The organism is Sphingobacterium sp. UBA1498, assembly GCF_002325125.1.
In the GTDB taxonomy this organism is placed as follows: Bacteria; Bacteroidota; Bacteroidia; order Sphingobacteriales; family Sphingobacteriaceae; genus Sphingobacterium.
Genome location: NZ_DCRG01000025.1, coordinates 1 through 57671 on the forward strand (window position 1 = coordinate 1; position 57671 = coordinate 57671).

Annotated in this window: 49 protein-coding genes and 1 tRNA gene (1 of these 50 running past the window's edge); 21 read left to right on the forward strand and 29 right to left on the reverse strand. The window is 39.4% G+C overall.

Going from position 1 to position 57671, the window contains the following annotated elements:
* The first annotated feature begins 59 nt into the window (after positions 1–59).
* Positions 60–965 (forward strand): CorA family divalent cation transporter, encoded by a 906-nt coding sequence (locus tag B3139_RS14635; protein ID WP_293884315.1) that lies wholly within the window; start codon positions 60–62, stop codon positions 963–965.
* On the opposite strand, the gene tsaB is transcribed toward B3139_RS14635, so the two are convergent.
* The 5 genes from tsaB to mscL all read right to left on the reverse strand — a co-directional run bounded on the left by tsaB (position 960) and on the right by mscL (position 3173).
* Positions 960–1667 (reverse strand): tRNA (adenosine(37)-N6)-threonylcarbamoyltransferase complex dimerization subunit type 1 TsaB, encoded by a 708-nt coding sequence (gene tsaB, locus B3139_RS14640; protein ID WP_209576633.1) that lies wholly within the window; start codon positions 1665–1667, stop codon positions 960–962. The genes B3139_RS14635 and tsaB overlap by 6 nt on opposite strands.
* A gap of 14 nt (positions 1668–1681) precedes the next feature.
* A complete protein-coding gene (gene yidD / locus B3139_RS14645; RefSeq protein WP_209576635.1) occupies positions 1682–1936 on the reverse strand; it encodes a membrane protein insertion efficiency factor YidD in 255 nt (84 codons plus the stop codon).
* A complete protein-coding gene (locus B3139_RS14650) occupies positions 1899–2315 on the reverse strand; it encodes a ribonuclease P protein component (protein WP_209576637.1) in 417 nt (138 codons plus the stop codon). The genes yidD and B3139_RS14650 overlap by 38 nt, the downstream gene beginning before the upstream one ends.
* 61 nt (positions 2316–2376) lie before the next feature.
* On the reverse strand, positions 2377–2535 hold the full coding sequence (rpmH, locus tag B3139_RS14655; RefSeq protein WP_075991291.1) for a 50S ribosomal protein L34: 159 nt from the start codon (positions 2533–2535) through the stop codon (positions 2377–2379).
* Between the two features lie 230 nt (positions 2536–2765).
* Complete coding sequence (gene mscL / locus B3139_RS14660; protein WP_209576639.1) at positions 2766–3173, reverse strand: large-conductance mechanosensitive channel protein MscL; 408 nt, start codon at positions 3171–3173, stop codon at positions 2766–2768.
* Between the two features lie 279 nt (positions 3174–3452).
* On the opposite strand from mscL, the gene B3139_RS14665 reads away from it, so the two are divergent.
* Positions 3453–4094, forward strand: coding sequence for a response regulator transcription factor (locus B3139_RS14665; protein WP_209576641.1), 642 nt, complete (start codon positions 3453–3455; stop codon positions 4092–4094).
* Positions 4095–4123: 29 nt separating this feature from the next.
* On the opposite strand, the gene B3139_RS14670 is transcribed toward B3139_RS14665, so the two are convergent.
* The 14 genes from B3139_RS14670 to mraZ form a co-directional block, all read right to left on the reverse strand.
* Positions 4124–5266 carry a sugar phosphate isomerase/epimerase family protein gene (locus tag B3139_RS14670; protein ID WP_209576642.1) on the reverse strand — a complete coding sequence of 381 codons (1143 nt, stop codon included), beginning with the start codon at positions 5264–5266 and terminating at the stop codon, positions 4124–4126.
* Positions 5267–5351: 85 nt separating this feature from the next.
* Positions 5352–7052 (reverse strand): cell division protein FtsZ, encoded by a 1701-nt coding sequence (gene ftsZ / locus B3139_RS14675; RefSeq protein WP_209576644.1) that lies wholly within the window; start codon positions 7050–7052, stop codon positions 5352–5354.
* Positions 7053–7192: 140 nt separating this feature from the next.
* On the reverse strand, positions 7193–8569 hold the full coding sequence (gene ftsA, locus B3139_RS14680; RefSeq protein ID WP_209576646.1) for a cell division protein FtsA: 1377 nt from the start codon (positions 8567–8569) through the stop codon (positions 7193–7195).
* A 25-nt stretch (positions 8570–8594) separates the two neighbouring features.
* Complete coding sequence (locus B3139_RS14685) at positions 8595–9431, reverse strand: cell division protein FtsQ/DivIB (RefSeq protein ID WP_209576648.1); 837 nt, start codon at positions 9429–9431, stop codon at positions 8595–8597.
* Positions 9424–10779, reverse strand: a complete 1356-nt coding sequence (murC, locus tag B3139_RS14690; RefSeq protein ID WP_209576650.1) for a UDP-N-acetylmuramate--L-alanine ligase — start codon at positions 10777–10779, stop codon at positions 9424–9426. Before murC ends, B3139_RS14685 begins: the two co-directional genes overlap by 8 nt.
* Before the next feature lie 9 nt (positions 10780–10788).
* The gene (murG, locus tag B3139_RS14695) at positions 10789–11892 is read right to left on the reverse strand and encodes an undecaprenyldiphospho-muramoylpentapeptide beta-N-acetylglucosaminyltransferase (RefSeq protein ID WP_209576653.1); all 1104 of its coding nucleotides are present in this window, start codon (positions 11890–11892) and stop codon (positions 10789–10791) included.
* Between the two features lie 10 nt (positions 11893–11902).
* Positions 11903–13105: an FtsW/RodA/SpoVE family cell cycle protein gene (locus B3139_RS14700; protein WP_209576655.1), complete on the reverse strand. Its 1203-nt coding sequence runs from the start codon at positions 13103–13105 to the stop codon at positions 11903–11905.
* 30 nt (positions 13106–13135) lie between these two features.
* Complete coding sequence (gene murD, locus B3139_RS14705) at positions 13136–14509, reverse strand: UDP-N-acetylmuramoyl-L-alanine--D-glutamate ligase (RefSeq protein ID WP_209576832.1); 1374 nt, start codon at positions 14507–14509, stop codon at positions 13136–13138.
* A 2-nt stretch (positions 14510–14511) separates the two neighbouring features.
* Entirely contained in the window at positions 14512–15756 is a 1245-nt protein-coding gene (gene mraY / locus B3139_RS14710) for a phospho-N-acetylmuramoyl-pentapeptide-transferase (protein ID WP_209576658.1), read from the reverse strand.
* Between the two features lie 4 nt (positions 15757–15760).
* Entirely contained in the window at positions 15761–17221 is a 1461-nt protein-coding gene (locus B3139_RS14715) for a UDP-N-acetylmuramoyl-L-alanyl-D-glutamate--2,6-diaminopimelate ligase (RefSeq protein WP_293884338.1), read from the reverse strand.
* On the reverse strand, positions 17221–19338 hold the full coding sequence (locus tag B3139_RS14720; protein WP_293884340.1) for a penicillin-binding protein: 2118 nt from the start codon (positions 19336–19338) through the stop codon (positions 17221–17223). The genes B3139_RS14715 and B3139_RS14720 overlap by 1 nt, the downstream gene beginning before the upstream one ends.
* Before the next feature lie 8 nt (positions 19339–19346).
* Positions 19347–19760 carry an FtsL-like putative cell division protein gene (locus B3139_RS14725; protein WP_209576664.1) on the reverse strand — a complete coding sequence of 138 codons (414 nt, stop codon included), beginning with the start codon at positions 19758–19760 and terminating at the stop codon, positions 19347–19349.
* A gap of 15 nt (positions 19761–19775) precedes the next feature.
* Positions 19776–20690, reverse strand: coding sequence for a 16S rRNA (cytosine(1402)-N(4))-methyltransferase RsmH (gene rsmH / locus B3139_RS14730; protein WP_209576666.1), 915 nt, complete (start codon positions 20688–20690; stop codon positions 19776–19778).
* A gap of 4 nt (positions 20691–20694) precedes the next feature.
* The gene (gene mraZ, locus B3139_RS14735) at positions 20695–21156 is read right to left on the reverse strand and encodes a division/cell wall cluster transcriptional repressor MraZ (RefSeq protein WP_293884346.1); all 462 of its coding nucleotides are present in this window, start codon (positions 21154–21156) and stop codon (positions 20695–20697) included.
* 434 nt (positions 21157–21590) lie between these two features.
* On the opposite strand from mraZ, the gene aspS reads away from it, so the two are divergent.
* Together aspS and B3139_RS14745 are read left to right on the forward strand one after the other, a co-directional pair.
* Positions 21591–23342 (forward strand): aspartate--tRNA ligase, encoded by a 1752-nt coding sequence (gene aspS / locus B3139_RS14740; RefSeq protein ID WP_293884348.1) that lies wholly within the window; start codon positions 21591–21593, stop codon positions 23340–23342.
* A gap of 96 nt (positions 23343–23438) precedes the next feature.
* Positions 23439–24827 (forward strand): LutB/LldF family L-lactate oxidation iron-sulfur protein, encoded by a 1389-nt coding sequence (locus B3139_RS14745; protein WP_293884350.1) that lies wholly within the window; start codon positions 23439–23441, stop codon positions 24825–24827.
* 82 nt (positions 24828–24909) lie between these two features.
* On the opposite strand, the gene B3139_RS14750 is transcribed toward B3139_RS14745, so the two are convergent.
* A complete protein-coding gene (locus B3139_RS14750; protein ID WP_293884352.1) occupies positions 24910–25416 on the reverse strand; it encodes a hypothetical protein in 507 nt (168 codons plus the stop codon).
* A 128-nt stretch (positions 25417–25544) separates the two neighbouring features.
* Entirely contained in the window at positions 25545–26453 is a 909-nt protein-coding gene (locus B3139_RS14755) for an energy transducer TonB (protein WP_293884354.1), read from the reverse strand.
* 72 nt (positions 26454–26525) lie between these two features.
* On the opposite strand from B3139_RS14755, the gene B3139_RS14760 reads away from it, so the two are divergent.
* A complete protein-coding gene (locus tag B3139_RS14760; RefSeq protein ID WP_293884356.1) occupies positions 26526–27347 on the forward strand; it encodes a hypothetical protein in 822 nt (273 codons plus the stop codon).
* A gap of 68 nt (positions 27348–27415) precedes the next feature.
* Here B3139_RS14760 and tsaD read toward each other — a convergent pair whose 3' ends face one another.
* Entirely contained in the window at positions 27416–28417 is a 1002-nt protein-coding gene (tsaD, locus tag B3139_RS14765; RefSeq protein WP_293884358.1) for a tRNA (adenosine(37)-N6)-threonylcarbamoyltransferase complex transferase subunit TsaD, read from the reverse strand.
* Between the two features lie 52 nt (positions 28418–28469).
* Here tsaD and B3139_RS14770 point away from each other — a divergent pair, with 52 nt between their 5' ends.
* Positions 28470–32849: a translocation/assembly module TamB domain-containing protein gene (locus B3139_RS14770; protein WP_293884360.1), complete on the forward strand. Its 4380-nt coding sequence runs from the start codon at positions 28470–28472 to the stop codon at positions 32847–32849.
* A gap of 27 nt (positions 32850–32876) precedes the next feature.
* Here the strand turns inward: B3139_RS14770 and B3139_RS14775 are convergent, their stop codons facing one another.
* The 3 genes from B3139_RS14775 to B3139_RS14785 all read right to left on the reverse strand — a co-directional run bounded on the left by B3139_RS14775 (position 32877) and on the right by B3139_RS14785 (position 34680).
* Positions 32877–33029, reverse strand: coding sequence for a hypothetical protein (locus B3139_RS14775; protein WP_293884362.1), 153 nt, complete (start codon positions 33027–33029; stop codon positions 32877–32879).
* 175 nt (positions 33030–33204) lie between these two features.
* Positions 33205–34530, reverse strand: coding sequence for a trigger factor (locus tag B3139_RS14780; protein ID WP_209576687.1), 1326 nt, complete (start codon positions 34528–34530; stop codon positions 33205–33207).
* Positions 34531–34598: 68 nt separating this feature from the next.
* A tRNA-Leu gene (locus B3139_RS14785) sits at positions 34599–34680 on the reverse strand.
* A gap of 149 nt (positions 34681–34829) precedes the next feature.
* Between B3139_RS14785 and B3139_RS14790 the strand changes: the two genes are divergently transcribed.
* The 5 genes from B3139_RS14790 to B3139_RS14810 all read left to right on the forward strand — a co-directional run bounded on the left by B3139_RS14790 (position 34830) and on the right by B3139_RS14810 (position 39958).
* A complete protein-coding gene (locus B3139_RS14790; protein WP_293884366.1) occupies positions 34830–35441 on the forward strand; it encodes a hypothetical protein in 612 nt (203 codons plus the stop codon).
* The gene (locus B3139_RS14795; protein WP_293884368.1) at positions 35438–35740 is read left to right on the forward strand and encodes a winged helix-turn-helix domain-containing protein; all 303 of its coding nucleotides are present in this window, start codon (positions 35438–35440) and stop codon (positions 35738–35740) included. Before B3139_RS14790 ends, B3139_RS14795 begins: the two co-directional genes overlap by 4 nt.
* Positions 35741–35791: 51 nt before the next feature.
* Positions 35792–36283, forward strand: coding sequence for a hypothetical protein (locus tag B3139_RS14800; protein WP_293884370.1), 492 nt, complete (start codon positions 35792–35794; stop codon positions 36281–36283).
* Between the two features lie 4 nt (positions 36284–36287).
* Positions 36288–37754, forward strand: coding sequence for a cell envelope integrity protein CreD (creD, locus tag B3139_RS14805; RefSeq protein WP_293884372.1), 1467 nt, complete (start codon positions 36288–36290; stop codon positions 37752–37754).
* A 161-nt stretch (positions 37755–37915) separates the two neighbouring features.
* Complete coding sequence (locus B3139_RS14810) at positions 37916–39958, forward strand: S9 family peptidase (protein ID WP_293884374.1); 2043 nt, start codon at positions 37916–37918, stop codon at positions 39956–39958.
* Positions 39959–40384: 426 nt separating this feature from the next.
* On the opposite strand, the gene B3139_RS14815 is transcribed toward B3139_RS14810, so the two are convergent.
* Complete coding sequence (locus B3139_RS14815) at positions 40385–41332, reverse strand: MlaD family protein (RefSeq protein ID WP_209576696.1); 948 nt, start codon at positions 41330–41332, stop codon at positions 40385–40387.
* A 61-nt stretch (positions 41333–41393) separates the two neighbouring features.
* Complete coding sequence (locus B3139_RS14820; protein ID WP_293884378.1) at positions 41394–42194, reverse strand: N-acetylmuramoyl-L-alanine amidase family protein; 801 nt, start codon at positions 42192–42194, stop codon at positions 41394–41396.
* A gap of 156 nt (positions 42195–42350) precedes the next feature.
* Between B3139_RS14820 and B3139_RS14825 the strand changes: the two genes are divergently transcribed.
* From B3139_RS14825 to B3139_RS14835, 3 genes are all read left to right on the forward strand, one after another.
* Entirely contained in the window at positions 42351–45026 is a 2676-nt protein-coding gene (locus B3139_RS14825; RefSeq protein ID WP_293884380.1) for a putative LPS assembly protein LptD, read from the forward strand.
* Positions 45027–45359: 333 nt separating this feature from the next.
* Positions 45360–46619: a competence/damage-inducible protein A gene (locus tag B3139_RS14830; RefSeq protein ID WP_293884382.1), complete on the forward strand. Its 1260-nt coding sequence runs from the start codon at positions 45360–45362 to the stop codon at positions 46617–46619.
* A gap of 112 nt (positions 46620–46731) precedes the next feature.
* Positions 46732–48081: a dihydrolipoamide acetyltransferase family protein gene (locus B3139_RS14835; RefSeq protein ID WP_293884384.1), complete on the forward strand. Its 1350-nt coding sequence runs from the start codon at positions 46732–46734 to the stop codon at positions 48079–48081.
* Positions 48082–48157: 76 nt separating this feature from the next.
* Here B3139_RS14835 and B3139_RS14840 read toward each other — a convergent pair whose 3' ends face one another.
* A complete protein-coding gene (locus B3139_RS14840; protein ID WP_209576702.1) occupies positions 48158–49534 on the reverse strand; it encodes an MATE family efflux transporter in 1377 nt (458 codons plus the stop codon).
* Positions 49535–49774: 240 nt separating this feature from the next.
* Between B3139_RS14840 and B3139_RS14845 the strand changes: the two genes are divergently transcribed.
* From B3139_RS14845 to B3139_RS14875, 7 genes are all read left to right on the forward strand, one after another.
* The gene (locus B3139_RS14845; protein ID WP_209576704.1) at positions 49775–50296 is read left to right on the forward strand and encodes a Sec-independent protein translocase subunit TatA/TatB; all 522 of its coding nucleotides are present in this window, start codon (positions 49775–49777) and stop codon (positions 50294–50296) included.
* 85 nt (positions 50297–50381) lie between these two features.
* Positions 50382–52619, forward strand: coding sequence for a Tex family protein (locus B3139_RS14850; protein ID WP_293884390.1), 2238 nt, complete (start codon positions 50382–50384; stop codon positions 52617–52619).
* Positions 52620–52794: 175 nt separating this feature from the next.
* Positions 52795–53508 carry a hypothetical protein gene (locus tag B3139_RS14855; protein WP_293884391.1) on the forward strand — a complete coding sequence of 238 codons (714 nt, stop codon included), beginning with the start codon at positions 52795–52797 and terminating at the stop codon, positions 53506–53508.
* A 5-nt stretch (positions 53509–53513) separates the two neighbouring features.
* Positions 53514–53789: a hypothetical protein gene (locus B3139_RS14860; protein ID WP_209576710.1), complete on the forward strand. Its 276-nt coding sequence runs from the start codon at positions 53514–53516 to the stop codon at positions 53787–53789.
* Between the two features lie 534 nt (positions 53790–54323).
* Positions 54324–54668, forward strand: coding sequence for a PadR family transcriptional regulator (locus tag B3139_RS14865; RefSeq protein WP_293884392.1), 345 nt, complete (start codon positions 54324–54326; stop codon positions 54666–54668).
* Between the two features lie 49 nt (positions 54669–54717).
* Entirely contained in the window at positions 54718–55275 is a 558-nt protein-coding gene (locus tag B3139_RS14870) for a hypothetical protein (protein WP_293884393.1), read from the forward strand.
* The gene (locus tag B3139_RS14875) at positions 55272–56591 is read left to right on the forward strand and encodes a serine hydrolase domain-containing protein (RefSeq protein WP_209576716.1); all 1320 of its coding nucleotides are present in this window, start codon (positions 55272–55274) and stop codon (positions 56589–56591) included. The genes B3139_RS14870 and B3139_RS14875 overlap by 4 nt, the downstream gene beginning before the upstream one ends.
* A gap of 761 nt (positions 56592–57352) precedes the next feature.
* Here the strand turns inward: B3139_RS14875 and B3139_RS14880 are convergent.
* A protein-coding gene (locus tag B3139_RS14880) for a zinc-ribbon domain-containing protein (RefSeq protein ID WP_293884394.1) crosses the window boundary here: on the reverse strand, positions 57353–57671 show its 3' portion. The gene runs 293 nt beyond the window's last position; only the last 319 of its 612 coding nucleotides appear in the window; its start codon lies beyond the right edge, outside the window — the gene reads right to left on this strand; it ends in the stop codon at positions 57353–57355.

Consider the following 57671-nt stretch of genomic DNA (forward strand, 5'->3'; position numbering starts at 1 on the left):
TTTGAGACAGCTTCTTTTTTTATTTTCTTTCTTATCTTGTCTTTCATAAAATTAGATGTATGATCAGAACGATTGTTGAAAAAGAAATCGCAAACTACGAATGGATAGATATAGCTGAGCCAACGTCAGAAGACTTCACTTTTATTAAACAGCGTTTTAATTTAAATGAAGCTTCGATTAAGGACTCCAAAGAACCAGAACATCTGCCTAAAATTGAAGAATTTGAGAATTATACCTTTGTGATCCTCCGCGTCATGTCAGACAATTTCAAAGAGAATTCAGACAGTATCGGAGAAATCACCGACCGCCTCACCATCTTCTACGGAAGTGATTTTGTCGTTACTGTACACAAACGTCGCATCGAATTTCTAGAAAAGCTCAAGAATATTGAATTCACATCCATCAAAACAAAAAACAGCCGTAAACTGGCTGTATTTATCACGACTGCGGCTGTATTTACCTTTAGCCAAACCCTGGAGCAACTTTCAACACGCATCGATGCATACGAAGAATTGATATTCCTGAAACGTATGAGACAACAGCCAGTACTGAAAAATCTTTATTTTATCAAAAGACAGATTGATGTCGCACGTAAAGTGATCTTTCTCTACAAAGAGGTTGTTGAGCATTTTCATTCATCTTCAAAAAAGGATGTATACACACGGGATCTTAAAGATCTACAGATTCGAACAGCGACATTATATGAAAACTTATCCGAAAATGTAGCTCAGCTACTGAATGTATACTTCAATATCTCGTCCAATCACACCAATGAAATCATGCGCATCCTCACAATTTTCTCGGTATTTTTTATGCCCATTACTTTTGTTGCAGGAATTTATGGCATGAATTTCAAGAATATGCCCGAACTCGAATGGTACTATGGATATCCGGTCGCCATAGCGATCATGATCGCCATATCCCTTGCGATTTATCTCTGGTTCAAAAGAAAAGGTTGGTTATGATAAGCCAACCTTTTTCTTTGCAGTAGTCACTACAAAATCTTTAAGATAGAATGGCTCAAAATAAGCAACATCCTCAAATAGCTTTCGTTCAAATTTTTCAAATGCCAATGGTGATAAAAAAGCCGCAGAATCTTTGAAACCACTCAAGATATTGACTCGCTCCGTTGAACTGAACAAAGTTTCGAATTTATCAGCTCCCGAACCAAACAATTGGACACGATCGTAGTCTAACAACAATCCATTGAAATATTCTATATCTATAATCTCCGCTGAGGTTGCCCTTACCAAGGCAGCATCGTGATTGTAAACAGCTGTATAGACTTCCATACGGCGTGCATCGAGCATCGGAAGATAGGCCTCACCTACTGTAACACCAAATTGACTTTTATACCCGAGAAATAAAGCCTCCAATGTATTAATAGCAATTAACGGAATATCTAAGGCATAGCAGAGCCCCTTGGCGGTAGACACTCCTATACGCAGTCCAGTATAAGAACCCGGTCCCATACTCACCGCCACCGCGCTCAAATCCTGCATCTTTCGACCTGTTTGTTTGAGAATTTCCTCGATCAAAATAGTTAGTTTGGCTGCGTGTGCATTTGGTTCATCGAGATTGATAACGTGTAATGTTTGACCGTTTTCACTCAGGGCAACCGAACATACAGTGGTTGATGTATCTATCTGTAAAATTAAATTATTCATCGTCTTTATAGAAATCAAGGTACAGGATCATGCCCGTGACCACCCCAGGGGTTGCAACGTGCTATTCGTTTCAAAGCCATCCAACCACCTTTAAAAGGACCGTATTTTATAATAGCTTCCTTACCGTACTGAGAACAGGTAGGCGTATATCGACAACTGGCGCCTAAAAATGGCGAAATAAAAACTTGGTAGAAACGAATAATAATTAAGAAAATAAAACTAAACAGAGGGCTAATCCCCTTTTTCCAAATAAGCTTCAGCACATTCATCCTGCAATTTTTTCAGCATTTTATTCATTGCGACACGAAACACATCATATGCTAAGATCTGCTTGCCCACATATTGAATAGCTAAATACAAAGTTACATTATGTTTCAACAAAAATGGAATCAAATCATTCGATTTTTGCAAACGGTAACTTTCACGCATCATCCGCTTAATTGAATTGCGGTCAACTGCTCTTTTAAACCTACGTTTGGATACAGAAATTATAGACTGACAAGAAGGGGCATGGTCAGCTATATTGTTTTTATCAAAAATAAAAACAACTCTAAAGGGATACAAAACAAAAGAAGAACCGCTTTTAAAAAGCGTATCAATACGCCTTTTCGCACATAACCGTTCTTCTTTTGTAAATGTATTTTTCATACGATGACTTAATCTTATTTAGAAAAAGCTCTTATAAGTAGCCACCGATCTTGGTCAAAGATTAACCTTTGTGACGGTATTCGTCAGACACTGTAAGACGTTTTCTACCTTTGGCTCTACGTGAAGCTAATACTCTTCTACCGTTTGCAGAGCTCATACGCTCTCTAAAACCGTGTTTGTTTCTTCTTTTTCTTTGCGATGGCTGAAATGTTCTTTTCATGACGCTATTATGCTAATTTGTTCTTACTTCAATTAATACAAAACTCCCCAAGAGGAATGCAAAAGTAAAGTTTATTTTAGACAAAAACAAACAATATTCAGAACATTTAAAGTTAATATGCAGTAAGCAGGCTAATCTATTCAGCTACAGCTAAAAAAAACAACTTTCAATGTTTCACAAAATAAAAAAACACCACGGTCCGAATGCGCTGCTTTTTAGAATACCTGACACTATTTATTTTTTAGAATATCTCTGATCTCTGTCAGCAGTGTTTCTTCCTTAGTTGGCGCCGCTGGTGCCGCAGGCTTTGCTTCTTCCTTACGTTTTAACGAATTTAAAGCCTTAATAACACAAAAAATACAGAATGCTACAATTAAAAATTGAATAACTACGTTGATAAAATTTCCGTAATTAATAGATACCTCTGCTTGTTTTGTAGCCTCATCAGCGGCCTTCAAAATCAATTTTTTAGATGAAAAATCAACACCACCTGTTAAATACCCTATCGGTGGCATGATGATATCGTCGACCAATGAGGTAACGATCTTACCAAAAGCTCCACCTATAATAACACCGACAGCCAAATCGACTACACTGCCGCGCATTGCAAACTCTTTAAACTCTTTTAGAAATCCCATATTTAAATTTTTTAGTGTATAAATATTAACAAAGCTAGTAATTGCCACATAAATCTAATTAAAATATGCTAATTTTTTATCGTTAAACTAATATGACCCGTATTAATTGGAGTTTAATATCCATTTTTCATAAAAATGCGCTCAACTTGCAGCTACCTAATTTTTATTAACTTAATTTCTTATATTTGCACGTTAACTAGTAAAATATCAAGATATATTGTATATTGTTAGTACTTTATTTCATACGGTAATTAAAGCCCAGCATCAGATAGCAAATCTATGAAAAAGATTCTTATAGCAGACGACCACGGCATTGTACGGTTAGGAGCCTCCGTTATTATTAAAGAAACTCTTCAGAAAGCAGAAATATTCCAAGCCGAAACCTTTGACGAGGTTCTCGACAAGATAAAGGTAGAAGATTTCGACCTACTATTGCTGGATATTAATATGCCTGGAGGAAATAATATACGCGTTGTTGAGGAAATCCTTCAAATTCGTCCAAGCATCAAGATTTTAATTTTTTCGTCTTATGACGAATCGCTATATGCCTTACGCTATATCGAAGCTGGGGCAGTAGGCTATCTCAATAAAACAACAGCAATGGCTGAACTTTCTAATGCTATTTTGGCTATTCAGGATAGAGGAAAGTATATGTCGAGCAACGTACAGGATTTATATATTCAGAAACTGACACAAAGTAAATCTGAACTGACGAAATTAAACCCTTTGGCACGTTTGTCAAATAGAGAAGTAGATGTCGCTAAGCAATTGATCAAAGGGCTTGGTATCATTGAAGTATCTGGTTTATTGGAGTTAAGTCCATCAACCGTAAGCACTTATAAAAGCAGAATATTCGAAAAACTCAATGTCTCCAATATCCCAGAATTGATCGAACTTTTTAGAATACACTCCAACAATTAGTGATGTTGTTGGAGTGCTTTTTTAGTATATTAGCTCAATTTGCCCATCGTAACAACCGGAATATCTTTTACATTCAAATCTTTTAAAGGCTCACATTTCTTATAAGAATACCCCACTTCTGCTTCTAAATCCCACAACATCGGTGCTAAGAAATTGAGGCAGGTAGTGAATCCTTGAACCGTAGCTGAGAAATCACCCGTATCTTTCGAATTCTTAGCTTCATTTTCTATCTCAAACGGACCACTGAAACCACGTTCTTGCAATAGGTCGACAAATCCTCGCCAATCCATACTGTCAGAACCGCCAAAGCCAGGTAACATCGCTTCGTAGTGATGTCTATCCCAGTCATGCCCTGGAATACTTACATTGGCTTTTTTAGCCAATTCCATATCGACATGTTGCATTGGATACATACCGCCCCAATCAATACGTGCGGCTGTCTGTAAATTACGTGTGGTCTTCACATGGATACGCTGCAGACGCCCAATATCCGTATTACGGATTACCTCAATTGGATTTGTATTTTGCCAGACATCATGTGAAGGATCATAGATCTCGCCATGAGCCTTACTTGGTATCATCGCATACATTAATTTTCGTGCGGCCAACACAGCTGGCAGATTATTGTAGGTTGAGCTATAACGTGACGATCGCCATCCCTCCATGGGGCAATTCTCGTAAAGAATGGTTACGCCTAAACTCTCTGCATAGTCAACAATGGGAGCAAATACACGCTTGTATTCTTCAAGATTCTTTTGAAATCCATCAATTTGATTACCCAATTCATGATTGTAGCCCACAAATGTTCCCACTTTGATATTATTTTCGTCGCCGCCAAGCAGATGGGCAATACGAATTAATTTTAATAAATGATTTTGATTTTTCACCCGCTGCTCAGGATCCCCACCAATCATATTTTCAAAAGCACCAAGCGAAAGCTTTAAGTCAGCTTGATTGAACAGATCAATAACTTCCCTCGCTTTTGCGGGAGTAAAATCGTCATAATCCAAGTGGGTCGCTGTATGGTCTTCACGGGTACCATCTTTTCTAAAGACACAAAGGTCTATACCACCGGCTCCAATTCTCTTGGTTGTCTGAATCAACTCCGGTAAGGATAATTTATCAAATGCAGAACTCATCACCCATACAGGGTTATTTAATTTTGTCGTCATAGCTTATATAGTTGTCTTTCGATATTTAAAGATACTAAAAAAGCCGTCTTTGTGGACGGCTTTCTATTATTTAATAGCGAATCAATTAATCTACATTATCATGCAGAAAAGAATTATTCGGTCGAATTTCAGTATTTCCATCTTCAAAAGAAAGTGTGAAACGAGACACCTGAGACTGTGAAGAATGTGGTGTGTCCTCCAGTGACATTTGCTTTCTTTTATAAGCCGGCTCATTTTCTAACTCATGAAGACCGTTAGAAGATTTTAGCTTCATACTTAACTCCTTTAAACGTAGAATTCGTTCTTTAGTGCGCACCAATTGATCTTCAAATGAAACCTGCTCTTCTTCAACCTGAGGAACTTCAACCTGTTCATTTGTCGTACTTGATGAAAATGTCGGCTTCTCCTCATACGCTGACGCTGAAGGGGTAGTATAGGAATCAAAAACTGTTGGCATCTGGAATTGAAAAACAGATGGTGAAGTTTTCAATTGAAAATCCGTATCTCCAAATGATGTCTCTTCTTCATAATCATTATCAAATCCTAAGTCATGACGTATAACCTGTGGTTCTTCAACAGCAACATGCTGTTGTTGTGCGGCATTTCTTGGCGAAGTAAACAAGTCGGATTGCAAATTATTCGGAGTTGTAGTACTTGAAGAAGGCGCCGATGTATCCACACGTTGAACTGGAGTTACAAAGCTATTCGTAGCTGGAACTTCTCTAGGCGCTACCTGAGAAACAGGCTTGATAAAAGAATTTGAAGGCTCAGATGTTAAAGGCAGAGAAACTTTTGTATTTTCACGTTCTTTATCACGTTCCTCTGATGTCTGAAAACCTGTTGCAATAATTGTTACTGACAACTCATCCTCAAAATTTTCATCAATACAGTTACCCCAGATCAAATCAGCTGACAAGCCAGCTTTTTCCTGAATATAATCCGTAATGATTGCAACCTCATCCATCGTTACCTCTTTGGTCCCAGAAGTAATATTCAACAAAATATAGCGAGCTCCCTCAATTTCATTATCTTTCAATAGCGGTGACGCCAAAGCACCCTCAACGGCGCGCAATGCACGGTCTTCACCTTCAGCAACAGCATTTCCCATGATGGCAACGCCACTATCATTCATTACTGTGCGTACATCTTTAAAATCCACGTTTACATAACCAGGGATTGTGATAATTTCGGCTATACCTTTTGCAGCTGTTGTTAAGATATCATCGGCTTTCGCGAAAGCCGCAGTCATTGTTAAATTACCAAAAATTTCGCGAAGGCGATCATTCGAGATGACAAGATAAGAATCGACATACTTACGTAACTCAGACAACCCTTCTTCAGCTTGTGAACGACGACGTTTACCTTCAAAAGTAAATGGCGTAGTGACGATAGCAACAGTTAAAATACCCAACTCTTTAGCTGCTTTGGCCAACACAGGACTAGCACCTGTACCGGTACCACCACCCATACCAGCTGTAATAAATAGCATCTTTGTATTGGTGCCAAGCATACGCTTGATATCCTCAATACTTTCGATCGCCGAATTTTCTCCGACATCAGGATCTGCCCCAGCTCCCATACCTTCGGTTAGACTTATCCCCAATTGAACTTTATTTGGAATCGGGCTCAATTCTAATGCTTGTGCATCAGTATTACACACGATAAAATCCACACCACTAATTCCTTGTTTATACATGTGGTTTACGGCATTGCCGCCACCGCCACCAACCCCAATAACCTTGATTATTGAAGATTGTTCTTTTAACATTTCAAACTGTATTGACATAACTTATCCCTATTTAACTTACAATGAAGATGATATCAAAATGAACCAAACCCACTATATGTAATGTAATAATAATATAATTTCAACAAAAGTTTTCCACATCTGTTAAATTGTGGAAAACTTCGCCTATTGTGGAAAACTTACTTTTTGTCTAAAAAAGTTGCATCATCGATTTCGTTACCATCTTTGATAAAACGTTTAAACCATGATAGCAATCCTTGCTCTTTTTGTTGTTGTTCTGAAACCTCTTTTGTCGTCATAGTAGCTGTCTGCACTTTTTTCGATGGGGCGTGCATTTCTCTACGGCTGTCTTCTTCATCCTCATGGGATTGGATTCCTTTAATTAACAAACCGATACTTGTCGCATATAGCGGGCTTTTCAATTCTTCAAATAGCGGTTTCGGTAAAACCTCATTCTTAGAAAGATATTCATTCGGAAATCCGATACGACAATCTATTCCGGTAATATATTCAACAAGTTGTACTAAATGCTTTAATTGAGCACCACCACCGGTGATAACAATACCACCAATCAGTTTATTCTCGTATCCGGAAGATTTGATTTCATAGTATACATGTTCAATAATTTCCTCCATTCTAGCCTGAATAATATAAGCCAAATTTTTAACCGAAATCTCTTTGGGTTCACGGCCTTTTAATCCTGGCACACAGATCACTTCGTTTTCTTTGTTTTCATCAGCCAAAGCCGATCCGAAACGAGTTTTCAATAATTCAGCCTGCGAGCGCAAAACAGAACATCCCTGACGAATATCTTCCGTCACAATATTACCGCCTAAAGGAATTACAGCAGTATGACGAATAATCCCCTCATGGAAGATGGCAACATCTGTGGTTCCACCACCGATATCTACTAATACAACACCAGCATTTTTTTCGTCTTCATCCAATACAGCTTCAGAAGACGCTAGAGGCTCGAGAATCAATTCTGCAACTTCCAGATTGGAATTATCAATACATTTTTTGATGTTTTTAATATCAGTTACCCGACCCGATATAATATGGAAATTCGCTTCAATACGACGACCAGCCATGCCAATTGGTTCGCGAATACCGGGTTCGTTATCTACCGTAAACTCTTGAGGTAGAACATGTATAATTTCTTCTCCTGGAGGCAGTACCAGTTTATACATATCCGAAATCAATCGTTCAATATCGCGTCGAACGATTTCATCATCACCATCAGTTTTGGTAAATATTCCACGGTGTTGAATACTTTTGATGTGTTGGCCAGCAATTCCCACATTCACTACTTTAATATCCACATTAGACTGTGCTTCGGCTATCTCGACAGCCTCTAAAATACTTCCCACAGTTTTCTGGATATTAGCCACCACTCCACGGCTTACACCAGCAGAATCAGCTTTCCCCACACCTAATAATTCAATTTTGTTTCCTGAGCTACGTCTCCCAACCGTAACACAAATTTTGGTAGTACCAATATCGAGTCCCACGATAATTGGGTTTTCTCTTTCAATTTCTGCTGCCTTTGAGTTCATAATTTCCTGTATTGTTGCTGTATTACTATAATGTATTATTTGCTATTTTTTTTGTTTGATCATCCGAAAAACTCCAGTTCCCACGCTTTTCACAGATAATCTGACCGCTATATTTTACGTTGACAACACCATAAGCGTTTATACCCACCTTTGGCATGATCTGCGTATAAAAGGTCTTTAATAATTCAAATTTTTGTGCTAAAGAATCTGCCGATCCAACAATCAACTGTTGCGTCCCTATGCGTGGTACAAGTTCAATATCCTTATCTCCATTAACATATATCTGCACCACTTGATTAGTCCATAACTCATCGTTTTTTATAAATTCAACAACCTTCACCAAATCCTTAACCAATGGGGTTGAGATGGTATCAAGTGCTTCATTATATCCTTCAGCGATGTTGCCGGTAGCAACCATAATGTGTGGGATATATTTCAACGTTGTCGGTATCTTTAAACCATTAGGATCGACATAAAACTCTTTTCCATTTTTATTGATAACCCGCATCACAGCCTCGCGCTGACTAATATTAATTCTAATCGTACCATCCATATCAGCATGTATACTGGCATTGGAAACATAAGGTAGTTTACGCAAGGTTTTTTCAACCTTCTGAAAAGGGATTCCATTTACTTTCTTTCCAACAAAACTACCGTAGTTCTGTTCGATCAATTTGGAGATATCTGCCTGATCTATAAACGCCTCGGTTCCTTCAATAACAATTTTTATATCTTTGCAAAGCTGTTGTTCATCACGTTTACCCACAATATTCATAATCACGACGACGACTATTACACCGATAAAAAAAAGCGTAAAGTACAGTACACGATTCCATTGTATGTCACGTAATCTTTTAAGCATGCTCCAAAATTGTCTGTAACGGTTTAACCAATTTGTCAATATCACCCGCCCCCACTGTAACAATCAGCTCTGGCTTTTCATTGCGTGCAAATTCCAAGACCTCTTCGGGAGTCACAATGCGCTTTTCCTCAGCCGTAATTTTATCCAATAACCAACTGGAGTTTATGCCTTCAATTGGAAGCTCCCGAGCTGGATAGATTTCCATTAACAACAGATTGTCTGCCATGGATAACACCTCTGCAAAACCGTCGACAAAATCGCGCGTACGCGTAAATAAGTGCGGCTGAAAGACAACAGTTAACGTTTGAGTCGGATACAATTTTCGCATCGAAGTCAAAAATGCACGCAGTTCTTCTGGATGATGTGCATAGTCATCAATATACACAGCTCCAGGTCGACGAACAATATATTCAAACCTTCTTTTCACGCCTTTAAATGTCGTCAATGCTTTCTTAATAGCGCCGTCTGCAATCCCAAGTAAACGTGCTACTGCAATCGCAGCTACTGCATTTTCAACATTGTGGATACCAGGGATACCCAGATGAATATCATCTATCCGTCCATTGGTATCTTGGTAGTCAAAAAAGAACTCTCCATCGCGTACATGCACATTGGAAGCATATGCATCAGCGACTTCATGGCCTGAATAACTGATTTGCCCCGCAAACTCGAGGCCTTTTTTTATAATACGTGTTCCCCCTTCAACGACTTTATTCAAGAACAATTGAAACGATTCAAGCAAATGACTCCGATCGCCATAAATGTCCAAATGATCAGCATCAGAAGAAGTTACGATTGCGATATTGGGGTGAAGTGTCAAAAATGAACGATCAAATTCATCAGCCTCAACCACAACTGTATTGTTATCACCGTAAAGCACATTGGTACCATAGTTAGAACTGATCCCACCTAAAAATGCAGAACAATCGTAACCCGAATCCTTCAATACGTGTGCCACCATTGTAGAGGTAGTCGTCTTACCATGTGTACCGGCGACGGCTACCGTAAATCGACTTTCGCTGATGATCCCCAGCACCTGAGACCGCTTATAAAGAATGTGTCCCTGCGATTCCATAAAAGCCTTGATCTTCGAATCTTTCGGAATTGCCGGTGTAAAAATGACCAATGTCTCTGTTTTAGGAGCATGAAAAATAGTATCAATCGTATCGACATCATCTTGATATGATATCGCAATACCTTCATTGACCAATGTTTTAGTCAATTCGGTTTCTGTTCGATCATAGCCATTCACCTCACAGCCCAAATGCTTGAAATAGCGCGCAAGACCACTCATCCCTATCCCACCTATTCCAATCAAGTATACTTGTTTTATTGCATCTAGATTCATACGCTTCCTCTATATTTTATTAATCAATTTATACACCTCCTCGGCAATCTGTACATCAGCATTCAACTTACCGAGTTTTTTAATATTTTCACTTAATCGCGCAACACGATCGGCTTCATTTAATAAATCTAAAGCAGCGGGTATCAAATCCTTTTTTGCCTCACTGTCCTTAACCAAAAGTGCTGCTTCTTTATTGACCAATGCCATCGCATTCTTAGTCTGATGATCTTCAGCGACATTGGGAGACGGCACAAGAATAACAGGTTTTCCGACCACACAAAGTTCCGAGATAGTTCCTGCACCGGCCCGACTAATAATTAAATCAGCCGCAGCATAAGCATAATCCATGCGCTGGAGAAAAGCCATCATCCTAACATTTTCTGGAAGTCCCCCTGCAAGCTCCTCCATTAACTTTTCTACGTAAAAACTACCACATTGCCAGATCAGCTGAACTTCTTGTTTCTTTAACTCACTGAGATAGGCCAGCACACTTTCGTTTAATGTTTTAGCGCCCAGACTACCTCCGAGTACCAAAACTGTTTTCTTGTGCGGATCCAACTCAAAGAAGGCCAATGCCTCCTCCCTTTTACCCGCTATCGCAATAGACTCGCGTCTTATCGGATTTCCCGTGATCAATACTTTGTCAGCAGGAAAAAACTGCTCCATCCCTTCATAAGCGACACAGATCTTTGCGGCTTTTGCTCCAACTTTTTTATTGGTCACCCCTGCATAGGAATTTTGTTCCTGCACAACTGTTGGTATACCCAATTTATTAGCCATCATTAACAATGGACCCGAAGCAAAACCTCCTACGCCCACAGCTACATCAGGTCTAAATTCTTTAATTACACTTTTCGCCTTATTCAAACTTTTCATCAGCTTAAACGGCAAAAAAATATTCTTCCACAGTTGCTTTCTATTGATCCCTTGGATATCAAGTCCAACAATACGATATCCAGCAGCTGGTACTTTATCCATTTCCATCCGGCCATTAGCACCCACAAATAATATTTCATTTGAAGGATCCATTGCCTTCAAAGCATTTGCAATCGAAATCGCCGGAAAAATATGTCCGCCGGTCCCCCCTCCACTAATAATTACGCGAATCGCCATGCTCAATTTATTATAATGCTGGAATAGATCCTACCACCACCTTTTTGGGCTTAGGTCTTTCATCCAATTGTTCTTTACCTTTTAACTCTTCAATATTTCTACTCACGCTGAGAATGATTCCCAGCGCCACACTCGTAAATAAAATAGATGTTCCTCCCATACTAACCAATGGAAGCGGAACTCCTGTAACCGGACCTAAACCTACAGCAACAGCCATATTCGCTAAAGCTTGGATAGTCAAACTAAATCCTAAACCAGCAGCTAGAAAGGTACCAAACGCCTTAGGACTCATCGTTACAATACGGATACATCGATACATAAATGCCAAATACAGAAATAGCAAGATTACTCCTCCTACAGTCCCATACTCCTCAATGATGATCGCATAAATAAAATCGGAATAAGGATGTGGCAACACGTTGCGCTGTACACTATTTCCCGGCCCTTTTCCAAAAAGCCCCCCTGTTGCTATCGCAATTTTTGCATTGTTTGCCTGATAGTTTTTATCATCCTGGAAGGATACCGTTTTATCAACCTTCTCGGTATGGAAAAATGACTTTACCCGGCTGATATACGTCGCCCTTCGGGGACCAAAGAAGATCACCATCATTAAAAGCACTCCCCCACCACAACACACAATGGCGATTTGCTTAAAACTAATCCGACCGATCAAGAGCAATAAAACACTCACGCCAAACAGCATCAATGCGGTGGATAAATTAGCCAAAGCGATCAGAATAAAAACGCCACATACAGATCCCATAATGGGTAAGAATGATTTTTTTACATCTTTGATCTCTTCCTGTTTCCGCGATAACATCCTTGCCAAAAAGACGATGAGTGACAGCTTCGCCAAATCTGAAGTTTGAAAGGTTAAACCTATACCCGGAATGGTCAACCAACGACTGGCCTCATTAACTTTACTACCAAATAAGAGCGTAAACAACAATAAAGGGATCGTAATACCCATCATTATTTTTGATATCCCGGCATAATACCTATAATCCAGCTTATGAGAAAGATACATTAGAATAAACCCAACAGCGATGATAGAAAAGTGCTTTAGCAAATACATTTCGGTACCCTTTCCCTCTTTGTAAGCCAAGGTGCCCACCGAACTATATACAGCCAAAAGTGACCATCCCGATAAGATAATCACAATGATCCATATCCATCGATCACCCTTCAATTTAGACATTATAGTCTGTAGCATATACTTCCTCCTTTTATTGGGTTATACCTTTTATAATTCCATGACAGCAGCCTTAAATTTATCGCCACGGTCTTCATAGTTCTTGAACCAATCAAAACTAGCACATGCGGGAGATAGCAATACCGTATCCCCTTTTTGAGCTAAATGCGAAGACAACACAACCGCATCTTGCATGGATGTACTATTTACAATAATCTCCACATCATGTTCAAATGCCTTATGAATCGCAGCTGTATCTTTTCCCAAACAAACAATAGCGCGTACTTTGTCTTTAACCAAATCAGCGAGCATACCGTAATCATTTCCTTTATCTACCCCACCCAATAACAACACGATTGGTGTAGAGAAACTTTCCAGCGCATACCAGACTGAATTGACATTCGTTGCCTTTGAATCGTTAATGTAATTTATACCGCCGATACAGGCCACATGCTCAAGCCGATGTGGAATGTTCACATACGATCCCATACTCTCCTTCATCACTTGATTTCTCAATTCCTGCACTTTCGCGATTAGCCCGGAAGCCATGCTATTATAAATATTATGCTTCCCCTGCAATGACAATTCCTCAGCTCTCATAGTGAATGTATCGTTATTTGGTGTATTGATAATTATTGTCTTATTGGCATTCAAATAAGCGCCCAATTCGACAAGTTGCTCTTGCGTAAAAGGTAAGTAAGTCCCTTTACTATGATGTCTTTCCAATCCTTTAATAGTTTCCGGATCGTCCAGACAGTATATAAAATAATCTTTCTCTGTTTGATTTTGAATCATCCTGAATTTTGAATCCACATAATTCTCCATTTTATGATCGTATCGATCCAAATGATCAGGAGTAATATTCAGTATAACAGCAACATCGGCCCTAAAGTGGTACATATCGTCTAACATAAAGCTCGATATTTCCAGTACATAGCAATCAAACTTTTCTTTAGCTACTTGTAATGCAAAACTTTTCCCGATGTTACCCGCCAATCCAACATTTAAGCCCCCACGTTTAAGGATCTCATAGGTTAACATGGTGGTCGTCGATTTCCCATTTGATCCAGTAATACAAATTAACTTTGCATCTGTATATTGTGCTGCAAACTCGATTTCAGCAATTACAGGGGTATTCTTTGCTTTCAATGCGACCACCAAAGGCACATGCTCCGGAATACCAGGACTCTTCACAACTAAAGCAGCTTTCAATATACGCTCCTCATCATGATTACCTTCTTCAAATGCTATTCCCTCAGCTTTCAACTGTTCCTTATAATGATCCGCTATAAGCCCTTTATCTGACACAAATACATCAAATCCCTTTTCTTTTCCGAGAATCGCCGTTCCAACGCCACTTTCGCCTGCGCCTAAAATGACCAAACTTCCAGATTGAGGATAATATGTTGTTGCAATATTTGACATCATTATCTAATTTTCAATGTTACGATAGTAAGAATAGCCAATATAATTCCTACAATGACAAAACGTGTTACTATTTTCGCTTCGTGATAGCCCTTCTTCTGAAAATGGTGATGCAATGGCGACATCAGGAAGATTCTTCTCCCCTCACCATATTTCTTTTTTGTGTATTTGAAATACGACACCTGAAGAATAACCGAAACATTCTCTAAAAGAAATACACCGCATAAAATCGGAATCAACAATTCTTTCCGGATCAGGATAGCAAAAGCAGCAATAATACCACCGATCGCCAAACTGCCTGTATCCCCCATAAAAACCTGAGCTGGGTACGTATTATACCACAAGAATCCGACACAGGCCCCTACGAATGCCCCAGCAAAAATGACGAGCTCACCCGAATTGGGGATATACATAATATTGAGGTAATCTGAAAAAATCACGTTACCAGACACATACGCTAGAATCGCTAGCGTGACACCAATTATAGCTGAAGTACTCGTGGCCAGACCATCAATGCCATCCGTGATATTTGCACCGTTTGATACTGCCGTTACGATGAAGATTACCACAACTAAAAAAACAAAAAAAGTTAAATAGTCACTTTGCAATCCAAACATCTTAAACACTTTGGCATAATCAAACTCGTTGTTTTTATAAAACGGAATATTTGTCTTCGAAGATTTAACGTTTTCTGCATAGGTCTTCTCCCCAGTGCCTTCGTTGATAACCACCTCAACGGGTTTGGTGGACGTAGGTTTATCTACCCCTTTTCGAACAACAATATCAGGATGAAAGTACATCGTACAAGCAATAATCGCTCCCAATCCAACTTGTCCAACGACCTTAAACTTACCAGCCAGACCTTCTTTATTATTTCTAAAAACCTTGATATAATCATCCAAAAAACCAATTGCTCCCATCCATAATGTAGTTACTATCATGATAATCACATAGATATTCGTCAATTTTGCAAATAACAAAGTGGGAATAAGAATACCTGCGATAATAATAATTCCCCCCATAGTCGGTGTACCAGCTTTCTTTTTTTCTCCCTCCAGTCCCAAATCACGAATTGTCTCTCCAACTTGCTTATTGTGTAAGAATTGAATCAATTTCCCCCCAAAAACCGTGGTAATGATCAATGAAACAATGACAGCCATAGATGTACGGAAGGAGATGTACTGAAACAAACCTCCTCCTGGTATATGAATGTATTCACTAAGCCACGTAAAAAGATGGTACAACATATTTCTATTTTTCGTTAAATGTATTCTCTAAAACTTCCTTATCATCGAAATGATGCTTCACACCATTTATATCCTGATACTTTTCATGTCCTTTTCCCGCCACCAGGATAATATCGCCCGGGTTCGCCAGCTGATAAGCCACCCTTATCGCTTCCTTACGATCGGCTATTGAGAGCGTCTTCGACTTTTGATCCTCCAGCACGCCCGCTTCAATATCTTTAATAATCTGGTATGGATCCTCGGTGCGCGGATTATCGGATGTAATCAAAAAGCGATCACTGTAACGTAAGGCCGCCTCCGCCATTTCAGGCCTTTTGGTCTTATCCCGATCGCCTCCACACCCTAAGACTGTAATGATTTTTTGTTCTGGCCGTCTCAGAGCGCTGATCGTTTTGAGTACATTTTCCACAGCATCAGGCGTGTGTGCATAGTCTACAATTCCAAAAATGCCCGTAGCCGATTTCAGTGTTTCAAACCTTCCTTCTGCACCTTTCAACGTGCTGAGTGCAGTCAACACTTTCACAGTTTCCTGTTCAAGTAAGATAGCAGCAGTATATACCGCCAAAAGATTGTATGCATTAAAATCACCGGTCAATTTTACCCACACTTCCTGTCCGTCAACACTCATCAGCATACCATCGAAATGGCTTTCAATAACCTTTGCTTTAAAATCTGCCCCCGAACGTAAGCCATAGCTTTTCCGATGTGCCACCGTATTTTGAAGCATGACCTGACCGTTTCGATCGTCCGCATTGGTCAAAGCAAAAGCATTTGCATCTAAATCGTCAAAGAACTTCTTTTTTGCCTTAATATAATTATCGAACGTTCCATGAAAATCCAGGTGATCATGCGTAATATTCGTGAATATAGCACCCGCAAACACTAAACCTGCGATACGTTCCTGAACTACAGCGTGTGAGCTAACTTCCATAAAGGCATAATCACAGCCATCATTAACCATATCATGCAGCAACTGATTCAGTTGAATAGGATCTGGGGTCGTATGCGTAGCCGGTATAATCTTCGTTCCGATCTGATTTTGCACGGTAGATAACAGCCCCACATGGTACCCCAATTCAGTAAACAACTGAAACAACAATGTAGCAACTGTCGTTTTACCATTCGTTCCTGTAACACCGACCAACTTAAGTTTTTCCGAAGGATTTCCGTAAAAATTAGCTGCGGCTACACCTAGTGCATAAGCAGAATCGGCGACTAAAATATACGCTACAGAGTCCAATATATCTTCTGGCAACTGCTCTACAATAACTGCTCTTGCTCCCGAAGTAATTGCCCTCTCTACAAATAGATGACCATCCGTTTGCACACCTCTCACAGCGATAAACAGACTTCCCAACGTTACTTTTCTGGAATCAAAGCACAAAGAGTGCACATCAACCTCTTCAAGGTTACCCACAACCTGCTGAACAGGGATGGCATGCAATACTTTTTTTAAATCCATCATTACTTAAGTTCTAAATTTATCCCCGTCCCAAAAGGCAGTTTCTGTCCAGCTACGAGTGACTGCATCGCCACTCTCCCTTTTCCAGTCACGCGCGCTTTAAAGCCTGCATTTTCTACCACATATAAGGCATCCATCAATCCCATTCCAACAACATTCGGAACAATTCCTTCTCTATATTTCAAATCTACAAATGGCACTCCCCGCGTAGACGTATCCACTTCTCCCCGTGCAATTGTATCCCAATTGACCGTATTAATCCCCAATCTATCGTACACTTTTTTACTCGCTTCTCTCGACCCCTGTAAAGTCAACGGCATTCTTCCACCTACATTGACCGCTTTAAACGTCTTTTTTCCTTTCATCTCCATATCGTTCGCGTACACCATATCGGCAAGCTCTTTAAAGACAGGCCCCGCAACTGATCCGCCATAATATCCATTTCTCGGGTTACGGATCACCACAATGATGGAATATTTCGGATCCTCAGCTGGAAAATATCCTGCAAAGGAAGATTGGTAGCGTCTCGCACCATATCCTCTCGAACCATCTGCCATCTGCGCCGTACCAGTTTTTCCACCAGAACTATACAGCGGGCTAGCTACGCTTTTACCCGTCCCTTCAATCATCACCCCTTCCATCATTCCCCTCACTTCTGATAAAGCATGGTCCGACGCTATCTTTTCGTTGAGGACTTTAGCCTTAAACGTTTGAATCGTATTCCCCAAATGCCTAATTTCCTTAACAAAGAGTGGCGCTATCAATTTACCGTTATTCGCAACAGCATTATAAAACGTCAACGTTTGCAACGGGGTAATCTTCATTTCATAGCCATAAGCCATCTGTACCAAAGACAATCCACTCCAGCTCTTACTCTTCGACGATTTTACCAGAGGCACCCCTTCTCCCGGAATCTGTAGACCTAATGTTTTCCCGAAACCGAAAGAATGCAGCTTCGAGGTAAATTGATCTGGATTATCTTTATAGGCTTGGTAAACAAATTTAGTAACGCCCACATTCGACGATTCCTCAAAAGCCCTTTTAGCCGAAATTATCGACTTCTTGGGCGCATGTGAATCCCGAATGGTATGTTTGTAAATTGGCCAATTACCATTACCAATATTCACAGTTGTGCTCGAATCTATTTTTTTATCATCAATCAAAGCTAAATAAGAAGCTAACTTAAATGTTGACCCCGGATCCGCACTCTGCGCAATGGCAAGATTGAACTTTTCACGATAGACTCCATCCTTATCACGCATAAAGTTGGCCACCGCTCGCACTTCCCCTGTTTTCACCTCCATCATCACAACACAGCCCTCATCCGCATTACTCGTAATCATCTGCTTCTCTAGCGCCCTTTGCGCCATATCCTGCATATTTACATCAATGGTAGAGATAATATCAGACCCATCAACTGGAGCAACCTCGATATCTTTGTTGACAGGAATCCATACACCTCCTGCGATGCGCTGCATCAATCTTTTCCCACTTTTTCCGTCGATATATTCTCCATATGCACCTTCCAGTCCAACATGAATATTTTCTTTCACATTTTTATAACCGATGGTTCTTGCAGCAAGATTGACAAAAGGCAAAATACGTTTGTTTTGGCGATCTGTAATCAAACAACTTGGAAAACGCTCCTTATTGACGCGAGCAGATTTAAGCAGAGGAAATTGCTTTACACGTTTCAAATCCTGATGCGACACATTACGTTTAAGCAACAAATAGCGCTGCTTTTTATTCCGTGCTTGCTTTAATAATGTCAAATACTGCCGAGATGATTTATCTTTAAAGAAATCAGCAAGCTTAATCGCCAAGGAGTCAACTTTTAAGTTGAAATACTCTTCATCCTCCTCCGGAATAGCCATAGCATCAAAACGAAGCTCATATTCAGGCACTGAAGTAGCCAGCAAACTCCCGTCATTCGAATAAATATTCCCACGAGCAGCTTCCACCTCCCGTTCCTGAATAGAAAGGCTATCCGCTAAAGCTTTCCAATGCTGTCCATCGACATACTGCAACTTTGCCATTTTTCCAAACACCAAAAACGCAAGCAACACGATAAGCCCAAAAGCAAAGTAGACACGAACAAGAATCGTATTTCTGATACTCATAACTCTTCCTATTTATCTTCTTTATTCTCTATAACTTCGATCTTGATCGGTGGCTCCACTCGCTCTTTCAAACCCAAAGAATCCACACGCTTAGCAATTTCTGTTTGTGTAGACATTTTCATCAGTTCAGCAGAGAGAGACTTATGATCCCACCCCAATTCTTTCACCTCTTTACTCACTTTATCGATACTCCGAATAGTTCGCTCGGCAAAATGACGATTGGAAATATACAATAGCATCAGAAAGGCTATAAATGCTCCAAATGGCAAGTAATGCAATATTCTGTTTAACGAAAGGTCTCCAACGGTAAAAAGCGTTTTAATAAACGCTTCTGTTTGTTCGGCCTTTTCTTCGACAGTTTCTTGCAGTTCCTCTTGAACTTCTTCACTCAACTCTTTCTGTCTTATCGTATTTCTGCTCATCCTCTCGCTCCATTTTTAAGACACACCCAACTTTTCAGCAATGCGCAGTTTCGCACTGCGCGATCTATTATTTAAAGCCAGTTCCTCTGCAGAAGCCGTAATCGCTTTACGGCTAACCACAAGAAATGGCTTAATTTCATTTCCAAAAAAATCTTTCTCAACCTCTCCTTTGAACTTACCTTTGGCCATAAAATTTTTAACCAAACGATCTTCCAAAGAATGATAGGACATAACAACCAATCGCCCACCCACGTTGAGCACGTCCACCGTCTGCAACAAAAATTCCTGTAAAGCATCCAACTCACGATTCACCTCGATACGAAGCGCCTGAAACACCTGCGCATGATACTTATGTTCCTTACCCTTCGGAACCATCCGTTGAATCACCTCTTTTAATTCTGAAACAGTTTGAATCGGTTGAACCAAACGCGCCGTAACAATTGTTTTCGCAAGCGATTTAGCATTCATGATCTCTCCGTACATACCAAAAATGCGATGGAGATCTTCCTCTGCATAGGTGGCTAAGAGTGACTTCGCATCTAGATCACCAACCTGATCCATACGCATATCCAGATCCGCATCAAAGCGAATAGAAAAACCACGGTCCGCAGCATCAAATTGATGTGAAGAAACTCCTAAATCTGCCAAAATCCCATCTACTGCACGCACACCTTCCAAACGAAGGCTATTCTTTAAAAACCTAAAGTTCTGATGTATCAATGTGAAGCGAGGATCGTCGATTGCATTCTTCAAGGCATCCGGATCCTGATCAAAAGCAAACAGCTTCCCTTCTGGCCCCAATCTCTTTAAAATCTCGCGAGAATGACCACCACCACCAAAAGTCACATCCACATAGACGCCATTCGGCTTAATCGCCAACGCATCCAAGCATTCTTGTAACATGACCGGAACATGATAGACATTTTCCATACGCTTATAATCCAAAATTAATATCTCCCATTACCTCTGCCGCCAAAGATGATATATCCTCCACACCACCGTCGCTCATCAACTCCTCATACCCTTCCTTAGACCAAACCTCAATCTTATTAAACTGACAGGCCAAAACCAATTCGGCATGTATACCCGCAAACTCCAACAAGCTTTTCGGCAACAAAACACGACCTGCAGCATCCAAAGTTAATTCGGTTGCACCGCGTGTAAAAGCACGCACAAACGCACGAACCTTGGGATCGAATTGATTTAATTTCGCCAGTTTAGCTGTCATCAAATCCCATTCTTCCCGTGGATAAAAAACCAGATGTTTCTCAAAACCGCGATTCACAACAAGACCATCCCGCTCTACATGAGGCATTTGCCTCTTGAGCGCAGCTGGCAACACCATTCTTCCTTTGGCGTCTAACTTGCATTCAAATTCACCGATTAACTGAGTCATATCGTCAATTATCCTATTCTAATTTAAATGTAAAAGTATACACTTTCTCCCACTTTCCCCCACTTTATAACATAAAAAAGTTTTCCACATCGATAAATAGCTACAACAAACAAAATATCCTTTAAATAAAAAATCCTGCAAAACCTAATTTACAAGCAGTTAAACCCCTATTAACTTATAAAATCCCATGCGATAGAACAGTTTATTTTCCATACTTTTCGCCAAAAAATTAGAAATGAATTGTAAAAATTCTAGACCTATCAACTTAATTTCAACCACTTTTTTAGTAAAAAGGGGATAAAGTGGGAGCCATAAAAAAGACCATAGAGTATTGTGGAAGAAAGTGGGAGAAGGTCGTTCAAATAACCAAAGTAGAATTCGTTATTGTCGAGTAAAACCAATAATTTTGCGTCAAATATAATTTTCATAACGATATGCACAGAACACACACTTGTGGAGAATTAACACTAGCTGACTTAGGGAAGACGGTTACCCTAAGTGGATGGGTTCAAAAATCCCGCGATTTAGGCGGTATGACTTTCATCGATGTTAGAGACCGATATGGTATCACACAATTAACGTTCAATGCAGATGATGATGCGTCTTTACGCGCCAGTGCCCGTGAACTCGGAAGAGAATATGTCATCAAGGTAACTGGAGAGGTTATCGAACGCTCGAATAAAAATGCTAAAATCCCCACTGGAGATATTGAAATCAAGGTTTTAAATCTTGAAATACTAAATGCCGCTAAATTACCTCCTTTTACCATAGAAGATGAAACAGATGGTGGCGATGATATTCGAATGAAGTTCAGATACCTGGATTTACGCCGTAACCCAGTACGCGAAAACCTTATTTTACGCCATAAAACTTCACAAGAGATCCGCCGTTATCTTGACTCCCAAAATTTTCTGGAAGTTGAGACCCCTTATCTAATTAAATCAACTCCCGAGGGAGCACGTGACTTTGTCGTCCCTTCTCGGATGAATCCTGGAGAATTTTATGCCTTACCGCAATCACCTCAAACCTTCAAGCAACTCTTGATGGTCTCAGGTTTCGACCGCTATTTTCAAATTGTAAAATGCTTCCGCGATGAAGATCTACGTGCAGACCGCCAACCAGAATTCACGCAAATAGATTGCGAAATGTCCTTTGTAGAGCAAGAAGATGTTTTAAATATCTTCGAAGGGCTTGCAAAACATATCTTCAAAACAATTAAAGGTTTTGATCTAGGTAACGTTCCACGCATGACATACGCAGACGCCATGCGGCTCTACGGATCTGACAAACCAGATATCCGATTCGGAATGCAGTTTGTCGAACTAAACGACGTGGCCAAAGGGAAAGGTTTCCCCGTATTTGATGCCGCAGAATTAGTGGTAGGGATAAATGTTGAAAACTGTGCCCATTACACCAGGAAACAATTGGATGCACTGACAGAATTCATCAAACGTCCACAGATCGGTGCAACTGGATTGGTCTATGCTCGTGTCAATGAAGATGGCTCAGTAAAGTCCTCTGTGGATAAGTTTTTCACGCCAGAACAGCTGTCAGCAATTGCAGATGCGTTCCACGCGAAACCTGGCGACCTATTGTTAATTATGGCTGGGGGAACAGACAAAGTGCGCAAACAACTCAATGAACTACGCCTTGAAGTTGCTGCACAATTAGGTTTCCGTAATAAAGAAACCTACGCACCGCTTTGGGTCGTTGACTTCCCGCTATTGGAATGGGACGAAGAAAACGGTCGTTATCACGCCATGCATCACCCGTTCACTTCACCCAAACCAGAAGATATTCCGCTTTTGGATACCAATCCTGGAGAAGTGAGAGCAAATGCCTATGACTTTGTATTAAATGGCGTAGAAGTCGGTGGGGGATCAATCCGTATCCACGACAGAGAACTTCAATCACTCATGTTCAAACATTTAGGGTTTAGCTCTGAAGAAGCAAAAAAACAGTTCGGCTTCCTGATGGAGGCCTTTACCTATGGCGCTCCCCCACACGGCGGACTCGCTTTTGGCTTTGACCGACTAGTATCTTTATTGGCAGGCTTAGATACCATCCGCGATGTCATCGCCTTCCCGAAAAACAATTCAGGAAGAGATGTTATGATTGATGCACCGTCAACCATCCACCAAGAACAGTTGGACGAGCTCAGCTTAAATATTGCGATAAAAGCATAAATTTTTACCTCGATTTTCGAGAAACAATTTATTAACAGTATATTTAAAAGTTGGTAATTTTTACCAACTTTTTTTTGTGAAAAACCAGCAGATTAGATGGCAGAGAGTACCGCTAATGCATTTATAAAGGAAAGTGCGCAAAAAGCATTTGACACCAAACACCGCGATATTATCAATTACAATATCGACAAATACAGCATGGCTTTCGAAAAAGGCAAGAGTAAATTTGCAGATCTTGAAAATAGCAAGATAAAAGCCAATTTGATTAAGTGGAAGGTCATGGAAAATCTCGACCGCTACCTGTTGCAGTTTGAAGCCAATTTCACTGCCCGAGGTGGAAAAGTCATCTGGGCAAACGACGCCACAGAAGCGTTGGAAGAGATCTATGCGATCATTCAGCGTAAAAAGGCAAAGTCTGTAGTCAAGTCTAAATCGATGGCAACAGAAGAGATTGAGCTTAACCATTTTCTGGCTTCCAAAAATATTGATGCAATAGAAACCGATCTGGGCGAATATATTATACAGCTGCTCGATCAAAAACCCTATCACTTTGTTACCCCAGCCATGCACTTGAGCCTGGAAGATATTGCTAAGCTTTTCCATGAAAAATTTGACACTCCATTGGATGCTTCCGCAGAGCAACTGACAATGAAGGCGCGTGAACTACTTCGTGATCGCTACTTATCAGCAGAAGTCGGAATTACAGGAGCCAATTTTCTGATCGCTGAAACTGGTAGCCTAGCGATTACTGAAAATGAAGGAAATGCCCGATTGACATCGACGTTCCCGAAAACACATATCGCTGTAGTTGGAATAGAAAAAATAATTCCCAACCTAAAAGATTTAGACATCTTTTGGCCGCTTTTATCTACACACGGTACTGGTCAGAATTTAACGGTTTACAATACACTACTTACCGGGCCTAAACAGGCTTACGAATCTGACGGTCCCGAAGAGATGTTTGTCATTCTGCTAGACAATGGCCGCAGCAAACTTCTCGCTCAGAAAGAACAGCGTCAGGGCTTATATTGCATCCGTTGCGGTGCCTGTCTGAATGTATGCCCAATCTATCAGAACATCGGTGGCCATACTTATGAAACAACTTATCAAGGCCCAATTGGATCACTCATATCACCTCATTTAAATGGGATGAAGGAATTTAAACACCTGAGCTACGCCTCTACACTCTGTGGAAAATGTACTGAGGTCTGTCCGGTAGGTATTGACATACAACGTATGCTTCTTGTGAACAGAAAAGATTCAGTTGATCAAGGTCTAGCTTCAAAAACGGAACAAAAAGCCTGGCAATGGTTCACTTATGGAATTATGCGGAGAAAATTGGTCGATTTTTTCGGTGGAAAATTCAAAAATTTTTTCATCCGAAAATTCTTTCAGAAAACATGGGGGCATCAGCGTGAATTACCTAAGTTGTCAGAAAAATCATTCTCCAAACAGTGGAAAGAACAACAAAAAAATAAAGAGTAAAAAAAAGAAAGAGGGAACCAACGGTTCCCTCCTCTACTAACACTCACCAATATTTAATATGAAAACTATCCTTGTTTAATGTTTATGATGCTTTTACGTCGGCGTCATTTGTTTTATTCAGTTCTCCTTTTTTAACGTCTTTTCTTTTGAGCTGTCTGTCTTTTTTCCAATGCTCTTTGTGCATTTTTCGATTTTCAGCGTAAGAATCTTTTAACGTTTTTTGTTGCTCTGGGGTTAACATTCCCATCATTTTTTCATGTTCCGCCACACGTTGCTTTTTCATTTTTGCACGATGATCCTTTCGTTCAGCGGCCATTTTTTGATGATCCTGTGCTTTCTTCAAATGAAATGCATAGATATCCTTACGCTGTTTATCCGTAAATTTCAGCTTTTGATCCATGCGATCAGTTTTCATCTTAGCTACTTCCTCAGGAGTTTTATTTTTAAAACCATCTTGCATCCTTCCGCTTTTATGTTTATGCATGGAAGTTTGCATTTCTTTCAATTCTGGTTTAACATCTTTTTTTTCTTGAGCGAAACCGGCTAACATCAATCCAGATAAAGCCAAACTTAACATCAATTTTTTCATTTCTTTATTTTTTTAAAACCAACAATCATTTTTTTAATAAGTACTCTTTTTCAACTTATTTATTAGTAAGAGCCGTATCGGCTATCAAAAGTTTAATTGATGATTTGTTAAATAAAGTTAAGAAGAGCTTATTGGCTTACAGCACTTAAACGGATCGGTAACGTATATGCCACACGCACTTTAAGTCCATTCTGTACACCAGGTTTCCATTTTTTCGCTTTCTTCAATAAGTTTATAGCAGCCTCCCCGGTACCAAATTTCATATCACGTTTGACAGCAATATCTGTCAATGACCCATCTTTCTCAACGACAAAAGAAACCTCTATAACACCAGAAACCCCTTGATCTAAAGCCTGTTGCGGAAAGTTATAATTCTCGGCAATCCATTTCATAAACGCGGGCAGCCCTCCTACAGGTATTGGCATAATCTCCACCGATGTAAATGTATTGTTAGCATCACCATCAGTTCCACCGCCGGATACCGAACCAATCCCGGAGCCAGTAATATCACCATCTCTTTTCGAAGAACCAAATTCACCGCGCGCAATATATGTACCCGATGGACTTGCCTTCAATGTAATCCTTGAAGTCATCGTATTGGGATTCTTCAGTTCATCCTGACTCACAAGTTCTTCCGTAACTTGATTTGCTTTGGCCACTTTTATATCAGGCATTCTAACCAGATCAAATTTGGATACATCTTGGGCAACTTGCTGCGGGGCCTTCTCCTGCATCATGACAGGTTCTTCAGGAACCTCTTCTTTCTCCTCTACCTTCTTTTGAATTTCTTCCAGCATGTCGGGTCCAATATCTTTTACTGTATAAATCACGGCCGGAACAGTTTGCTTAAAATATGTATTATATGCATAGGATCCTGCGATCAGCAAAACTGCAAAAGAAACCACAATTCCCAAACCCACATTCGTTGCTTTATCAGAGAGATTTCGCAATTCGTAAGCGCCGTACATTTTGTTACGACCAGCAAAAATAACATCCAGCCATTCTTTGCGGTAAATATTCAATTTGGAGTTCATCATAATATTAAAGTTTAAATCTTTTCATTATGATGCACGAAAGCCTTATATTTCACAAAAAAAATATAGATGCTTATGAAGTCATTTTTTTTAGCTATTATTCTACTTACAGTATATGCTTGTGGCAACAACCAACATCAATCCAAGACTGCAATTAAGCATGAAAATACGGAAGAAACAATTTCACCATACTTTGGTTTTTTAAACCAGCAAAGGGACTCACTTATCGCTCTTCCGATGGATCAGGCAATGGAAAGTCCCGAAAAATATAATTATGTTATCGTAGAAGACCAAGTCAGCCCCCTTGAGTTTGTTGAGAATAAAACAGATAGTAAGGGGAGCAACGGTAGACAGACCGCACAGAACTTTGCAAATAGTGAAGGTTCATTATTTAAAATTAGCGCTGCAATTAAATCCGGTGAATTTGGTATGCTGGTCAACAAGGCTTTTATAGATCAGTATAAAATCGAGAAGTTTACACAAGTTCAAAGAGAAACTTCCACAAATATTAGGGAGCAACTTGAAAAAAAATACAACAGAAAGATTAACAAAAGCACAACCATAGCGATACTCAGCGATCATTCGGAGTTTAATCTTACGGTTTTTGAAAATCAACAAGACTCTGCCTTAGCCGTATTTTCGTACGCCAAGGACGAAGAGTTGATCAATTTGGATTTTCCAGCCTTGTATGATGACATCAGTACCTGGCGTGTTGATGACGGCGGCCAATTTGACAACGATGCTTTTCACATACTAACAGTATTACGATCAGCACAAGGGATCAGTTTTATCAGTATCTTTTGGGGAGCTGAAGGTTATGAACTGAATTTCTACCAGCCTAAGAAAAACGTATTTACCTCGGCAGCACAAGCCTATGGATATAGTTCGCCATTATAAGATAGTAACTATACTAAGTTTCCCATGACCAATGAAATTGCCGTGGGAAACTTGAAAGACCTACTTGATTATAGATGCATTCTAGCCATAGGAGCCACATCCTGACCCACAAAATCTTTCTTTAAAAATTTATGGTAACCCGCAATCGCAATCATCGCTGCATTATCCGTACAATATTCAAATTTTGGTATGAATACCCTCCAATTGTATTTTTCACCCATTTCAATCAAGCTCTGTCGGAGACCAGAATTAGCCGAAACACCCCCTGCGATAGCGATATCCATTACACCAGTTTCCTTTGCCGCTTTCTTTAATTTATTCAACAGAATAGATACAATACGCGATTGCACACTGGCACACAGGTCGGCCATATTGTCTGTCAGAAAATCTGGATTCAGCTTCAATTGGTCTTGAACCAAATAGAGTATTGCCGTTTTCAATCCTGAAAAACTGAAATTTAAACCTGGGATTTGTGGCTCAGGAAGCCTATAAGCGGTCGGATTTCCACCTTTGGAATATTTATCTATAAGCGGTCCACCCGGATAAGGAAGATTTAAGATTTTAGCGGTCTTATCAAAAGCCTCCCCCGCTGCGTCATCCAATGTCTCCCCCAAAAGTTCCATTTCAAAATAATCTTTCACCAATACAATTTGTGTATGACCACCAGAAACTGTAAGACATAAAAAAGGAAAGTTTGGCTTCGGATCTTCAATAAAATGAGCTAAAATATGCGCCTGCATATGGTTTATATCAATTAAAGGAATATTTTGCGCAAGTGCAAATGACTTAGCAAAAGACGTTCCTACCAAAAGTGCACCTAATAATCCCGGCCCCCGTGTAAAACTCACTGCATCTATTTGATTTTTGCTTACTTTTGCTTGGCGAATGGCTTCGTCCACTGTTGGAATAATATTTTGTTGATGAGCGCGAGAAGCCAACTCGGGAACTACTCCACCGTATTTCGCGTGGATTGCCTGAGTGGCGATAACATTTGAGCGAATTTCACCGTTTATACAGATAGAAGCGGAGGTTTCATCACAAGAGGATTCGATCCCTAAAATAATAGCCATAGCTGGAGGTAATAAATTTTAATACAAAAGTATCAAAAAAATAATTAAAATAGTGTCAATAGTCCTGGGTAGTATAGTCATTATACTGCTTGCATTGGCATTGTCCCTGCAGTTGAAGCCCGTACAAAACTATGTTGCACAAAAAGCTGTAGACTATTTATCAAAGGAACTAAATACCAAAATAAGTCTCAAGAGCATCTATTTTAAGCCCTTCAAATCTATTGTAGTAGAAGATTTTCAACTCTATAGTCCGCAAGGAAAAAAAATAGTACATTCAGGCAAGCTAGAAGCTAATGTCAACCTCTCTGAGTTCATTGAGTCGAACAAGATTGTAATCAATAAATTAACAATTGAAGATACTGAAGCTTCCTTTGAACAATTTCAGGACAGCAGTAATATTTCATTCTTAATTCGGTATTTCAACCCACCAAAAAAAGAAAAAAAGAAAAGTTCAAAAAAACTCATCTTTGCGATCAAAGAAGTTATCATCAAAAACAATGCGTTCAACTACACTGACCACAAACGCAAGCATTACAATAAAGTGGTCGATTTTGGAGATTTAGGAATCTCCAAATTAAACGCTCATCTTGATAATATTAAAATGGATTCCAATCAATTTTCAGCAGATATTAAGACCTTTAATCTGCATGAAAAGAAAGGATTGGTTATTAAAGGTCTTCTTGCACGTACGACGATAAGCAATACGGCTATTGAACTCAGTGAACTGATGTTGGCAACCAACCGTTCTACATTTAAGAATTATATTAAACTTAGTTATAAAAGCTTTGACGACTTTTCAGACTTCATCAATAAGGTTCACATACAACTTCGAGCGCGAGATTCACGTATTCATTCCGAAGACATTGCTTTCTTCTCCTCCCCCATGCACCAGGTCCAGTTTGATGTCCATATTAAAAAAGCAAATTTGGAAGGTACGGTATCGGCAATCAACGCCAGTCAGGTCGATTTAACAATCGGTAAGAAGACAAGCTTAGCAGGTGATCTACAAATTATTGGACTACCTGACATCGATAAAACAGATTTCATCATTCCACAGGTAGCAATTTCATCCGAATATCAAGACTTAAATCGGGTTATTGCCGATTTAGGAAATCTAAAAAACTTTAAACTCCCGGAAATTGTTCAGCTTTTCAATAGATTTTCTTTCAAAGGAAGTCTACATGGACTGTACAATAAATTTAAAACAAAGGGAATTTTCACGACCGATATTGGTGATGTTACAGCGGATGGATTGCTGGATATCCAGAAAGAAACCAAATATGCAGGTAGCTTCCAATCGAAAAAATTCGATGTAGGAGCGATTACAAAAGTAAAAGATTTAGGAACAACAGGGTTCAATCTACAAGTAGACGGAGCAGGTACTGATCCCAAAATGCTAGCTTTGATGATAAAAGGTAATTTGACAAATTTCAACTTTAAGAATTACAGCTATCAAGATGTACAGATTGAGGGAAAAACAGAAAAGAAACTTTTCGTCGGATCCGGAAGTATATCCGATCCAAATTTAAAATTACAGTTTACAACAGATATTGATTGGTCCGCCAAACCCAATTATCATCTAGATGCTGATATTCAGCAAGCTAATCTAAAAAAAATCAACTTCTTTCAAGGGGATTCCATCAACATTAAGAACACAAAATTCCATACAAGCTTAATTGGGGACAATATCAATAATATTACCGGTGAGTTTAAATCAGACAGTGTAAGCTTCAGTTCTTCGAAAGGGCAATTTGTTATACGAAACATCAATTTTCTAGCAGAAGGAGATGAAAATGCACGCTCGTTAACCTTGCAGTCGGCTATCGGACATATTGATCTCAAAGGAAGAATAGACCTCAATACGATAGTTCCTTATTTTAAAGCTTTAGCGATGCGCTATGCCCCCGCTATTGGTTTTGAGAAGGACATGTTTAACCGCCAAGACTTTGACCTCAATATTAATATTACTTATTTCAAGCCTATCGCAACGTTCTTTAAAAAAGATATTGCGCTGGACAGTGGTGCAACATTGAACGCCAAATTTGAAAGTGAAAAACAAACGGCTAATTTTAATTTTTACGCGCCTGAATTGAAGTACAATGGTATCCGACTCACTCACCTGATTATCGATCAAAATGCCAATTTGAAAAATATGGAACTGCAAACCTCCATTGATCGAATTAACTTTACCGACAGTACCTATATTAAAAACGTCAATATTTCAAACACGCTGGCAAACGATAGTTTACAATTCAACATCAAAATGTCGGAACTAGAGGCAAGCAACAGTCTAGATCTGAATGGAGTCATCCGTTTTGCTCATGCCAAACCTGCCTATATCAATTTCTATCCGTCGAATATCTTGATCAATAGAGAGAGCTGGCTAGTCAATAATGATGCACAGCTGAAAATATCGAAAGGAAAATGGTACTTTGAAAAACTAACGCTAAGTCATGATAACCAAAAGGTCCACATTGACGGTATACTTTCCAATGAAGAAAGTGATCAGATCAATCTCAAATTTCAGGACTTTAACCTCACCTCCTTAAATGGTATAACCAAGCCTTACGGCATCAATCTCTCCGGAAATATGAACGGAAATATTGAAGTTAACGCTGTGTTTAAATCTCCCTTTGTTGTAGCCAATATAAAGACTTCTCCTATCCTCTATAACAATATTCCCATCGGTTCACTGGCGCTTAGTGCTAATTACGACCCCGAAAATCAACACGTAAAACTAGAGAGCAAAATCGAAGAAGGTAATAAATTGATTCAGCTACAAGGTTCTTATAATCACTTAAATGAAAATAATAAGCTTAATCTTAAAGCCAAACTCGCAAATACAGATGTATTCATTTTTCAGCCATTTTTAAGAAGCTTAGTATCCAATATTCAGGGAAAAGTGAACGCAGATCTTACGATTGAAGGTGACATTCTAAATCCCAAAATTACAGGCGACGGCAAATTAGAAAATGCTTCGATGGTTATCAATTATCTAAAAACCCCCTATCGGCTTTCTGATAAAATTGAGCTTACCAACAATCGAATCTTTCTAAAAGGATTAAAAGTATATGATCCAAAAAACAATGTAGCGACCATTGATGGGGTTGTCGACCTCAACAAATTAAGTGACCCTGATATAGATATTACTGCAGAAGCCAAGAATTTTTTAGTATTAAATACCACAATTAAGGACAATGACATATATTACGGAACGGCTTACGCCTCGGGCAATTTCAAGTTTAAGGGACTTACCTCAGCAATGAATATCAATATCCGTGCTAAATCCGAAGAAAATACTGTTATCAATATCCCTTTCAACAACGCGAGCACCATATCAGATACCGACTTTATTTACTTTATCGAGAAAGACTCCACAAAAATCAAGAAAAACACAAAAAAACGAGATTTCAACGGTCTGACTATGAATATGGATCTCCTAATCAACCCCAATGCAGAGATCAATTTATTCTCCAGTATGGGCGAATTATCGGGACGTGGAAATAGCAATCTTAATATGCGAATATCCTCTTTGGGCGATTTTGAAATGTTTGGGGATTTTATCATCAACAGTGGAAAATTTAATTTCACAGCCCAAGATTATATCAATAAAATCTTTGATCTCAAAGAAGGTGGAACAGTGCGATGGGCTGGAAATCCCACAGAAGCCAATATCAATATCAACGCCATCTATCAACAAAGAACGAGCTTAGCACCGCTTTATAATGCAGCCGGACGTGAAGAAAATCCCGAACGCGTATTGGCACAGGCCGACATGATCTTAAAAGGTCAATTAAGTCAGCCTGAGATCACCTTCGACATCAATTTCCCACAGAACCCCGGCGTTAAGGATGAGTTGCAAGGTTATTTTTCAGATGCCAACAATGTCAATCAACAAGCACTTAGTCTGATCGTTCGAAGGAGTTTTACCCCTGGCACACAAACTGACTTCGGTAAAGAAGTGAACAATACTTTGTTATCTGCGGGAACTGAGATAGCATTCAACCAAATCAACAACATTATAGCCCAATCGCTCAACATCAATTTCTTTGATATTAATATTAAGTCTTTAAATGATGCTTCCGCCTCGCTACGCTTATTTAATGACAGACTTGTCTTGACCGGAGGGATCTCGGATCGCAGAAGTCAAGCCCTTACGGATTTAAATGTTTTTTCAGATCGGGTCTCTACAGATGCTGAAGCGATGTTTTATTTAAGAAAAGATGGCCGTTTAGTCCTCAGGGCCTCAAACAGATTAAACACCCGAAATTTTCTTCTTAGCCCCAACGATGGCGAGTATATAAGCGCTTTCGGATTACTGTATCGACAGGAATTCAACAGCTTCTCCGAGTTCTTAAAACGGCTATTTCCATTTGGCAAGAAAACGATTACGACAACTCCTACTGAAACAAATAAAGGCAAGGTCAATTAACCCTTTCCGTATAATTCTTTGGCCAGTTCAACCGGTCTCTTCAAACTCAAGAAAACCTCTTTCAATTCCGGAATACCTCTTTAAGCTAAGACAGACCTCGTCCATCTCAATCGGATTCTTTTCGTCTCCAACAGCCCAACTTCCATTCCAACCGCATTGTCCCCTATTCCATGAATCCATCTCGATTTCAACAGCAGCGCTTTTGTATTTCAGCTCCATATAACTGCCGACTCAAGCGATTTGTGGAAGATCTGAACAACAAAAAAATAGTGTAAAAGCTGCGGACACGCTGCGATGAAAATAAAAAAAGTCCCTTCAGTAGATTGAAGGGACTTCCTTTTTATTTAAAAATCGATTAGGATAATTTCTCGAATTCTTTGTATTCGATTTCTTCCGAATTCAATTTAACTAAACCCTTCAAGTGATCAAATACCTTCAAAGCTTTAGCTTCTTCAAACAAACGATTACCTTGTTCGCGGTCTTGCAATAATTGAATTGCAAATTGGTTCAACTGCTCATCAGAAGGCTCTTCATTGATGTTATACATCTTGATCTGCGCATAGATGCGTTCCTTCGCTAAATTGATCACTTCATCATATTTAACTTCAAGACCGTTTTCTGTAACCACACGATTTTCAATGATCGTCCATTTCAAGTTGTTTAAGAAATCGGCAAATCCTTCGTTTAATTCTTCTTCAGAAATACTTGGATTAGTTGCTTTCAACCATCTTTTTAAGAACTCTTCAGGGAAAGCTACATCAACCTTTTCCATACCAAAAGTATACATGTCATTACGTAACTTTTGATCAGAATTTTGTTTGAATAAGTTTTCAACTTCTTCTCTCACTTTTTCTGTGAATTGAGCTTCTTCCGTCACTTCACCTTCAGTGAATAACTTATCGAAAAATTCCTGATTAAGATCAGCTTCCTCTAAACGGTTGATATTCTTAACAGTCAATTCAAATTTAGTTACGTCTAAAGCAGTTGCTTCCTCTTCGGTAATACCTAATATCCGTGCTAAATCTTCCGTTTTAAATGCTTTTTTAACGTCAATCTTAACAACATCGTCCTTCTTAAGACCAACCAATGATTTTTTGACCTTAGCATCTTCTACGATATCAGTACGTATAGAAGTTGTTTTCTCTAAACCATCCTCTTTATCTTGCTTCAATGTTGCATACAATACATCACCTTCTTCAGAAACTTCTGGATTAGTCATTTTTCCATAGCTACGACGCAAGTTCTTGATACGATCTGCCAATGTTTCTTCATCAGCTTTGATTTCGTAAGAAGTAAATTCAGTCTCAGCAGTGAAAGGCAATTCAAACGCCGGAGCAAGACCAATTTCATATTTAAAGTTGAAATTGTCTTTATAATCCCAGCTGTACTGCGCGTCATCTTCCAAAGGAAGTGGCTGACCTAAAACTTCTAATTTATTTTCAGTAATGTAATTGGTGATTTTTTCATTCACTAATTTATTGACCTCATCAAATAAAATAGACTTACCATAAGTACGTCTGATATGTCCAACAGGAACTTGACCTGGACGGAACCCTGGCAATTTTGCTTTTTTAGCTTGCGCTTTAATCTCTTTGTCGACTTGAGGATTATAATCTTCAGGTGCTAATGCGACGTTGACTACCGCATTGATTGCATCTACATTCTCGTGTGAAATATTCATACTCTTTTTAGCTATATCGCATTCATAAAAAAATCCTCCCGAGGTTTTAAGTTCGGGAGGACATCAAGTGCGGAAGAAGGGACTCGAACCCCCACGCCTTGCGGCGCCAGATCCTAAGTCTGGTGCGGCTACCAATTACGCCACTTCCGCATTAGGATTTCTTTTGATGCCACAAAGATAGAAACCAAACGTATATCCTGCAAGTATTTTCTACTCTTTTTTTTATTTTTTTTCAATACTCGCCTAGGCTCTTGCATAATTCATTATTATTCATTTACTTTGAATATCAAAGTACTTTTATGGAACAGAAAGATTTATATAAAGAGCTTGGGCAGATCAGATCATTAATGGAAAAATCGTCCAAATTTGTTTCAATTAGCGGATTATCGGGCGTCCTTATGGGTTGCTATGCGCTCGTGGGAACACTATTAGGATACTATATTATATATCAACCTCAAAGTACCGTGCTATTAGGGGGCAATAATTTGGAAAGATCCCAAGTGCTTTTGATCATTGCGCTGACCATTTTATTCTTATCCTTAGTGACTGGTTTTGTCATGGCGCGTAGAAAGGCGAGAAAAAATAAACAGTCCATTTGGAACATGACAAGCAAATCACTTTTATTTGCAGTTTCAATTCCATTGCTTGCAGGTGGCTTCGTATCGGCGCTGTTTTTTATCCAAGGATACTACCAGCTGGTTGCCGCTATGCTGCTCATATTTTATGGACTAGCACTGACCGCAGGGAGTATTTATACATTTGCCGAAGTAAAAGCACTAGGCATAATAGAAATCTGCCTAGGCCTGATCGTGCTAGCTTTTCCGGATAAAGGATTACTTTTGTGGGGATTGGGATTTGGTGTGTTACACATCATCTATGGTTTTATCGTTTACAAAAAATACGAATCGTGAAATTAGATCTTTCTCTATATGACAAAATATTTGAAAACAGAGTACGACTCCAGATAATGAGTGTTCTCGCGGCAAATGAGCAGTACGATTTCAATTCTTTGAAAGAATTGTTGGAGGTAACGGATGGTAACCTTGCCTCCAATCTGAAAACGTTGGAAAAAGAAGAATATATTGTTGTCGAGAAAAGCTTTGTCGAACGAAAGCCAAATACCCGATATAAAAGAACTGCTAAAGGACTAAAAGCATTTGAAAATCACCTTGCTGCACTAGAAAATTTAATAAAACAACAATATAAATAATTTTTTTATCCATATACTTTGAAAAACAAAGTACTTTTAAAAAAAATAAATATGAAAAAAATCCGATTAAAGCTCATGTTGTACCTCTACGACTGGTCCTCCAAAATCTATACGACAGTCTTTAAATGGAATAAAAAGGCTTGGGGAATTCGCAAGGAAGAATTTCTAAATTATCCTGTCGGAAGCATTGGTCACTCGCTTGGCCTTTTTTACGAAAGTAAGGGCTTCGAAGTGATGCCTAAATTAGAAAATCATGACGTTTTTCACATTCTGACCGAAACTGGAACAGAAATCCAAGACGAAATTGCGATGCAGTATTTGTTATTGGGTAATGGAAAGATCAGCTTGTACCTTTTTGGGATGGTCCTCATTGGCGGAATACTGTTCCCAGAGTACTTCAGTCATTACAAAAAGAACTTTCAAAAAGGCCGAACACTTCAGCGATTTCATCATTTAGAATTCAAGGACATGTTAACATTACAGCTCACCGAACTTCAAATCGCACTGTATAGCAAAAACATTCAAATAAACCTAAACAGCTAAAACCATGGACAACAACAATTCATCTCCAATGGAGCCCTCTTCATTGTTTGAGAAAATCAGCAATTCCACTGTACTAAAACTATTCGTCATCTTATTTCTTTCTTTAATCTTGCTTATCCCTCTTGCATTAATTCGTGATTTAATTGAAGAAAGAAAATCAAGGGAACAGGAAGTGTCCGGAGGCATCGCCCTCAATTGGGGAAAAGACCAAGTAGTGTCCAGTCCAGTACTTGCCATCCCCTATCGCGAAACGGTCCCTTTATCGGCCGAAAAAACTGAAAAATCTAACCTGAGAGAAGAGACTAAATGGATATTTGTCTTACCTAAAACTTCCAATATCGTTACAGCTATTTCTCCCCAACATCTTTCAAGAGGAATTTATACTTCTGTAGTTTACAGCAGCAACATTACCGTGGAAGGAAATTTTGGCAAATTAAGCCCAGAAAAACTGGAGATTCCAGTCGAAAATATTGACTGGAAAGGCAGTAAGCTTATTTTTGGCATCCAAGATTTTAAAGGACTCGGAAAGCGCCCAACATTGAACTGGGATGGTCAGGATATAGTTTTCGATCCAGATTTCAATAATCTCAATCTTTTTAATCAAAATTTGGTTTGTGCTGTACCATTAACCCCTCAGGACGATAATAATCATTTCAAGATCAAACTGGATTTAAAAGGATCGAAGTCCCTCAACTTTTTGCCCCTTAGCGACCAAACAAATATCCAAGCAAAAGGAAACTGGGCTAATCCAAGTTTTACAGGTGCGTTTCTACCAAGCAAACGAAATACGGAAGCTTCAAATTTTTCCGCATCCTGGGAAATTCCATCTTTCAGCCGCAAACTTCCACAACAATGGGTCGGTGACGCTCACAACATCTATCGCTTTGACGCCAACATAGAAAACGCCAACGATACCAACGAACCAACAACGCCACAAACTACCACTCCGCCGGGCACTTCCGCAAACAATTTATTGGACAATACAGATATGATTACCATTCATTTTTTACCCGACATCAACAACTATCAAAAGACAACCAGAGTTGCCAAATACGGTATTTTGATCATCATCCTTACCTTTACTTCACTCCTATTTACGGAAGTAATCAAGAAAAAAAGAGTTCATATCATTCAATACATACTAATCGGTGCAGCCATGGTGCTTTTCTACACCTTGCTGTTGGCCTTATCAGAACATATCGGCTTTAATTTGGCTTATGTGACAGCAACAATGGCGACAGTCTTACTTATTGGCAGTTTTATCAAAGCTATTACCAAGGATGCGAAGACCGCAGCGCTTCTCAGTTCGATATTAGGCATATTTTATCTCTTTATTTATGTATTGATGCAGCTCAGAGATTATTCGTTAATCGCCGGAACTATTGGAATCTTTATTATTCTGGCCATTCTCATGCGTGTTTCGACAAAAATAAATTGGTATCAATTTGACAATGACCATGCAGATCAATAGACAACATTTTAAAATATACTGGGTACTTATCGAAGTATTTCTAAAAAAATAAAAATTTCCCTTTATAGCCATTAACATACAGATTGATGGCTATTTTTTGCTTTCCTTAAGTTTTATTGGCAAAATCTGTAACTTGCAAAGATATTTTTCAGCATAACAATATGAAAAAACTTACAATATTTGCATTAGCAATGATAACATGCAATTTAAGCAACGCCCAAACCTCCAAACAACCCATGAACCCAACTACACTTTGGGAACTTGGACGTGTATCAGCAGAGGGACTTTCAGCAGACGGCAAAACACTGGTGTATGGTGTTTCCAATTATAACCTGGAAAGTAATTCAAGTGAAAAAAATCTATATACGGTTTCACTTACAAATGGAGCCGTTAATCAGTTCACCGATCAGAAAGGTGGCGAGTCTGTGGTTCAAATCGAAAAAAATGGCGATGTTATCTACTTGTCCAAAGGTCAACTCTGGAAAAAAAATCTGTCAAAAGGAGAAGCAGTACAATTGACGTCTGGTGACATGGAATTGGAAAATGTTAAGTTTTCACCCGACGGAAAACAAATACTCTTCAGCCAGTCCGTTCTTGTAAAAAAATACCACAGCACAGACAAATATCCCGAATTACCAAAATCAGACGCTTATATCTATGACAACTTAGACTATAGACATTGGGACACCTTCAATGATGGCAAGTTCAGTCATCCTTTTGTAGCGAGTTTTGTTGATGGTAAAGTTGGTGAGCCGGTAGACCTGTTGAAGGACCAACCCTTCTATAGCCCGCAAGCACCATTTGGTGGCGCCGAAGATTTTGCCTGGTCTCCAGATAGCAAGGCCGTGCTGTATGTCTGTAAAAAGAAATTCGGAACAGACTATGCCGTCAGTACCAATACCGATATTTATCGCTATGATATCGCCAGCGGAACGACTTCCAACCTGACAGAAGGAATGAATGGGTATGATACAGCCCCAACCTATTCTCCCGATGGAAAGAGCCTAACTTGGCTCAGCATGAAGACCGATGGTTATGAATCGGACAAAAATAACATCATCTTATTCGATAAAAACAGTTCAATCCGTCTTAACTTAACGGCGCATTGGGATGGTACAGTCAATAGCTTTATTTGGAGCAATGACAATCGAAAAATCTATTTCACCGCTGCTACGAAAGGCACCGTACAATTATTTGAACTTGAAGTCCCTACAAATATCAAAACAAAAGGCTTACCTAAGATCCATCAAATTTCGGAAGGCGACTTTGATATTACGGGCATTATTGGTCAGGTAAATGATAAATTGATCGTCAGTTCAACAAAATTTACCCGCGCAACCGAAATCTTTAGTTTTGATCTGAAAAGCAAGTCCTTAACTCCGGTCACCAAAGTCAATGATGCTAAGTATGCAAATATTAGCGAAAACAAAATTGAGAAACGTACCACCAAGGCATCCGATGGAGCAGATCTATTTTCATGGGTCATCTATCCCCCAAACTTTAACCCCGAAAAAAAATATCCAACTATACTTTACTGTGAAGGTGGCCCTCAGTCTGCCCTTACTCAATTTTATTCATTCCGCTGGAACCTACAGTTAATTGCATCGCAAGGTTATATTGTGATCGCGCCAAACCGTAGAGGGATGCCTGGTTGGGGTGTAAAATGGAATGAGGCTATTTCTCAAGACTGGGGCGGTCAGCCTATCCGGGATTACTTAGCAGCCATAGACGATATCTCCAAAGAATCTTACGTGGATACCGCACGTCGTGCGGCTATTGGAGCCAGTTACGGTGGCTATTCTGTTTACCAATTAGCGGGCGTACACCAAAACCGTTTCAAGACCTTCATTGCCCACAATGGTTTGTTCGATATGAGAAGTTGGTATGGAACCACAGAAGAACTATTTTTTGCTAACCATGAATTAGGGGGGGGATACTGGGATAGCAAAAATGAAAAATCCTACACAGCGTTCAATCCGATTGAAAAAGCAAATAATTGGCACACCCCGATTTTAATCTTTCAAGGTGGAAGAGATTACCGTGTTCCAATCGGACAGGGGCTGGCGGCATTCCAATTAGCTCAGCTCAAAAAGATTAAGAGCCGTCTAGTCTACCTTCCTGATGAAAATCACTGGGTACTATCCGGGCAAAATGCACAGGTCTGGCAAAACGAATTTTTTAACTGGCTGAAAGAAACGCTATAGATAGGAAAGTGAAATCGTCAATCAACTTCTGATTTTGTTACCAAAAATGCCACGCCATGCGTGGCGTTTTTGTTTCGATTCCTAATTGACCGTATCTAGTCCTATTAACCATGGATTAATGTCACCTTGTACATTAGCTAGGGGTTAACAGGGGGTTAACAGGGGTATAACAGGGGGTCTACAGGGGTTTAACCCTATTAATCCAGTGTTAACCCTCTGTAAAAATGGAGTTAAAACGGTCTTAATGGAGAACGTGGTGAAAGCTTGTTAACAAGAAAGCATGGATCAGCAAGCACACAATGCAAGGGAGCAAATTTAGGACATTGAGTCGGCCGACGGATTACCATACCAAAAGTAAACCTCCTGAAAACAGAAAAGCCTGCAATATGCAGGCTTTTTCTATAAGACTATTGTATTTTCTAAACACTACTTTTCTCCCTTTTTTCCAAAAATAGAAAGCTTGATATATTTTCCAGGATTCTCTTTAACATCCTTCATCAAATAATCCATTTCTTTTGAAGCGTTATTCAGATTATTATATAAAGCTTCATCATTAAGCAATAATCCGATAGAGCCCTTACCGCTGTTAATCTTCCCGGTAATCTCCTGAAAATCATTAACGGCGGTATTTACTTTGTTCATGGTGTGTTCAAAATCCAATCTGGCCGCTTTGTCCGTTATATTATTTAAATTGGACATAATCGAATTGATCTTCTCTCCATTTTGTGAAAAGTTGGATGTAATTGACTCCATGTTGGCCATGATGCGATTGAGTCTTCCCTTTTCGTTTCCAACTAGGCCTTCTACATCTTTTGTGATTCCTTCCACATTTTTCAATGAGGTAGATATACTATGAATACTGTTTTTAAAGTCGTCCTGAAACTGCTTATCTAAAACATTATTCACAACGGACAGTGTTGAATCCAGTTTAATGGTAATGGTTTCGATCCTCTTTTGAATAGGCTCAACCTTATCCATAATATTCGGTTGGACACCCGAAGCTAAAAAATCGCCGTCCTTTGCCAATTCCTTACTGTTGCCCATTTCAAAGACAATCGCTTTACTCCCCAACAAATCTGTACTTGAAATTCTAGCAATTGTGTTTTTCGGCACGGCGTAATCAGCGTGAATTTTAAACTCAGTTTTAATTTTGCCATCAGGTTGAAGAATCATCTTCGATACACGTCCGATTTGATACCCATTCACTAAAACAGGCTTGGATGGAGTTAATCCATCAACAGTCTCGTAGGTCGTGTAATAGGTGTTATCGCTACTAAAAACATCATTCCCTTTTAGAAAGCTATAACCAATAAATAATAAAACTATTGCAACCGTTGCTAATATGCCGACCTTTGTCTCGTTTGATATTTTCACAAATAATCTATTTAGTAATGATCATTAATTTAAGTTTAAAACAGCACAAAAGCAAATCTGTTTAGCGTTCTACGGAATTTTTATAGATTTTTATAGCAGAAACCAGATTATCAACAATCTCTTGTTGTCCCGCATCAGACAATAAGTAGCTCTCCTCTTCTCTATTACTAATAAATCCAATCTCGGTCAATACCGCTGGCATACCCGCTTCCGCAAGTACAGCTAACCCTTTCTCCCAGAAACCTCTACTGTATCGGCCAGCTTTCACGTACTCGCCCTCTATCATTTGCGCAAGACGTATACTTTTTTCACGAAATCGATTTTTCATCAACGAGAAGATGATCGCACTTTCGGGATCTTTAGGATCAAATCCCTGATAGTTCTCTTTATAATTGGATTCCAATAATAAGGATGCATTTTCACGAACAGCAGCATCCTGTTGGCCTAAACGATGCGAACCAGAAACCAATGTTTCGGTACCATGTGCACTCGAACCACTGGAATTACAGTGAATTGATATAAATAAATCTGCTTTATTAGCATTCGCTAAACGTATACGTTTATAAAGCTCCACAAATTCATCGGTCGTTCTCGTGTAGATGATCTTAATACCTGGAATATCTTTCTGAATCTGCTTTCCTAATTTTAAAGCGACATCTAAAGCGACATTTTTTTCCAAAGATCGTCTTCCTTGTGCGCCAGTATCCTTACCACCATGGCCAGCATCAATTACGATTGTCCTTATTTGGTAGTCCGGAGGCTCGGGCTGCCCATTGTTTAATTTGAAAGAATTCAATAAAAAAAATCCCAAAGTAGCTAACATGACGCTACACCATTTTCTAATTCTTAAATCTGATTTCATTGAATAATTATTTGCTCTACTATAAACGAATCAAAATGAGTCAATATTATTTGTTGAATAGATAACGATATTTAACATATTTTCTATTGCTTTTTTGACTAATTTTGTCTCTCGAAGTTTAACATTATTTCACAAAAATAACATTTGTCTTTAATTTTGAAGTCGTTAATCAACATTTTAACACTATTTATCATTCTTGCGGTGAGCACTGCTAGTCATGCTCAAAGTAGTATTCCATTAAAACAGAACGGACTTCAAGGTAAGAATCCTATTTCGGCGACCAATAAGTTGCAAGATACCAGTAAGACTAAAGCGGGCGATACGACAAAATCTGTCCGGGATACCACCAAGAAAAAAGGAAGTGGCCTACAGGCAGAAGTCAGCATTATTGCTGTGGATTCGCAAAAATCTGAAGTTGCAAAAAACATCAGTCACCTTTATCGGGGTGCAAAGGTTAAATATCAGGATTTTGAACTCTCTGCTGATTATATCCGTCTTGACCGAAACAAGAAAAAGATTTTTGCTTCCGGAATTTATGACAAAACCGGCAAATATGTAGGACGTCCTATCGTGATTATGGGAAATGGCGAATCACCTAAAACTGTGGATTCACTCTATTATGATTACGAGAAACAGGAAGGAAATACCTATGGTATTATGACCGAGGTGGATGGTGGATATATCCAGGCCAATATTGTTAGAAAGAACATTTACGACGAAATGTCTATCTATAAGGGGCTTTACAGTACTTGTAATCTGCCCTACCCACATACCCATTTTGGTATCCATATTACCAAGGGTATTGTCACTAAAAACCAAATTATTTCAGGACCAGCTTATCTAGTGGTTATGGGCGTACCAATGCCAGTGGCATTTCCCTTCGCATTCTTTCCAAAACCGGATAAAAGAGCTTCTGGCTTTCTCTTTCCTTCTTTTGGAGAAGATTACACTAGAGGGTTTTCCATGCGGGATTTAGGCTGGTATTTGGCCTTCAATGATTATTGGGATAGTGAAATTCGAGGTTCATTGTACTCAAAAGGTTCGTGGGAAGCCTCCATCAATACACGCTATACCGTCAATTATAAATTTAATGGTGGTTTTAATATCCGTTATGCCAATACCAAAACAGGCACCGAAGGAACCCGAGATTATGGTTCCAATAAAGATTTTAACGTCACCTGGAACCACACCCAGCGCCAAGAAGCCAATCCCGGAACGTCTTTCTCCGCCAGTGTAAACTTTGGTACCAGTTCTTTCTTTCAAAATACAGGAACTGGAAGTACACTAAATACCTATGAAAATCTTGCGCGTAACCGAATGGGATCGTCCATCAGTTACGGGAAAGTATTTGCAGACGGTAAGGTAAACCTGACAGCCAGCTTAACCCATAATCAGGATATGGCTACACGTAGTATACAAATGAGTTTACCGAACATCAGCTTAAACGTCTCTTCTTTCAATCCATTTGACAGCAAGGACCGTGTCGGTGAACAAAAATGGTATCAGCGTATCAATGTAGGTTATAGTTTCCAGGCACAGAACTCGGTCAGTACTATTGATACATTGTTATTTAAACCAGGGGGCTTCAAAAAATTCCAAAATGGTTTCCAGCACAACATCCCGATCAGTTTGTCGCTAAACGCGTTTAAATATTTTCAGTTTAACACCAGTGTCAATTATACAGAGCGCTGGTATTTGCAAAGCACCAGACAACGCTTTGATAATACAGCTGCCGGTTATACACAACGTATTGACACCGTACAGGGATTCAATCGTGCTTACGATTACTCCGTATCCACCGGACTTTCGACCAAGATCTATGGTATGTATCCTAAGATCGGTAAAATTCAGGCCATCCGACACGTGGTTACACCGTCGATCAACCTGAACTATAGGCCCGACTTTTCCGATCCAAAATATGGATTCTATCAGCAGTATAACGACCAATATGGAAATAGAAATGTATACTCCATTTTTAGTCAGGGTGTGTATGGCTCCCCTTCCGCAGGGAAATCAGCAGGTATAGGTTTTTCCATCGACAATAACATCGAAGCTAAAGTCAAAAGTAAATCGGATACCACAGATGGAGGGTTTAAGAAAATCCCTATTCTCCAGGGTCTAACCTTCAGTGGAAATTACAACTTCGTTGCCGATTCGCTTAAATTGTCCCCTATCACCTTCTCTGGCCGTACCGCTTTTTTCGACCAAAAGATGAATGTCAACTTCAACGGTACTTTTGACCCCTATTCAGTGAATGAAAATGGTGTTCGCGTCAATCGATATGCCATAAAGGATGGTAGCCTGGCGCGTCTGACAAATTTCGGTCTTTCCTTTGACTATAGCCTGAATCCCAAAGCTGCAAAATCACGTAATAATAACATCGATTCGTTAAGAAAAGAAATGTCCGGCGCAGGTATGACTCCCGAACAGGCACAGGCCTTAGCTCGAATCAGCTCAGATCCAAATGCATTCGTAGATTTTAATATTCCTTGGAACCTTGCGGCATCGTTCAGTTTCAATACGTCCAAATCATTCAACTCGAGCACGCGGAGAATGGAGAGCCAATTTACAAGTACCTTAAACTTACATGGTGACTTCAGCGTTACGCCAAAATGGAAAGTTACTTTTCAATCGGGATACGATTTTAAACAAAAGGAAGTGGTCATGACCTCTTTCAATATCTATCGAGATCTGCATTGCTGGGATATGTCGTTCGGCTGGATGCCATTTGGGCGATACCGAAGTTATAATGTGACGATACGGGCTAAGGCCTCCATCTTACAAGATCTTAAGCTCACAAAAAGAGCAAGTTCAGGAGGCAGTTATTTTTAAAATAGCTGCTTTTTTTTTGAAAATATCTAATCCTATTCGCCAGAAAAAACTTTCTCGCTTTCTTAGCTATGACGATTTCGATATCATAAAGGTCGTATTTTACTCCCTGCCTTTTACCTTTGCGATAGCATACGACTCCCCATATCAAATGCATATTAATCGTCCCACCGAATCACAATTTTATGTAAGTTTATATCCTGAATCGTCCGATGTTGATTTTTTATTTTTAAGCCTTGGCGGAAGAAAACTGAACGCTGAAAGATTAGGAAGATCAAACATTATACCCATATGTATATGATCCATTATGGCGACGTGTTACATAATTATAACAAGATGAAAGCAGAGATTATTACCATAGGCGATGAGATTCTCATCGGTCAGATCATTGATACCAATTCGGGCTGGATTGCCAAACAACTGCTCCGATTCGAAGTGGATATCGTTCAAATGACATCGATCCCTGATACAGAAGAAGCTATTTCAAAAACGCTGAAAGAAGCCTCTTCCCGGGCAGATTTGATTTTAATCACCGGAGGTCTAGGTCCAACCAAAGATGACGTTACGAAAAAAACAGCTGCAAAATATTTTGAAACGACCTTGGTTCGCGACGAAAATGTACTTCGTCATGTGACGAACATCTTTGAATCGCGTAAGTTAAAAATGCTTGACATCAATCTGCAGCAGGCCGATGTACTCGCAAATTGTGAAGTCTTATTTAATGACTATGGTACTGCGCCCGGCATGCTGGTAAACCAAGGCGAAAAGCGGTTTATATTTATGCCCGGCGTTCCCTTTGAGATGAAATTTCTGATGGAAAAACACGTACTCCCTTTATTAGCAACACAAGATCCAGACCTATTTATCTGTCATGAAACGATCTTGGTGGGAGGTATCGGTGAATCCTATTTAGCAGAAGAAATAAAAGATATCGAAAGCGAACTGCCACCTAGCATAAAATTGGCCTATCTACCGACATTGGCATTTATCCGGTTAAGACTATCCGGAAAAAGTAGAAACAAGTCTGATATTATGCTTCAGGTTGCTCTTTTCAAAAAGAAACTTATCCATCGTCTACAGCAGTATATCGTAGCAGATTATGATACGGGCATAGAGTCCCATCTGATTAAAGAGCTTACTCATCGGGGCAGTACCCTGACTACGGCTGAAAGTTGTACTGGTGGTAGCCTCGCCGCTTCGATCACTTCAGTAGCGGGAAGTAGTGCTGTATTTCTTGGCGGCACGATTCCCTATTCCAACAGATTAAAACACCAACTGCTCAACGTCAATGAAGAAACATTGGCTCAATATGGTGCCGTAAGTGAACAGACCGCAGTCGAAATGGCCTCGGGCTCAAAAGCAGCGTTCTCTTCGGACTATGCCATCGCAACGACTGGAATAGCCGGTCCAGGTGGGGGCACGGCTGAAAAACCTGTTGGAACGATCTGGGTGGCTGTCGCCGGAAAAAAAAAAATTATAACCAAAAAGTTTCAATTTGACAATGACAGGCTCATCAACATCGAACGTACACGAATGAATGCCCTTTTATTATTATGGCAATTGTTATTAAAAGAAAAAGAACAAGAAGCACAATAGGATAAAATAATGTTTTAAAAAAACCGCTATTTAAGGAATAATATTTTAAATTGTTGAAAGTAAACCACAATTTAATTAACTTCGTTTTTCTATAACGAGATTGCTAAAAAATATGGCTTTATATAAACTCTTACTCCCAAAAATGGGAGAAAGTGTATCCGAGGCAACAATCACAAAATGGTTAAAACAACCTGGTGACCGGATTGATGAAGATGACACTTTATTGGAAATCGCAACTGACAAAGTTGATTCAGAGGTACCTTCTCCCGTAAAAGGCGTTCTAAAAGAGCAACGTTATACCGTAGACCAGACCGTCCAAGTGGGTGAAGTCGTTGCAATTATAGAAATTGAAGGCGAAGAGGAAGAACTTACGCCTCCTCAGCAAGAAATTACAATTCCTTCAACGACAAGCTCCGAAGAGCGTTTAGATTTGAACATACCAGGTGTCGAACAATTGCCCAATGTCGGTGTTGACACTTCTTCTGCTCAGTACGAGAGCACGCTTCGTTTCTATTCACCTTTAGTAAAGAATATTGCTCGTCACGAAGGATTGTCTCAAGATGAACTTGACCGTATACAGGGTACTGGAGCAGAAGGAAGAGTGACGAAGGAGGATATTTTAACGTATGTAGCGCATAGGGATTCGTCATCCAAATCTGAAAAATCTCTTCAGACCGATCAGGCTGAAACACGTGCGGAATCGCCCAAAATAATCGTAACAGCTCCATCCCATGTTCATACCGTTGCAAATGGCAATGATGAAATCATTGAAATGGATCGCATGCGAAGAATGATTGCAGACCATATGGTCAAAAGCACGCAGATCTCCCCCCATGTATGTTCATTTGTTGAAGCAGATGTAACGAATTTGGTTTTGTGGCGCAATAAAGTTAAAGATGCCTATAAAAAGCGCGAGGGAGAAAATATTACGTTTACCCCTTTATTCATTGAGGCTATCAGCAAGGCACTTAAAGATTTCCCATTGGTCAATATCTCGATCGATGGCTACAATATCATTAAGAAGAAAAACATCAATATCGGTATGGCCGCCGCATTGCCTAATGGAAATCTTATCGTACCAGTAATCAAAAATGCGGATCAATTGAGCTTAGTCGGATTGAGTAAAAGTGTAAACGACCTTGCACAACGGTCGAGAGCAAATAAGTTAAAACCAGACGACACACAAGATGGAACATTTACATTCACCAATATCGGCGCTTTCGGTAATATAATGGGTACGCCCATCATTAATCAGCCGCAAGCTGCAATCTTGGCAGTAGGTTCAATAACAAAAAAACCAGCAGTCATAGAAACGGAATATGGCGATATGATTGGCATTAGACATATGATGTATCTATCCCTCTCCTATGACCATCGCGCAATTGATGGAGCACTTGGAGGTACATTCTTAAAACGCGTTGCAGATTATTTGGAAAATTGGGATACGAATAGGGTAATCTAACATCCAAAATCGATCAATAGAAAAGGCTCTGTCAGTTGTTACTGACAGAGCCTTTTTTTGATGAGTATATACTTTTCTATTTCAACAAACTTTGTTCAAACTGCATTTTCTTCTTCTTGATTACCCGTTGAAATCGCAGATAGAGTAAAAGAGAAGACGTCAACAAACCTAATGTCAGTCCATACCATATCCCCTGGATGCCCCAGTTAAATACTATTCCCATTAGATAGCCGCTTGGCAAACCAATAATCCAATACGCAACAAATGTAATAATGGTGGGAATATTGACATCCCCCATGCCCCGTAATACCCCAAGACCGACCACTTGTGTGCCATCAAACAATTGGAAAAGTCCCGCTATGATCAACAGTTGAGAAGCAATAATGACGACGGCATGATCTGATGTAAAAATATAAGGCAGAAAATTATTCAGCAATGCAAACAAGGAAGCCGTAATCAACATAAAGATCAATACCAACTGGTATGAAGTAATCGCAAACCGTTCAAGACGGAAAAGATTTCTATTCCCATAGCTATTCCCCACCTTGATCGTGGCAGCAGCAGCAATCCCGCTTGCCATCATATACGTCATGGCGGCCAGTTGTATGGCTACCTGATGGGAAGCTTGCGCCGTAGCACTTATTGTACCGGCTAAGAGCGATGCCCCCGCAAAAGCCCCAATTTCAAAAACATATTGCATTGCTACTGGCGCTCCAATCCGCAATATTTTAAGCAGTCGATCCCAATCGATCAGGGTCACTTTAAAATATTGGATATACCCCTTGAATTTCTGCGATCGTAACACATAGGTCATCATGACAGTCATCATGAGCACACGGTCAATCAATGTACTATATCCAACCCCTTTGACTCCCATTGGACTGATGCCAAACATCCCTTTGACAAAGATGATTGCCAAAATAATATTCAGTACATTTCCCCAAATAGTTACATTCATGGCTTGCTTGGTAAATCCTAATCCCTCGGCAAATTGCTTGAATGTACTGAACACCATCAGTGGAAGCATCGATAAGCTAAGGATAAGCAAATAAGGCTTCGCTTCCTTTACCACCGCCGGATCTTGGTCGAGGTGATCGATAGCCAACATAGAACCAAAGTAAACTAAAGCAAACAGTAAAAGACCCGATAGAAGATTTAACCAAAAGCTATTAGATAACAAGATGGCACACTCTTTCTTATTATCACGACCATTCTCTTGCGCAATCAATGGCGTGATGCCATACGCGATACCCAATCCGATAACCATAACAACCATGAAAACAGCATGCACTAATGAAACTGCTGCCAGTGGAATAGTCCCTGCAAAATGTCCTACGATCACACTATCTGCGGTATGGACCAATGTATGTCCCAATTGTGATATCACGACTGGCCCCGCCAATACCATCGTACTTTTGTAATACGGCTTGAAAGTTTTAAATTTTCCCAACATAATCGATTTCTCAAAAAATAGCCACAAAAGTACGAAGATATTTCTGTCCTATCGTCATATTATAAAATATTTAGCAAAAATACAACAATTTACAGGCGCTAGACACGTACCGCGTGTTAAGTAATTTTTATGTTTCAAATACCTTAAAAATATCTTAAATTTACTTTTGGGTCTAAGAACTATAGAAATATAAATGTAACTTAGCATCTAGTTAGTAATCAAAAGAAGAGGAAAAAGAGTATGTACAATCCAGTAATAGCATTTCTAAACATCGGCACGCAGGAGATGATCTTAATTGTGTTTGCAATCTTGTTACTTTTTGGAGGCAAAAAGCTTCCTGAATTGGCGAGGGGTTTAGGAAGAGGGATACGTGAATTTAAAGATGCGTCAGAAGGTATAAAACGTGAGATTTCAGATCAAATCAATAATTTCGAAAAAGACATAGACGTTAAGCCAGAAGTAAAAGAAGAAGCTGTTCCTAATGACGTACGCCTGGCGGAAGAAAAGGTCCAGACAGCGCACCAAGAAGAGGTTAAACCAAATGAAACTGCACAGGGATCAGAAATAGAACAGCCAAAGAAAAAATATGAGTTCACCACTCCCGCCGGTGTCGTCGAACACAATCCCCATAAGCAACCGGATTACGGAGAAGAACCATCTCATATCACTTACGGATATAATGATCATTTTGCTGAAACTAAAAACAACGAAGTAGAAGATAAAAAAGTTCCTGAGCAGGACAATACCCATAAACCTGCCTAATTTTACTATTTTAGTTTATAATTAGATATACTTAGAGCTGTTGAATCACCATTCAACGGCTCTACTTTTTAAGATTAAACCATCAATGAGCTTATCAACACACGAAATTATTATTGCTAACGAGCTTTCTATTAGCGAAAAACAAGTTCGCACGACTATTGCACTATTAGACGAAGGTGCCACCGTTCCCTTTATCTCGCGCTACCGTAAGGAAATGACCGGAAGTCTAGATGAAGTTCAAATCACCGCCATCAGAGATCGTTTCCAGCAATTGCGGGACTTAGATAAACGCAAGGAAGCTGTTCTGAAATCAATAAACGATCAAGGGAAATTGACCCCAGCACTTGAACAACAAATATTAGGTGCCGAAACCATGGCCAGCTTGGAAGATATTTACCTCCCTTACAAACCTAAGCGCAAAACGCGCGCAAGTGTGGCTCGTGAGAAAGGGTTGCAACCCTTAGCGGATCTTATTTTAGCACAAGAATCTGGCGATTTCCTTGCACTTGCCGAAAGTTTAGTGGATGCAGAAAATGGCGTAAAAAATACGGAGGACGCGTTGGCAGGTGCTCGCGATATTATCGCGGAAATCATTGCAGAAGACGCTACTGTAAGAGCTAAATCGAGAGCTATTTTTCTCGAAAAAGGCTCATTTGTTTCAAAAGTAGTTCCTGGAAAAGAAGAAGCTGCAATAAAATATAAAGATTATTACGACTGGTCTGAATCCTTAAAAGATGCTCCATCGCATCGTGTGCTGGCCATGCGTCGTGGTGAAAAAGAAGAATTGCTCTACTTGGACATTGCTGTCAATGAAGAGGAGATTCTACCGCGTATCGAATCTATCTTTGTGAAGAGTGGCAACGCTGCAGCTGCTCAGGTAAAACTTGCCCTGATAGACAGTTATAAACGTCTCCTCAAACCGTCCATGGAAACAGAAATACGTGTATTAACCCGTCAGAAAGCAGATGAGGAAGCCATCAAAGTTTTTGCAGATAACGTGCGTCAATTGCTTTTAGCCGCTCCATTGGGACAAAAGAGATTACTTGCAATCGACCCCGGGTTTCGCACCGGCTGTAAAACAGTCGTATTAGATGAACAAGGCCAGCTTAAAGAAAATACAGCTATCTTCCCACATACTGGTGCCAATGGACTGGCAGAAGCCCAAAAAACCATTAAGTATTTAGTATCGAAATATGATATCCAAGCCATCGCGATTGGAAATGGAACAGCTGGCCGCGAAACTGAAGAATTTGTACGGAAGCTTGGATTAAACAATGTGACTATTGTGATGGTCAATGAAAGCGGAGCTTCCATTTATTCTGCTTCCGAAACTGCCCGGGAAGAATTTCCAGATCAAGATGTTACGGTACGCGGCGCAGTATCCATTGGCAGACGATTGATGGACCCACTTGCTGAACTGGTTAAGATTGATCCAAAATCCATTGGTGTCGGACAATACCAGCACGATGTAGATCAAAACAAGCTACAAACCTCTCTCGACGACACGGTCATCAGCTGTGTAAATGCCGTAGGAGTTGAACTGAATACAGCATCCAAACAAATTTTATCTTATGTTTCTGGTCTAGGTCCATCCCTGGCACAACAGATCATTAAATATAGAAACGAGAATGGCCCTTTTGCTTCAAGACGTGAACTGAAAAAAGTACCTCGTCTTGGCGATAAAGCTTTTGAACAAGCAGCTGGCTTTCTTCGCATTCGGCATGCAGCAAATCCATTGGATTCGTCGGCAGTACACCCCGAGCGATATGCATTGGTTGAGCAAATGGCCAAAGATTTAGGAAAAAAAGTGTACGACTTATTGAAAGATGCGGATCTCAGAAAATCTATTCCCTTAAAAAACTACATCTCAGAGGAGGTAGGCCTACCGACATTAAACGATATTCTAAGTGAATTAGCGAAACCGGGACTAGATCCACGCGAAAAATTCGAAGCATTCTCATTCACTGAAGGTGTCAACAGCATTGGGGATCTAAAGGTCGGTATGAAACTTCCAGGAATCGTCACTAACATTACCAATTTTGGGGCTTTTGTTGATATCGGTGTCCACCAAGACGGTCTGGTACATTTAAGTCAATTATCCAATCGTTACGTATCAGATCCTCAAGAGATCGTGAAAGTACAGCAACATGTGATGGTTACAGTGACGGAAGTCGATGAAAAACGTAATCGCATTGCTTTATCTATGAAGACCGAAGAAAAGTCCACTCAGCCAAACAACAGGAGAAAGGATAACAAAATACAGGTCGAACCACAAACGGATATGGCAAGTAAGCTAGCTGCCTTAGCTAGTAGGTTCAAATAGATACGTTTAATTTCACCTAAAAGAGCTGATCTTTGCTGGACTACCTCCCATAAAGTATATACACTTTTGGAAGCGTTCCATTCATGGTCAGCTTTTTTGTTCCGTTAAATCTGATTTTAATGACTCTTAGCGACTCTTTATTTGTATCTTTAAAGAAAACAACAATAAGCCCGTTATGAAAAATTGCACGCTATTATTCTTCCTTTTTTTTGGGACCTGTTTTTCTAAAGCCCAAGCACAACAGCAACTTCATGACGGAGCCTATCTGTATCAGGATGGCATGAATAAGCATTTAATGCTCGTTAAAGACCATTACATCTCCTTCATAAGTTACGATGATGTGAGGAAACGTTTTCACCATACTTGGGGTGGCACACTTGATAAACAGCAGAATCTGATCAATATCCTTATCGAATATAACTCACAGGATTCGACTACTGTCGGTAAAACCATGCAATTGCCGTATCGGGCTGAAGTAGATTCTCTCCATCTAAAAACAGCCCATCATTACCATCTCTATATGAAGCAGAAAAAGATTCCGCAGGATCTTGATGCACTTTGGCGAATTAGTGGGCGTCAACAGGAGGGAAAAATGAATAATATTCCAAAAGCAGATCGCAAAACAATCAAAATATTAGTTGATGGATATTTTCAATGGGTAGCGATTAATCCTGCACAAAAAGGTTTTTATGGTACTGGCGGGGGATTGTATCAATATGCTCGAAATCGGTATACTGAAACACTACAATTCTTTTCGAGAGACAATAATCGAGTTGGGCAGGCGCTCGCCTTTGATGGTGAAATTGTGGCTGGAGCATGGCACCATAAAGGAAAAAGTTCGAAAGGAGACGCTATTTATGAAATCTGGAGTAAAGAAATAACAGAATAAAAAAAATGACAATAGAACAATTTCAATCTCTTGAAAGCCCAGTTCAGCACTGGACGGCAGTACAAAAATCACTTTGGTATGATCTAAAAGGACATTGGAAAACAGCCCACGATCTGATTGATCAATTAGGCGGAATTGACGCAGCACATGTTCATGCATACTTACACCGAAAAGAAGGCGATCAATGGAATGCAGAATATTGGTACCGCCGCGCAAAACAGGATGTTTACAAGGGTAGTCTGGAAGAAGAATGGAAAGAGCTCTTTAAACGATATGTATGATAATAGACAATTTTCCACGAGTCTGTTCACTTTTTAATACATTCCCCAACGACATTGCGACAATAATATTAAAAAAAATATATTTTTAACTCAATAGCACTCAAGTCCGCCACATCCTAACAAAATATTACCAATTAAGAGAGCTTTGCAAGGAAAAATCGATAATTTTACGTAACAAACCTATCACAAAGAAAAATATTATAAGGCGAACAAACAGAATGGCACAGAAATTGAATAACACATACTATACTTGAGAAAGTATACTTTTCATAAATTTAGGTTAATAATTGGTTAGGTTAAACACTTGAAGTTCCCCACTTCAAGTGTTTTTTTTTGTAGAATTAGCTTGCATCAAATAACTTTCTATTCCGCTTCTGGTGTGACTTTTATGTACAACTTCACCTCTTTTTCTAATAACACTTCTACGCTAAGCATACCTTCTATTTATAGCACGGCAAATCATTTATCGAGGTCTGTAATGAAACTTTAAAATAAATACATTGCATTACTATGTATTTTGTTATATTTACCTCCATGAACAAAGAATTTATTGACAAATGGATTTCACAGCTAAAAAAAGGAAGCCTTTCTTTTGTTATACTCGGTGTCCTCGCTTACGAGCAAGAATACTATGGTTACGATCTTATCCAAGAGGTCAAGAAGAAAACCACCATTGATATTGCTGAAGGAACATTATACCCTTTATTAATTCGTTTAAAAAACGAGGGGTTGGTCGAATCGCAGTGGGTTCCGCAGAAGACTGGGATTCCAAGAAAATATTACAAAATAACAAAGGAAGGCCAAAGTACCTTCTTAGAAATGAGAAGTTACTGGGCAGGCTTAAACCAACACTTAACCACCTTGACTCATGCATTATAACCAAATACATTTTACCAATAGATTCTCGGCTCAGCTTTATAAAAATTACATGTCAACAGCCACGGCTCTTGTCAAAAAATTAGCATTGGAGCAACGTCAGGATATATTATGCGAAATTAATAGTCACATATTTGAGGCGTTGCAACAGCAATTTCCCCAACAGTTAATCCAGGATACGACGCCTATGCAGCTCGAAGATATTTTGGAGAAGCTAGGTTTACCTGCGACCTTTATCTTAGAAATGATCTCTTCAGCCTCCTTAGGTCAGGCAATAGCGCCTTCAACTGAACCGACATCCCTCTTGCAGATCCCCATCATGTTTGCACGAGCGATAGTCAATTTGGTTTATTACACCACCTATACCCTGATGCTTATTGCTATATTTTTAGTAGTGGCCAAGTTTGTTGATCCACAGGGAGTAGGCTTTTTCTATGCGCCCAATAAGTTTTTCATATTCGGAAAACTTATTCTACAGCAAGAAGAGGCCATACGGTATGAACAATTGGGCAATTATTTTATTCCAGTTCTTCTATTTATCATCATTGGGCTGTACTATTCTTCAACGCTTATTTTAAAAATCAAAAAATCTATATACCATAAATTATGAAAAGAACCTCACTTTTGCTCTTGCTATTAGGCAGTCTAACCAGCCCAATTTTAAAAGCCCAACAATTTAGTCCTATCCGGATGGACAGTCTGATGTCAATATTAGAAAGTAACCAAGTCTGGATGGGCAGTATTGCGATAAGTAAAGGAGACGAATTGCTCTACCAAAGGGCCATTGGAAATGCAGACATCGCCCAGAAAAAGAAAGCGAGCCCAGATACCCGCTATGGTATAGGGTCGATTTCAAAAACTTTCACAGCAACCCTTGTTCTAAAAACAGTGGAACTTGGCAAGCTAAAACTGAACCAAACATTATCGACTTATTTTAAAGACATTCCAAATGCAGAAAAGATCACCATTCATCAATTGTTAAATCATAGTAGCGGTGTTCATAGCGTCACCAACGACAAAGATTACCTAACATGGAACACTCAACCTCAAACTGAACAGGAACTTGTTGAACGCATTATCAAGGGTGGTGCTGAATTTACCCCTGGAAGCAAACATGAATACAGTAATTCAAATTATATTTTACTGACATATATCCTAGAAAAAGTATGGAAAAAAGATTACGCTGCGCTCCTGAAAACATATATCTGTGGACCATTGAAATTGGAACAGACCACATTTGGGCGACCACAAAATAATAGCGGTGCTGTTAGTGAATCCTATCGATTTACGCAAGAATGGATCCTTGAACCACACACCCACAACTCTGTTCCCCTCGGTGCGGGGGCAGTTTGGTCAACGCCAACAGATCTAGACAAATTTTTCAATGGTTTATTCAGCCATAAAATAATCAATGCGGCGAGCCTCGACGCCATGAAAAAAATAGATCAAGGTTATGGACTTGGCTTATTCCAGTTGCCGTTCTATGAGCATATGGGTTTCGGACATACCGGCGGAATCGATGGCTATTCTTCTGTAGCTGGGCATTTCGATGATGGTAATTATAATGTCGCTATCATTAGTAATGCCAACAATTATAATAATAATGAAATCCTAAAGTTCAGTTTAGGTGAACTTTATAAAAAGTCCTTCCCACTACCGGATCTTACGGAAGTACAATTGACAGACGAAGAAATTACTAGTCTTGTTGGCGAATATAAAAGCGAACAGCCTCCAATCCAGATAAATATTACCCGAGAAGGAAACAAAGTGTTCGGACAGGTCATTGGTCAACCGTCGTTTCAGCTGAAAGCAAAGGATAAAAACACACTGATTCAACCGCAATTTGGTGTAAAAATAGTTTTCGAGCGCAACGAAAACAAAATGACACTCTACCAAAATGGACATACACTTGTTTTGAAGAAATAAGGAGAAATTGTTGCTAGTGCGCGTAGCTATACGACTTGATTAATGAATATAACCCCATTTGCTATCCATATCTTCCCTATTCATCAAATTGTACAATCTAAAAAGCAGGATTTTATTTAAATCTTGCTTTTTAAGTTTCATATTTCACGAATTGTCTAAACAGAAATTATTGTTATAGGTGGAATTCAAAATAACTATAGTGCATATTTAAAACAATTCCCAAATCAAATTGACCGGTTTCGATATCTTGAATCAGAATACGCAAAATTATTGGGCACAGTCAAGACAATAGAACATATTTTGGGAATTCACTTACACTGAAACAATATTTTATGCTGGGTTATATTCATAATTTAATATTATAAAAACAAAGAAGTAGCTCATTTAAGATGCAAACCGTGTCTACAAGATATATTCTTGGGGATTAAATCAATACCTTCTCTTTTGCAAAAGAGGTAATTTGAGCGCTGGTTTAAACCTTGTTGTATATCCTTTGGGTTTCCTTGATAACAGCTATGCTATAGCGTTGCTATCTATTTGGTCTTTCGTTGCTATCTGATTACTATAAGACCAAATAATAGGTAAAGAAACAGCAAACCGTAGGCAAAGAAACAACAACGAAATAGCAGAGAACCAGCAAAGGATAGGCAAAGAAACGGTAAAGAAATGGCAGAAAAACAGCAAAGGATGGGCAAAGAAATAGCAAACCAATACGCCAGTAGTACCAACGAAGGTAGCAATAAGAAACAAGAAAATGCTCGTTAAAATCTTTCAATATTTGATATCCTTCTTTTCATTTCTTCAAGTTCAGAACGTGACAATTTTCGCTGTTCAGCATAACTATCAGCATACTGCTCTTTCAATTTGCGCAGACCCTTTCGGCTATCCGCTTCATAATCGTTAACATCAAAAGTCACTGAATCTGTAGTTAAATTGGCTATACGATAGAGTGTACGCATCGTTTTACCATCCTTTGGATAAGAAACCTCATACACATCGCCTACTTTTGGATCTTTCAGGTATTTTTCTTTCTTTTTTGCACCTGAAATCCCAGCTATAACAATAGCAGCTACTAAAAGT

What these genes read in the sequence shown, in the direction of transcription:
- B3139_RS14635 (WP_293884315.1), top strand. Translation starts at nt 60, where the DNA reads ATGATCAGAACGATTGTTGAAAAAGAAATCGCAAACTACGAATGGATA.
- tsaB (WP_209576633.1), bottom strand. Translation starts at nt 1,667, where the DNA reads ATGAATAATTTAATTTTACAGATAGATACATCAACCACTGTATGTTCG.
- yidD (WP_209576635.1), bottom strand. Translation starts at nt 1,936, where the DNA reads ATGAATGTGCTGAAGCTTATTTGGAAAAAGGGGATTAGCCCTCTGTTT.
- B3139_RS14650 (WP_209576637.1), bottom strand. Translation starts at nt 2,315, where the DNA reads ATGAAAAATACATTTACAAAAGAAGAACGGTTATGTGCGAAAAGGCGT.
- rpmH (WP_075991291.1), bottom strand. Translation starts at nt 2,535, where the DNA reads ATGAAAAGAACATTTCAGCCATCGCAAAGAAAAAGAAGAAACAAACAC.
- mscL (WP_209576639.1), bottom strand. Translation starts at nt 3,173, where the DNA reads ATGGGATTTCTAAAAGAGTTTAAAGAGTTTGCAATGCGCGGCAGTGTA.
- B3139_RS14665 (WP_209576641.1), top strand. Translation starts at nt 3,453, where the DNA reads ATGAAAAAGATTCTTATAGCAGACGACCACGGCATTGTACGGTTAGGA.
- B3139_RS14670 (WP_209576642.1), bottom strand. Translation starts at nt 5,266, where the DNA reads ATGACGACAAAATTAAATAACCCTGTATGGGTGATGAGTTCTGCATTT.
- ftsZ (WP_209576644.1), bottom strand. Translation starts at nt 7,052, where the DNA reads ATGTCAATACAGTTTGAAATGTTAAAAGAACAATCTTCAATAATCAAG.
- ftsA (WP_209576646.1), bottom strand. Translation starts at nt 8,569, where the DNA reads ATGAACTCAAAGGCAGCAGAAATTGAAAGAGAAAACCCAATTATCGTG.
- B3139_RS14685 (WP_209576648.1), bottom strand. Translation starts at nt 9,431, where the DNA reads ATGCTTAAAAGATTACGTGACATACAATGGAATCGTGTACTGTACTTT.
- murC (WP_209576650.1), bottom strand. Translation starts at nt 10,779, where the DNA reads ATGAATCTAGATGCAATAAAACAAGTATACTTGATTGGAATAGGTGGG.
- murG (WP_209576653.1), bottom strand. Translation starts at nt 11,892, where the DNA reads ATGGCGATTCGCGTAATTATTAGTGGAGGGGGGACCGGCGGACATATT.
- B3139_RS14700 (WP_209576655.1), bottom strand. Translation starts at nt 13,105, where the DNA reads ATGCTACAGACTATAATGTCTAAATTGAAGGGTGATCGATGGATATGG.
- murD (WP_209576832.1), bottom strand. Translation starts at nt 14,509, where the DNA reads ATGTCAAATATTGCAACAACATATTATCCTCAATCTGGAAGTTTGGTC.
- mraY (WP_209576658.1), bottom strand. Translation starts at nt 15,756, where the DNA reads ATGTTGTACCATCTTTTTACGTGGCTTAGTGAATACATTCATATACCA.
- B3139_RS14715 (WP_293884338.1), bottom strand. Translation starts at nt 17,221, where the DNA reads ATGATGGATTTAAAAAAAGTATTGCATGCCATCCCTGTTCAGCAGGTT.
- B3139_RS14720 (WP_293884340.1), bottom strand. Translation starts at nt 19,338, where the DNA reads ATGAGTATCAGAAATACGATTCTTGTTCGTGTCTACTTTGCTTTTGGG.
- B3139_RS14725 (WP_209576664.1), bottom strand. Translation starts at nt 19,760, where the DNA reads ATGAGCAGAAATACGATAAGACAGAAAGAGTTGAGTGAAGAAGTTCAA.
- rsmH (WP_209576666.1), bottom strand. Translation starts at nt 20,690, where the DNA reads ATGGAAAATGTCTATCATGTTCCGGTCATGTTACAAGAATGCTTGGAT.
- mraZ (WP_293884346.1), bottom strand. Translation starts at nt 21,156, where the DNA reads ATGACTCAGTTAATCGGTGAATTTGAATGCAAGTTAGACGCCAAAGGA.
- aspS (WP_293884348.1), top strand. Translation starts at nt 21,591, where the DNA reads ATGCACAGAACACACACTTGTGGAGAATTAACACTAGCTGACTTAGGG.
- B3139_RS14745 (WP_293884350.1), top strand. Translation starts at nt 23,439, where the DNA reads ATGGCAGAGAGTACCGCTAATGCATTTATAAAGGAAAGTGCGCAAAAA.
- B3139_RS14750 (WP_293884352.1), bottom strand. Translation starts at nt 25,416, where the DNA reads ATGAAAAAATTGATGTTAAGTTTGGCTTTATCTGGATTGATGTTAGCC.
- B3139_RS14755 (WP_293884354.1), bottom strand. Translation starts at nt 26,453, where the DNA reads ATGATGAACTCCAAATTGAATATTTACCGCAAAGAATGGCTGGATGTT.
- B3139_RS14760 (WP_293884356.1), top strand. Translation starts at nt 26,526, where the DNA reads ATGAAGTCATTTTTTTTAGCTATTATTCTACTTACAGTATATGCTTGT.
- tsaD (WP_293884358.1), bottom strand. Translation starts at nt 28,417, where the DNA reads ATGGCTATTATTTTAGGGATCGAATCCTCTTGTGATGAAACCTCCGCT.
- B3139_RS14775 (WP_293884362.1), bottom strand. Translation starts at nt 33,029, where the DNA reads ATGGATTCATGGAATAGGGGACAATGCGGTTGGAATGGAAGTTGGGCT.
- B3139_RS14780 (WP_209576687.1), bottom strand. Translation starts at nt 34,530, where the DNA reads ATGAATATTTCACACGAGAATGTAGATGCAATCAATGCGGTAGTCAAC.
- B3139_RS14790 (WP_293884366.1), top strand. Translation starts at nt 34,830, where the DNA reads ATGGAACAGAAAGATTTATATAAAGAGCTTGGGCAGATCAGATCATTA.
- B3139_RS14800 (WP_293884370.1), top strand. Translation starts at nt 35,792, where the DNA reads ATGAAAAAAATCCGATTAAAGCTCATGTTGTACCTCTACGACTGGTCC.
- creD (WP_293884372.1), top strand. Translation starts at nt 36,288, where the DNA reads ATGGACAACAACAATTCATCTCCAATGGAGCCCTCTTCATTGTTTGAG.
- B3139_RS14810 (WP_293884374.1), top strand. Translation starts at nt 37,916, where the DNA reads ATGAAAAAACTTACAATATTTGCATTAGCAATGATAACATGCAATTTA.
- B3139_RS14820 (WP_293884378.1), bottom strand. Translation starts at nt 42,194, where the DNA reads ATGAAATCAGATTTAAGAATTAGAAAATGGTGTAGCGTCATGTTAGCT.
- B3139_RS14830 (WP_293884382.1), top strand. Translation starts at nt 45,360, where the DNA reads ATGAAAGCAGAGATTATTACCATAGGCGATGAGATTCTCATCGGTCAG.
- B3139_RS14835 (WP_293884384.1), top strand. Translation starts at nt 46,732, where the DNA reads ATGGCTTTATATAAACTCTTACTCCCAAAAATGGGAGAAAGTGTATCC.
- B3139_RS14840 (WP_209576702.1), bottom strand. Translation starts at nt 49,534, where the DNA reads ATGTTGGGAAAATTTAAAACTTTCAAGCCGTATTACAAAAGTACGATG.
- B3139_RS14845 (WP_209576704.1), top strand. Translation starts at nt 49,775, where the DNA reads ATGTACAATCCAGTAATAGCATTTCTAAACATCGGCACGCAGGAGATG.
- B3139_RS14850 (WP_293884390.1), top strand. Translation starts at nt 50,382, where the DNA reads ATGAGCTTATCAACACACGAAATTATTATTGCTAACGAGCTTTCTATT.
- B3139_RS14855 (WP_293884391.1), top strand. Translation starts at nt 52,795, where the DNA reads ATGAAAAATTGCACGCTATTATTCTTCCTTTTTTTTGGGACCTGTTTT.
- B3139_RS14860 (WP_209576710.1), top strand. Translation starts at nt 53,514, where the DNA reads ATGACAATAGAACAATTTCAATCTCTTGAAAGCCCAGTTCAGCACTGG.
- B3139_RS14865 (WP_293884392.1), top strand. Translation starts at nt 54,324, where the DNA reads ATGAACAAAGAATTTATTGACAAATGGATTTCACAGCTAAAAAAAGGA.
- B3139_RS14870 (WP_293884393.1), top strand. Translation starts at nt 54,718, where the DNA reads ATGTCAACAGCCACGGCTCTTGTCAAAAAATTAGCATTGGAGCAACGT.
- B3139_RS14875 (WP_209576716.1), top strand. Translation starts at nt 55,272, where the DNA reads ATGAAAAGAACCTCACTTTTGCTCTTGCTATTAGGCAGTCTAACCAGC.